The following is a 57671-nucleotide window of genomic DNA, read 5'->3' as shown; positions in this document are numbered from 1 at the left end:
TTAGAGTCACGACCTGACTTTGCTGAACCACCGGCAGAATCACCCTCAACGATGTATAATTCGCTAATTGAAGGATCTTTACTTGAACAGTCTGCAAGTTTTCCTGGTAAGCTTGAAATTTCTAATCCAGATTTACGACGTGTCACTTCACGTGCTTTCTTCGCTGCAAGACGTGCACGTGATGCCATAATTCCTTTTTCAACAATAATACGTGCTACTGGAGGATTCTCCATTAAAAATCGCTCAAAGTTTTCAGCGAATAAATTATCCGTTATTTGACGTACTTCGGTATTACCTAATTTCGTCTTTGTTTGTCCTTCAAACTGTGGATCGCCATGTTTGATAGAGACAACTGCTGTAATACCTTCACGTACATCTTCACCTGATAATTTCTCATCATTCTCTTTAATCAATTTATTCTTTGTCCCGTAGCTATTAATTACACGAGTCAACGCACGTTTAAAACCATCTTCATGTGTTCCACCTTCGTAAGTATGAATATTGTTTGCATAACTTAAAAGGTTCGTTGAATAGCCATTATTGTATTGAATTGAAATTTCGACTTCAATATCATCACGTGTATCATGAATATAAATCGGTTCCGGGAATAATACTTCTTTAGATTTATTTAATAATTCAACGTAAGATTTAATACCACCTTCATAGTGATATTCATCTTCAATCACTTCTTCTTCACGTTCATCACGAACCGTAATCTTAATCCCTTTGTTTAAGAACGCTAATTCACGAATACGTTTTTGAAGAATCTCATATTCATACACTGTCGTTTCAGTAAAGATTTCAGGGTCTGCTTTAAAACGGATAACTGTCCCTGTCTTATCTGTCTCGCCTACGACTTTTAAATCAAAAGCTGGCGTTCCTTTATGATATGCCTGATGATGAATTTGTCCTTCTTTATGCACGTATACTTCAAGTGTCGAACTCAGTGCATTAACAACTGAAGACCCAACACCGTGTAAGCCACCAGAAACTTTATATCCACCACCGCCGAATTTACCACCGGCATGAAGCACTGTTAAGATAACTTCGACAGCTGGACGCCCCATCTTCTTATGCATTTCAACCGGAATACCACGTCCATTATCCGTCACACGAATCCAGTCATCTTTCTCAATTACCACTTCTATTTCATCAGCATAACCTGCTAAAGCTTCGTCGATACTATTGTCGACAATTTCCCATACTAAATGGTGTAAACCACGTGATGCAGTTGAACCGATATACATCCCTGGTCTTTTACGTACCGCTTCTAATCCTTCTAATACTTGTATCTGGTCAGCACCATATTGGTCTAAATTTTGTTCCAAGATTGTCACCTAGCCTTTAGTTAGTCGAAATATGTCCATCAGAGACATTAAATAATTTCGCTCTGTTAATTGTTTCATGTTCAATACCATCTACTGATGTTGTCGTTACAAATGTTTGAACTTTATGTTGAATTGTTGTTAGCAAATGTGTTTGTCTATGATCATCTAATTCCGAAAGAACATCATCCAGCAATAGAATTGGATATTCACCGACTTCTAAATAAATCAGCTCTATTTCTGCCAGCTTAACAGACAGTGCGGTCGTGCGTTGTTGTCCTTGAGAACCATAAGTCTGCACATCAATATCATTAATAGTAAATGTAATATCATCTCGATGCGGGCCATGAAGACTTTGCGCACGCTCAATTTCACGTTTACTTTCTTTATTTAGCAATGCCACACATGCAGCGATCATTGCATCCGTATGCTCGATATATTCAAGATTTGATAAATAATGTAGTTTTAAATTTTCTTTTTGTTTCGTAATACCTTGATGAATGGGTAAAGCGAGTTCTTCAAGCTTTTCGATAAACGATTTACGACGTTGTGTCAGCTTTACAGCGTATTCTGCAAATTGTTCATTCAATACTTCAAGCATTGTTGTATCCGTATTACCTGTAAGCTTAAGCTGTTTCAGATGATGATTCTTTTGTTTGAGGATTCTCTGGAAGTTAGATAAATCATTAAGATAAACAGCTGATATTTGTCCAATTTCCATATCAATAAAACGTCTTCTTATTTGTGGGCTTCCTTTGACTAAATTTAAATCTTCTGGCGCAAATAATACGACGTTCATATGTCCTATGTATTCCGTTAATCGCTTTTGTTCTAAATGATTTACTTTTGCTTTTTTACCTTTGGATGAAATCGTGAGTGATAATGGCATTGAACCATGACGATAAGCTAGCTCACCTTCAATATGACTGTATTGCTCACCCCAGGTAATTAATTCTTTGTCATTTGAAGTTCTATGACTTTTTGCCATAGCGAGGCAATAAATCGCTTCAAGTAAGTTTGTCTTACCTTGCGCGTTAATGCCTATTAATATATTCACTTCGTCATTGAAAGCTAAGGTTGCTTGCTCATAATTCCTATAATGCGATAAGGATAGTGACTTTAATTTCATTACTGCTCCGTGTAAGTAATCTTGTACGTTTCGCCTTCAACTTCTAATACATCATTCTGATGCAGCTTCTTACCACGTCTATTTTCTTCTTCGCCATTAAGTACTACTGGATAATCCTGAAGATACCATTTCGCTTGGCCCCCAGTTGAAATAATACCTTCCGCTTTAAGAAATTGACCTAACGTAATCTCACTATTTAATTTCACTACATTTACCATTCACGGTTCACTCCTATTCCATGTCAGTCATTATATAATTATACCTTTAATCTTTAAAAAATGCATGTTTTTTCACATAAAATAAAACGTTGAATGCTTATCACTCAACGTTTTATTTTATCATTATGTTTATTTTATTTAGTGGATGATTGAACATCATTTGATTTTTTAACAAGCAACATCATAATCGTTATTAATAAAAATGCCGTGCCTGCTAAAAAGGGAATCGTAATAAAGCCGAAATAATTAACATATTGTGTCGTACATGGTACACCGCCGACACAAGGTTTAATCGGAGCGAAACCAGGTACTTTCTGTTCAAGATAATGTGTTACAGAAATACAAAATCCTATAATCGAAAAAGTCATGATTAAATATTTAAAATGATATGCATTAATAAATGCTGCAAATCCAGCGATTAATACTAATGGATACATCAAAATACGTTGATACCAACATTTTTCACATGGGACAAAATGCATTATTTCTGAATAATATAAACTACCTAACATTGCAACTAAAGCAATTACCCAGGAAATATAAAAGTATTTCGTATTTCTCATTATTTCAACGCCTTATCAATCGCTTCTGTAACTTTGTTCATATCCATTGGATCCTCTAACGCTTTACCATCAACGATAATTGTTGGAGTCGAAACGATGTTATGTTTTTGATATAAATCAACGTCTTGTTGAACTGCTGCTTTTTCACTTGTACTTTCAATTGCTTTAACGATTTTATCAACATTTTTTACTTCTGCTGCCTGCAATGCTTTTTTTACGACAGACATCGTTAACCATTTTTCATCTGTACTATGGTTAGCAGGTTGTAATTTAAATAAAGCTGTATGGAAGTCCCAATATTTATCAGGTTCCTGCTTTAATACTGTTTCACCAGCAAGCCCGCCTAAGATTGATTCATCGCCATGGAATGGTGTGTGAATAAAGTATAATTTCACTTTTCCTGTATCAATATATTTCTTTTTCAATTCTGGCTTCATTTCACTTTCAAAATATTTACATGCTGGACATTTAAAATCACCAAATTCAACAATGGTTACTTTTGCATCTTTATCCCCTAACATCGGTTGTCCTTTAACGTCCACTTTATCCGTGTCAACCGGACTATTCCCTTTATTACTGTTTGCAGAATTATTTATAGAAGTTGTATTTACTTTACTTGTATCTGCTTTATCCTTTTGTTTCATGATAACCATCGCCGCTAAAGCACCTACTACTAGCAATGTAAGTACCATTGTAAAGATTAATGAACTTTTGTTTTTCATAAGAAATACTCCTCTTATTTAGTGTGTCTACACACATTATTTAATATAAAAATAAAATACATAGTATAAATTTTATATTAATTAAATTAACAATGCCACACATAAATAATTAATCTTTTGTGAACTTATTTTGTTTGTAATGCACGTTTAAAATTCTTAATTAAACTCTTATCATTACTAAATACGCTGCCTTTATAAATTTTCGCTGCAATATAGAATAAAGCAATAATCGTTACGAAACATAGTACTATGCCAATAATAATCTGGAAATCGCTCGTCTTTTGAGAAATCGTTCTAAGCAACATTACTTGTGGTGTGAAGAATGGAATAAAGCTCGTTATTTTCACAAGCAGCGTGTCCGGCTTAGTCAAACTAAACATCGCAATATAAAATGCTGCCATATTTAAAAATGTTACTGGCATAATCGCTTGTCCAATATCTTCAATACGATTCGTAAGCGATCCAACAATCGCGCTTAAACTAATATAAAGTAATAGTCCAAGTATTAGAAAAATCAAGGCATAGATTAATACGCGCGCATTTTCCTGCGTAAACTCGAAGCCAAAATTTTTAATCGTTTTGTTTAAGTTAAATACTTTCATACACGTTAAAATAGTAATGCCATATATTAAAAGTTGTGTTAACGCTACGGCGATTACACCAATAATTTTCGCCATTAAATGTGTAATCGGTGAAATACTTGTCACAATCATTTCGATGACACGAGAAGATTTTTCCTGTGCAATTTCAGTTGCAATTTGACTGCCATAATTAATCGTGATAAAGAAAATTAAAAAGATGCCTAAATAAACTAATGCTGTATTAACGGCTTTACTTTCAACTGAAACTTTATCATTGGCATTTGCAGGTTGTATAACTTCGTTCTCTACTTTTGCCTGAGATAATACTTTAGCAAGTTTATCGGGAGCTAAATCAAGCGATTTTGCAATGTTATTACTTTGAAATGCTGTTAATGTTGATTGAATTTGCGTCATGTCATTCGAATCAATATTATCCAGCGTATACACTTTACTTTCAATCATTTTTTCTTTATTTTCTTTAATGTCAATTAACACTTTATACTTTTCGTTTTTAATACCTTCTTTACCTTCTTCAAGCGCAACGATTTGCAATTTCTTTTTCTTATTGAGCTTTTGATATTCATCTTTAAAAATCGTTGCTAATTGTTTGTTGCTTGATGAAATAACGGTAATATCATCTTCACTTTTATCGAAGAAATCATAAATCTTATCTGCATTACTTAATCCAATAATAATCAACATGACAATAATTGTTGAAATGATAAATGATTTGCTTGAGACTTTTTTCCAGTATGTAAGCCAAAAAGTTGGAATAAATTTATTCATGTTTGCCACCTACTTTTTCAATGAATATTTCATTAAGCGACGGTTCATTTACCTGGAATCTTGAAACGTAACCAAATTGTTTCACCGCTTCAAAAACTGTCGGTGCAATATCACCATTTGCTATTTGTAGTCGAACGTCATTTTTATTTTGTTTAAATTGTGTAACACCGGGAATATTGGCAAGCGTACTGAAGTCATGTTGTCCTTCAATTATGATTTCTTTCTTACCAAAATCACGTTTAACTTGTTTAATTTCACCTGAAACGACAGTCTTTCCTTTATTTAAAATGCATACGTGATCACACATTTCTTCTACGTGCTCCATACGATGTGAGCTAAATACAATCGTAGCGCCCTTTTCATTGATTTCTTTTACTGCTGATTTAAGTAGCTCTACATTGACAGGGTCTAATCCACTAAACGGTTCATCGAGAATTAATAACGATGGATTATGTATAATAGCACCAATTAATTGAATTTTTTGCTGGTTACCTTTTGATAAATCTTCAATTTTTTTGTTTTTATTTTCTGGCACTTCAAATCGATGTAACCAGAAATCTAATGCTTTATCGATATCTTTCTTTTTCATCCCTTTTAATTGTGCTAAATATTGAATTTGCTCACTGACTTTAAGCTTTGGATTTAAACCACGTTCTTCCGGTAAGTACCCAATGGAATCCGTCACTGAATAGTCAATTGGCTTGCCATTATATGAAATCTTACCACTCGACTTAGACAACAAACCTAGAATCATTCTAAACGTTGTCGTCTTACCTGCACCATTTCCACCTAAAAAACCAAGCATTTCTCCTGCTGGCACAGCAATATTGACGTTATCTACAGCAGTAAAGTCATTAAATTGTTTGCTGACATTCTCTAATACAAGCATGCAGTTCCCTCCATCGATCATTCGTTTATGTAATTGTCATAATCCACTTTGAATTGTAATATATTTCAATTATTTTGACAACTATATTAGTCAAAAAGTGAATTTTATTCATTAAAAAAGCTTAAACCAAAATTTGGCTTAAGCTTCAATATAGTTTAGTACGTTCTAATCGGTAAGATAAGTTGTACTAAGTTTTCGTCTTCTTCAGGTTTTAAAATGAATGGGCGCATCGTTCCAAAGAATTCTACTTGCACATCGTCATTATCAATTGCACGTAACGCATCCATCATATATTTTGAGTTGAAAGAGATTTTGATTCCTTCTCCTTCAAATTTGTTTGTTTTAACGTCTTCTTTTACAGTACCGATTTCAGGTGATGTAGAAGATAATTCAACTGCGTTCTCTGCAGCGGATAATTTAATAACGTTATTTCCGCCCTCACGTGCTAGTAGAGACGCACGATCGATTGCATGGAAGAAATCCCCGTTATTGATTGAAAGTGCCGTCTCGTAGCTCTCAGGGAATAATCTAGAGGTGTCTGGATAATTACCTTCTAACAAACGAGAAATAAAGTTAATATTACCTACTTTGAATAACACTTGGTTTGAAGCAAAGAAAATATCAATCGTTTCTTCAGTATCATCAATGATTTTATTTAATTCACTTAATGCTTTACCTGGAATAATAACATTGATTGATTCAATATTCGTATTCTCAAGGGGTAACTTTCTTAAAGCTAATCGATGAGAATCTGTTGCAGTACAGTTTAACACACCATCAGTTATCATCCAGTTAACACCTGTTAACACTGGTCGTGTTTCTGACGTGGACACTGCAAAGTTTGTTTGTTTAATAACATTTTTTAATACTTTAATTGGTAATGTAATAGCTTCTTGTTCACTAACTTGAGGTAACAATGGATATTGGTCTGAATCAATACCTGAAACATTAAACTCAGACTGTCCTGATGTTATTTTAGCCTGGAAATGATCATTAGTTTCAATTGTTACTGTTTCAGCAGGTAATTTTTTAATAATATCAACAAAGAAACGTCCTGGTAAGACAATTGATCCTTTTTGATCAACAGATAAAATTTCATTGTCACCGAATTCAGTAGGAATTGTAATTTCAATTGATACTTCAGAATCAGATCCTGTTAATACTAATTTATTATCAAATGCATCTAATTTAATCCCTGTTAATACTGGTAAAGTTGTTCTTGGAGAAATTGCTTTTAACGTATCATTTAATTGAGTGATAAAGTAATCTCTTTGAATCGTAAATTTCATATTTGAATAAGCTCCTTAAAATGATATTTATTTATATTTTATCTCTTTTAAAACCGTAATAATAGTAATAGGGGCTGTGAATAGGTGGATAAGTCTTGTAATCGTTACTGAGAGAAGATATCCACATGTGAATAACCTGTTTACATATACAGAAAAGTTATTCACATTTTCCCCGTTATCCCCTGATATCTTTTTCTATATTTTTAATATCACTTTTCAAACTATTATCTTCTTCTAACTGCATTCTAATTTTTTCGTGTGCGTGAATAACAGTTGAATGATCACGGCCACCAAATTCTTCACCAATTTTCGGAAGAGAGAAGTCTGTTAATTCTCTTGCTAAGTACATTGCGACTTGTCTTGGGAATGCAATTGATTTTGTTCGTTTTTTAGCGCTGAAATCTTCAAGTCGAATATTATAATAAGCACCAACTGCATTTTGTATATCCTGGATCGTAACTTTCTTAGGTTTACTTGATGCAATAATGTCTTTTAAAGCTTCAGCAACAAGATCTGAATTGAGTTCACGATTTACCAGCTTAGAATAAGCAACAACTTTCGTCAAAGCACCTTCTAATTCACGAATATTAGACTGAATTTGCGTTGCGATATAAAGCATCGCTTCGTTAGGGATTTCAATATTTTCTTCTTCAGATTTCTTACGTAATATTGCGATACGTGTTTCAAGATCAGGAGGTGTAACGTCTGTCGTTAATCCCCATTCGAAACGTGAACGTAAACGCTCTTCTAATGTTGGAATTTCTTTTGGTGCGCGGTCACTGGAAATAACGATTTGTTTATGATTTTGGTGAAGTTCATTAAAGGTATGGAAGAACTCTTCTTGTGTCGATTCTTTACCCGCTAAAAATTGAATATCATCAATTAATAAAACGTCAACGTTACGATATTTAGAGCGAAACTCCTCAGTCTTATTATCTTTAATAGAATTAATAAATTCGTTCGTGAATTTTTCACTTGATGTATACACAACTTTAGCATTTTCTTTGTGTTCCATTACGTAATGGCCAATGGCATGCATTAAATGTGTCTTTCCTAACCCTACACCACCGTATATAAATAGAGGGTTGTATGCTTTTGCGGGTGCTTCTGCTACTGCGAGACTTGCAGCATGACTGAAACGATTGCCGCTGCCAATTACAAATGTATCAAATGTATTATCAGTATTTAGCTGGCTTGGCATAACTTCCTGAACTGTTGATTTATCAGGCTTTTCAGATTGATAATGTACTTCTGAATCTTCAAATTCATCAGAAATAACTTTAATATCTAAATGTTCTCCGATTGTTTCTTCGATAACTTCCTGAATTAAATTTAAATAATTCTTTTTTAACCATTCAGCATTGAAATCAGTTGGTGCCATAATCGTAATTTGACTGTTATCTAATGATTTAATTTTTGTGTCACTAAACCATGTATCATAACTGGCATTTGTGAGCTTTGTTTGTAATTTCGCTAATACTTTGTCCCAAATCGTATCGATTCCACTCATAATGTTCCTCTTTCTTATAAAAAAATTTCAAAGTTATGCACAAATAAAAAACTGTGAATAAACATAAACACAGCACTTAATAAATTTATCCACAAGCTATTCACAATTTGTGGATAAAGAATAATCACTTTTGGTTATCCACAAGAAATATATCAAAATCTTATCAGAAAAATATTATAATATCAAGAATTAAAGAGACTTATCCACAAAGTTAACGTTATGCATAAAGCTAAAAAAACAATATGTGAATATGTTATTTTAGCTGTGAATAACTTTTGAGAACTAAAAAAACGAAAACAACTATCCACAACTTCTTGTGAATAAATGTGGATAAGTGGATATCTTTTCACAATCTTCTTTATAAGAAACAGGTTGATTTTAGCCGTCTCATTTGATATACTTCAATAGTTACTGTAAATCACTAGACGAAATTCGATAGATGAAATATTAATTAATGGAGGTGTTTTAAGTGGTAAAACGTACTTATCAACCAAATAAACGTAAACATAGTAAAGTTCATGGATTCCGTGCACGTATGAGCACAAAAAACGGCCGTAACGTATTAGCGCGTCGTCGTCGTAAAGGCAGAAAAGTATTATCAGCATAAGATCACTGAACATCAGTGGTCTTTTTTATTTTGTTTAAAACAGGCAGTTATTCTAGTATAATGGATGAAAAAGTAATCATTTAGTGATAAGAAGTTGGTGTATCGTGGAAAAAGCGTATCGAATCAAGAAGAATGAAGATTTTCAAAAAGTATATAAACAAGGTAAATCGGTAGCGAATAAACAATTTATCGTCTATAGATTGAGCAATCCTGAAAATGAACACTTTAGATTAGGGATTTCCGTTTCCAAAAAGATTGGTAATGCCGTTACACGTAACCGTATTAAACGTGCAATAAGAGAAAGCTTTACGCGCCACAAAGCAGATATCATTAAAGACGATTTCATCATTATTGCCAGAAACCCTTCAAAAGATATGACAGTTGATGAGATTCATAAGAGTCTGGAGCATGTCATGAAGATTGCGAAAGGTTTTAATAAAAGAATCAGTTAATCTTAAATGGAGGTATGCCTGTGTTAGAGAAAAATTATATTGCATCAACAGTAGAAGCAGCAATTCAACAAGGTTTAGCCGAATTAAATCTTGAAGAAAAACAAGTGAAAATTGAAGTCATTAATCCAGGTAAGAAGGGCTTTTTTGGTATCGGTAAATCGGATGCAGAAGTAAAGCTTATCATTATTGATCCGACGTTGAAAAAGTTATCTTCAATTGAAGCAATAAAAAATAGAACTCATTCAAAGGATGAAGTAATTGATACACCAATTGCTGAAATGGCAGTGGATGATACATTTACTACAAAGTCTGTACATAAGTCAACGAATGATTCATCTGATGCAAATAATGAACAGATAACGAAACAGCAGTCTAAAGAGAATGCATTGCATCAAACTGAGCAATATATCATCAATATTATTCAAGCGATGGGCTTAAATATACAGGCAACAAGTACTGTAAAAAATAGCGGTGAAGTTGTAATTAATTTATCATCCAGCGATGCTGCACGTATTATCGGTAAACGCGGCCAAGTATTAAACAGTTTGCAGTTGCTTGCACAAAACTATTACAACCATATTGAAAAAGGATATATGACGGTAACATTAGATATCGAAAACTACCGTGAAAAACGTAAAGAGACATTACAAAACTTAGCGTTAAATATGTCTAAAAAAGCGATTGCAACGAGAAAACCAGTAAAATTTGAACCGATGCCTAATTACGAACGTAAAATTATGCATCAAATTTTGACGAATATCGAAAATATTGAAACGTATTCAGAGGGTCGCGAGCCACATCGATATTTAGTAATAAAGGCAAGATAATCAAATGACTAAAGCTAACTCTAAAAACATTATGTTTTTAGAGTTAATCTGTTTATTTAAAGCAAAAGTGTTTTCATTTTTATTATTTCGCACTACAATCTACAAATGGACATTAAAAGGGAGGATCAATGAATGGAATTCGATACTATTTCAAGTATTTCAACTCCAATGGGAGAAGGCGCGATTGCAATCGTTAGGCTTTCAGGTAATGATGCAGTTAGTATTGCCGATAAGATTTATAAAGGGAAGCATAAATTAGTGAATGTTGATTCTCATACCATTAACTACGGCCATATCATTGATCCGGAAACAAATGATGTTGTTGAAGAAGTAATGGTTGCTGTAATGCGTGCACCGAGAACGTATACACGCGAAGATATTGTAGAAATAAACTGTCATGGTGGTATTATGACGGTCAACCGAGTATTAGAACTTACATTATCAAACGGCGCAAAATTAGCTGAACCAGGAGAGTTTACGAAACGCGCCTTTTTAAATGGTCGTATCGATTTGTCACAAGCTGAAGCAACAATGGATTTCATTCGTTCTAAGACTGATCGTGCGAGTAAAGTAGCAATGCAACAAATAGAAGGACGTTTAAGTACGTTAATCAAAGGATTACGTCAATCCATTTTAGAAATATTAGCGCAAGTTGAAGTCAATATTGACTATCCGGAATATGATGATGTGGAAGAGGCAACGAATCAGTTCTTACTCACTGAGGCGGAGAAGATTAAGACGAGCATCGAAGGATTACTTCAAACAGGAACACAAGGTAAAATTTTGCGTGAAGGATTATCAACAGTAATCGTAGGTAAACCAAACGTAGGTAAGTCATCGATGTTAAATAATTTAATTCAAGATAATAAAGCAATTGTTACTGAAATTGCAGGGACGACACGTGATGTTTTAGAAGAGTATGTCAATGTACGCGGTGTGCCGTTACGTTTAGTAGATACGGCTGGTATTCGTGAAACAGAAGATATTGTTGAAAAGATTGGTGTTGAACGTAGTCGTGAAGCGTTGAGTAAAGCAGACTTAATTCTTTACGTATTAAATTATAACGAAGCGTTAACGGAAAGTGATTATCAACTTGCTGAAGTGATTAAAGGTGAAGATGTAATTGTTATTATTAACAAGACAGATTTAGCACAACAATTAGATATTGAAGCGGTAAAACAAATGGTTGGAGTAAATACCCCAATTGTAATGACTTCAATGGTTGATCAAAGTGGAATCGAACAGCTAGAAGAAAAGATTCGTGATCTCTTCTTTGATGGCACTGTATCGAATCAAGATATGACATACGTATCCAATGCACGACATATTAGTTTATTGAAAGATGCTAAACAATCAATTAGTGACGCTATAGCTGCAGCAGAAAGCGGTGTGCCAATCGATATGATACAAATTGATTTAATAAAAACTTGGGAATTACTTGGTGAAGTTATAGGTGAATCTGTAGCAGACGGCTTAATTGATCAGTTATTTAGCCAGTTTTGTCTAGGAAAATAAGGAGGAAACATTTTGGAACAAAGATATGATGTTATTGTTGTCGGTGCAGGTCATGCAGGTGTTGAAGCAGGTCTTGCTTCAGCTAGAAAAGGCGCAAAGACGTTAATGCTGACAATCAATTTAGATTCAGTTGCATTTATGCCATGTAACCCATCAGTTGGTGGACCTGCGAAAGGAATCGTTGTACGTGAAATTGATGCTTTAGGTGGCCAAATGGCGAAGACGATAGATAAAACGCATATTCAAATGCGTATGTTAAATACGGGTAAAGGTCCTGCAGTACGTGCATTACGTGCTCAAGCAGATAAAGTTCTTTACCAGCAGGAAATGAAAGATGTTATTGAGAATACAGATAACTTAGATATCATGCAAGGTATGGTGGAACGTTTAATCATTGAAGAGGGTAAAGTCAAAGGTGTCGAAACAATTATCGGTACGACGTATTATGCAGATGCCGTTGTCCTAACTACAGGTACATTCTTACGTGGCGAAATTATTCTTGGCAATATTAAATATTCTTCAGGTCCTAATCATCAAATGCCATCAATTACATTAGCAGATCACTTGCGTGAACTTGGATTTGATATTGTCCGTTTTAAAACGGGCACACCACCTCGTGTGAATGGTAATACAATTGATTATTCAAAAACTGAAATTCAACCTGGTGATGAAGTGCCACGTGCATTCAGTTATGAGACGACAGAATTTATATTAGATCAATTACCATGCTGGTTAACGTATACGAATGCAACGACACATAAAGTAATTGATGATAACCTGCATTTATCAGCGATGTATTCAGGTATGATTAAAGGGACAGGTCCACGTTATTGCCCATCGATTGAAGATAAATTCGTACGTTTCAATGATAAACCGCGTCATCAAATCTTTTTAGAGCCAGAAGGACGTAATACGAAAGAAGTATATGTACAAGGTTTATCTACAAGTTTACCAGAACATGTGCAGCTTCAAATGTTACAATCAATTCCTGGTCTTGAAAAAGCGGATATGATGCGTGCAGGATATGCGATTGAGTACGATGCAATCGTACCGACACAATTATGGCCAACACTCGAAACGAAGAAAATCGATGGTTTATTTACCGCGGGACAAATTAATGGAACAAGTGGATACGAAGAAGCGGCGGGACAAGGTTTAATGGCAGGTATAAATGCTGCTGCGAAAGTGTTAAATCATGAGCCGTTAATATTAGGGCGTCATGAAGCATACATCGGTGTGTTAATCGATGACTTAGTAACGAAAGGTACAAATGAACCATACCGTTTATTAACAAGTCGTGCCGAACATCGTTTATTATTACGTCATGATAACGCAGACTTACGTTTAACAGAAATCGGTAAAGAAATCGGATTGATTGATGATGCCCGTTATGCTAAATTTATTGCAAAGAAAGAAGCTATTTCCGAGGAAATAAACCGATTAACTAATATTCGAATTAAGCCGAATGAGCAAACGCAGGCAATGATTGCATCACGTGGAGGTACCGCATTAAAAGATGGTATTTTAGCAATTGACTTATTACGTCGTCCTGAAATGGATTATCATTCTGTTGCATCACTTATAGATAGCGAAATCACTGTGGACGAGGCGGTAGCTGAACAAGTCGAAATTCAAACGAAATACGAAGGCTACATTCAAAAGTCATTACAACAAGTTGAAAAAGTAAAACGTATGGAAAATAAAAAAATTCCAGAAAATATAGATTATGATGATATTCACTCATTAGCTACTGAAGCGCGTCAAAAATTAAAAGAAGTGAAACCATTGAGTATTGCGCAAGCCTCAAGAATTTCGGGTGTTAATCCAGCTGATATTTCAATCTTGTTAGTCTATATTGAGCAAGGAAAAATTAAAAGGGTGAACTAGATGAACGATATGCAATTTGTACAAAAACTAGAAGAAAAAGGCTTCACAGTCACTGAACAACAACGAAAACAATTTGCAATTTACTATGAAACTTTAGTAGAGTGGAATAAGCTAATGAATTTAACAGCAGTAACTGATAAAGAAGACGTTTATTTAAAACACTTTTTTGATTCAATTACACCAAGTTTTTATTTTGATTTTACCAAAGTAAAATCGATATGTGATGTTGGTGCAGGCGCTGGATTCCCAAGTATTCCATTAAAAATAATGTTTCCACATTTAGAAGTTACAATTGTAGATTCATTAAATAAACGAATTAACTTCTTAAATCACTTGAGTGCAGAACTTGATTTGACAAATGTACGGTTTATTCATGATCGAGCTGAAACATTTGGTAAGGGAGAATATCGTGAATCATTTGATGTGGTCACTGCGCGTGCGGTTGCCCGTTTATCAGTTTTAAGTGAGCTATGTTTACCACTTGTAAAAAAAGGTGGACATTTCATTGCCTTAAAAGGTGCCCAAGGTGAAATTGAGGTAGAAGAAGGTTTATTTGCGATTTCGATATTAGGTGGAGAAGTGATTGAGAATCATCCATTAACGTTACCGGAAGAAGATAGCATGCGTTATATATTAGATATCGAAAAGAAACGACAAACACCTAAAAAATATCCACGTAAACCGGGAACACCGAATAAAGAACCTTTATTAAAATAGAGGTTCAAATAGTATTTTGATGTGAAAGTGAGTCGATTGTTATGAAGAAACCTTTTTCTAAATTATTCGGATTGAAAGATAAAGAAGAAGATGTAGAATTACAGCGTCAAAACGGAAATGTGATTACAATACCAGTGGAACGTATTGTACCGAACAGATACCAACCAAGACAAATCTTTGATGAAGAAAAAATCAAAGAATTGGCAGAGTCAATTCGATCATATGGATTATTACAACCCATTGTCGTACGCGGTATCGAGGAAGGTATGTACGAAATTATTGCCGGGGAAAGAAGATTCCGCGCACTTAAATTTAACGGTACTGCAGAAACAGAAGTTATTGTGAAGCAAATGAATGATAAAGAGACAGCGGCCATTGCGCTCATTGAAAATATTCAACGTGAGAACTTGTCGGCTGTTGAAGAAGCTGAAGCTTACAAAAAGTTATTGGATTTAGACGGAATTACACAGCAAGATTTGGCGACGAGCTTAGGAAAAAGTCAGTCGTTTATTGCGAACAAACTTAGATTATTACGCTTATCTCAGCCAGTATTAGATGCACTAAGCAAACAACAAATTACTGAGCGACATGCACGTGCAATGCTCTCACTTGATGAAGCTGGACAAAAAGAAATGCTTAATATCATTAAAACGCAACAACTTAATGTTAAACAAACGGAAGAACGTGTGAAACGTATGTTGGGTGGAGAAGATGTTAAGCCAAAACGTATTGGATTTACACGTGATATTAAACTTGCATTCAATACAATTGGACAAAGTTTAAAAGCAGTTGAAAAAAGCGGTGTGAAAGTTAAACGTAAAGATACAGAATATGAAAATTTCTATGAAATCTCAATAAAAGTATTTAAAAAATAATTTTAATAATTAAAGTGGATGACTACAATCGTCCGCTTTTTTTCTGTCTGTGGATTGTCTGTGCAGAATACACGTAAAATTGTTATAATCGATACTATATGAAAAACATGACTAGGAGAGAATATAGATGACAAAAATATTGGCCGTCGCAAACCAAAAAGGTGGCGTAGGTAAGACAACAACATCAGTGAATTTAAGTGCGGCATTAGCAGAACTAGGAAAAAAAGTACTATTAGTGGATACTGATCCGCAAGGGAATGCTACAAGTGGTGTTGGTGTAGATAAGAACAATGTTGAAAATTCAGTGTATGACATGCTTGTTGAGGATGTAAATATCAACAAATGCGTGTTAGAAACTGCCGTTGAAAATTTATATATTATTCCTGCAAATATCGCTTTAGCAGGGGCTGAAATTGAGTTGGTTTCAGCAATGAGTAGAGAAGTGCGCCTAAAATATGCATTTAAAGAATTAGAGATTGATTTTGATTATATTATTATTGACTGCCCACCTTCATTAGGATTATTAACGATTAACTCGTTTACTGCTGCAAATGGCATTGTGATTCCAGTACAATGTGAGTATTATGCATTAGAAGGTTTAAGTCAGTTATTGAATACGATTCGTTTAGTGCAGCGTCACTTAAATCAATCACTTGAAATTGAAGGTGTGTTATTAACGATGTTAGATGCACGTACAAACCTTGGAAATGATGTGATTGCGGAAGTAAAAGAGCATTTCGGTGAAAAAGTGTATGAAACAATCATCCCTCGTAACGTGCGTTTATCTGAAGCGCCATCTCATGGACAACCTATCAATATTTACGATGCACGTTCAACAGGTGCGAAGACGTATAAGAGTTTAGCTGAGGAGGTTGTGAAACATGGCTAGAGGTTTAGGTAAAGGACTAGGAAGAGGTTTGGATGCATTATTTCAAGAGAATGGACAAGATGAGTTAGTAGAAGATATTAACCTTTCAGAATTACGTCCAAATCCATATCAACCGCGACATGAATTCGAAGAGAGTGCACTTAAAGAGCTGAGTGATTCTATAAAAATTCACGGTGTATTACAACCCATCATCGTGCGTAAATCAATAAAAGGCTATGATATTGTCGTAGGTGAACGACGCTATAGAGCAAGTAAATTAGCGGGGAAAGTAAAAATTCCTGCAATTGTGAAGCAACTTACCGATACACAAATGATGGAACTCGCGGTAATCGAGAACTTACAGCGTGAAGATTTAAATCCTCTGGAAGAAGCAAAGAGTTATCAATTCTTAATGGATAAATTAAAATTAACACAAGCTGAAACAGCCGATCGATTAGGTAAATCAAGACCATATATTGCAAATATGTTGCGTTTAATGAATTTACCACAGGCTGTTAAAGACTTAATCGACCAAAAGAAAATTACTGGTGGACACGGCCGTACGTTACTTGGATTAAAATCTGAAGCAGATATGATTAAAGTAGCTCATAAAGTCATTGCTGAATCGATGAGTGTGCGAGCATTAGAACAATATATCAAGACATACAATCAACCGGAAGAAAAGCAGAAGCAGGAAAAGAAAAAACCTGCGTTTCTTGTGAAACATGAAGAAAAATTAAAACGTCAGCTTGGAACGAAAGTAGAGATATCAAAATCTCGTAAAAAAGGGAAAATCGCGATTGAATTTACTTCGGAAGAGGAATTTAATCGTTTGATCGCATTATTAGAAAGTGCACAGTAGGTGAAGTTTCTTGAATGATATTATTAAAGAATTTAAACGTACATTTTTAGATACTGACATGTGGATGAATATTGCGACAAATATTGCGACAAATATTCTTTGGTCTATCATTCTCATAGTAATCGCAATGATTATTGTTAGAATCGTACATAAATTTATTGAGCAGTTTTTTAGAGTCCGAAGAAAAACAAGTTTATCGCAGTCAACGAAACGAGATACAACACTAATTAAATTACTGCAAAACATTGCGTCCTATGTGATTTGGTTTATTGTGATTACGACGATATTGAGTAACTTTGGTGTGAAGGTTGAAAGTATTATTGCCGGTGCCGGAATTGCCGGTGTTGCAATTGGTTTTGGGGCGCAAACACTTGTTAAGGATGTTATAACTGGATTTTTTATTATTTTTGAGAATCAGTTTGATGTTGGAGATTATGTTAGAATAAATACAACGGGAACAACAGTTGCTGAAGGAACCGTTCAATCGATTGGTTTACGTTCCACACGAATTAAATCTTTCACAGGAGAGCTGACAATTCTGCCGAATGGCACGATGAATGAAATTGTGAATTTCTCAGTCAATAATTCGATAGCGATATTTGATATTTCAGTTTCCAGTGAAGAGAACATTTCACGCGTTGAATCTGTATTACAGCCGTATTTATTAACATTACCCGAGAAATATGCTGAATTAGTAAAGGCACCAGAAATGTTAGGTGTTGAAATGGTAAGTGCAGGTGAAACAAAGATTAGAATATCAGCTGAAACACTGCCAAATAATCACGTGAAAGTATCAAGAATATTGCGTGGAGATATAAAGGAATTTTTGGATCAGAACGGTATTCATGTCCCAATGCCAAGAGTTGTTATGTATAATCAACCGAATAAGGGGGAGCATAATGCAAAATGAATATGATTTAAATTCAATCGTTGAAATGAAGAAGCCCCATGCATGTGGAGAAAAGCGATTCAAAGTCATTCGATTAGGTGCTGATATTCGTATAAAGTGTGAAGGTTGTGGACGTAGCATAATGCTACCACGCCAGGAATTTAACAAAAAAATTAAAAAGATAACGGCGCATGCCGAATAAGGAGAAATGAATATGGCTTTAACAGCAGGAATTGTAGGGTTACCAAACGTAGGGAAATCAACTTTATTTAATGCGATTACGAAAGCGGGCGCGCTTGCAGCGAACTATCCTTTCGCAACAATCGATCCAAACGTCGGCATTGTAGAAGTACCGGACGTTCGTTTAGATAAATTAACTGAACTTGTTACACCAAAGAAAACAGTACCGACAGCGTTTGAATTTACGGATATCGCAGGTATCGTTAAAGGTGCATCTAAAGGTGAAGGTTTAGGTAACAAGTTCTTATCTCACATCCGTGACGTTGATGCGATCTGTCAAGTTGTGCGTGCGTTTGAAGATGAGAATATTACGCACGTTTCAGGTAAAGTAAACCCAGTTGATGATATAGAAGTCATCAACATGGAATTAATCTTAGCAGACCTAGAGTCAGTTGAGAAGCGCTATGCACGTGTTCAAAAAATGGCGAAACAAAAAGATAAAGATGCGATGGCTGAAGAAGCAATCTTAGCGATTGTAAAAGAAGCTTTAGAAAATGAACGTCCGGCAAGAAGTATTGAATTCACTCCGGAACAAGAGAAGTTAGTAAAAGGAATGCATTTATTAACAGCAAAGCCGATGTTATACGTAGCCAACGTATCTGAAGATGATTTAGTTGCTGGAGAGGAAAACGAACACGTGAAAGCAATTAAAGCATATGCGGATAACGAAGGTTCTCAAGTGATTATCATTAGTGCGCGTATTGAAGAAGAGCTTGCATCTCTTGATGAAGAAGATAAAAAAGAATATTTAGCGGATTTAGGTATTGAAGAATCTGGGTTAGATAAGTTAATTAAAGCATCATATCATTTATTAGGTCTTGCAACATACTTTACTGCAGGTGTTCAGGAAGTGCGTGCGTGGACATTTAAACGCGGTATGACAGCTCCACAATGCGCGGGTATTATTCATACTGATTTTGAGCGTGGTTTTATCCGCGCTGAAACAGTAAGCTATGATGATTTAATTGAACATAATGGCATGAGTGCTGCGAAAGAAGCGGGACGTGTTCGATTAGAAGGTAAAGATTATATTATGCAGGACGGCGATGTCGTGCACTTTAGATTTAACGTATAATACGCCTTGAGGAGGATATGATGCAACCATTAAAGCGAATCATTTATTGTATCAAAGTGATTATTAAATCTGATGACAAAGTGAATCCAATGTACCATGTAACATATCATTACTTAGTTCAAGCAGTTTCAATATCTGAGCCTATAAAGCTGGATGATTCAATTTATAATAAAGTATCATTTCCTAAGACGGCGATTCGCTATTTAGATATCGTTGAAATTGACGAAATCGCGCCAGAAGATACGGACTATGCTGATTATTTGAGTTTATTTCAAAGTGGAGATATTCAAGTGTTTTACTCCAAAGATATCGTCACATATCAATTAAATGAGGTGCATCATTAATTATTAAAACAAATGATTGATGAAAAAAGTAAACTATGCTATAATTCTCTATTGTGAGTAATGAAAATTATTCCTTGCTTTATTTCATAATAAAGCCGCATAGACCATAAGGAGGTGTAAAAGATGAGAAAATACGAAATTATGTATGTCGTACGTCCGAATATCGAGGAAGATGCTAAGAAAGCTTTAATCGAGCGTTTCGAAGAGATTCTTACTTCTAACGGAGCGGAAATCATCGAATCAAAAGATTGGGGTAAACGTCGTTTAGCTTACGAAATCAACGATTTTAAAGAAGGTTTCTACCAAATCGTTAAAGTTAACTCTACAGACGTTGCAACAAACGAATTCGATCGTTTAGCTAAAATCAACGATGACATTATCCGTCATATCGTGATTCGCGAAGAAGAAAAATAAACCTAATATGTGGGGGCGATTTATTTGCTTAACCGAGTTGTATTAGTAGGTCGTTTAACTAAAGATCCAGAATACAGAGTCACACCATCAGGCGTGTCAGTAGCTACATTTACATTAGCAGTTAATCGCACATTCACAAATGCGCAAGGTGAAAGACAAGCTGATTTTATCAACTGTGTCGTTTTCCGTAAGCAAGCTGAGAATGTGAATAACTTCTTAAGCAAAGGTAGTTTAGCTGGGGTAGATGGCAGATTGCAATCACGTAGTTATGATAATCAGGAAGGCCGTAGAGTATATGTAACGGAAGTCATTTGTGATTCAGTGCAGTTCTTAGAACCGAAGAATGCAAATCAAGGCCGTTCAAATAATGATCCAAGTCAAGACTATTCAAGTTATGATCAAGGTAATTATGGACAACAAGCTCAAGGTCAGAATTATCAACCGAGCAATAACAATCAACAACAAACGAATACATCAGCACCTTCAACAAATCCATTTGCAAATGCAACTGGACCAATTGATATTAGTGATGATGATTTACCGTTCTAATAAAGAAATTTTGAAGTAAGGGAGGCAACAATCATGGCAGGTGGACCAAGAAGAGGCGGTCGTCGTCGTAAAAAGGTTTGTTATTTCACAGCAAACGGTATTACACAAATCGACTATAAAGAAGTAGAAATGCTTAAAAAATTCATTTCTGAGCGCGGAAAAATTTTACCACGTCGTGTAACAGGTACTTCAGCTAAATACCAACGTATGTTAACTGTAGCGATCAAACGTGCACGTCATATGGCATTATTACCATACGTAAAAGACGAGCAATAAGATATATAATGAGCCATAATCCAGGACGGATTATGGCTCATTTTTTTGTATTGATTTTAATTATACTTAAAAAAGTTAAGTGAGATTGAAATTAATAAAAAATTAATAAACATTAACAAAAGTTAAACAATAATTAAGTGTTAATTTACAATTTAAGTGTTGAAATTACTATAGAATGTAAATATAATAAAATTTGTAATTGTTAATATTTTTTATAATTACAAAATGTAAAGAGGGAGGATGACCGACATGAACAATTGGCTAAATACAAATTATTCATTTGAATTGAATCCATTTAACCGATTGATTTTGTACAAAATCTATCAAATCTTAGAGAAGATTGATCCAGTGAATGCTGAAATGCATCGATTACATCAGAAGATCGTTAGAGATGGTCTAGATAGTCAAAATCATATTCTATTAGAGGAATTAACCTCAGAATTTGATAAGATTCCTTCACATGTAAGCGAATTTGTTGAATCAGTAATTCGGATGTATGCGCATATGACAAAGTCATATAAGAAGCTCTCTAGAGATGAAATTAAAGTGTTAAAGGAGCATCCATTTTATTCATTTTTAGGTTTTAATTTAAATAAAGAAACGGATTATGAATTTTATGCACTTTTTTATTTGAATGAAATGCGCCATTATGAAGGTCAAATTGATTTGAAGTTGTTTAGAAGTTTAACAACGAAGCCGTTAGGATTAAAAGCTTATCAACGTATGTTAGACGTTTATGAACAATATAAAGTCGATTCTTATTTGTCATTTGAAGTACTTTGTAAAATATTAAATTAGCGATACATATAATATAATAGGCAGGGCTAAAAAGAACCTCAACTCAAATCAATAACGATTGATAGTTGGGGTTCTTAGTTTGATAAGGAGGCAATCCATTCAAAACAGCTTTTCCTTTTACATCTCACTGATCAGTGCTTCAATAATCTCTGGTTTGATTTGATTACACTGTATATATTTAACGCGATATATATGTTCAATTGCTGCTTTAGCAGTGGGATGATGAGATGTTTTTAAATATAAATTCATTGGTACTGCAGCGTCATTATGCAATCCAGGTTGATGATAATTCAAATTCGTTTTTACGAAATCAAATTTTTTATAGAATTTATCAAGTGGACTTTTTCCAGCATCATTTTTCTCGCACTCTAACATAATATGCTCTAATGTCGTTCCGTTGTTTTCGCAATGTTTTACCATCACTTCTTCGGCTTCAGCCATCAGTTTACGTGCCACTTGCTTACCACGTACTTCAGGATTAACAACAAGGTAAACGATATATCCGATACGGTAAGTGATTTCCAGATGGAAGGCAATAAATCCATAAAGCGTGTCATCTTCGTATGCTGCGATGAAGTGATAACGTTCTTCATCTTGTCTTTTAATATTAAAGGATTGTTCGAACACTTCTACGGGTTCACGAATTTCATAATCGAATTCTGATTGATATAAATCCATACACTTATGAAAATAATGGTCTGCTTCTGTGAGATGTAAAAATTTCATATGAGGACTCCATTTACATTATTTGATAATGTTATTGTATCACTACAACCCATATAAAAAAAGAAAAGCCCAATGGACTTTTCTTTATCATCACTAATTGATTAACGACGGTCAGTTAAATCGTTATCTAAACCATCACGACGGTGTGCATTTGTATCGTCGATTTCAACTTCTTCACGGCGTACTTCTTCTGAAACATGCTCAGTGTCAGTTACGCGATTTTTCTTAATTAATAACTCTTCAGCTACTACGTTTTCTTTTTCGATAGATACGCGTTCTTCTGTTAATGGTACACGAATCGTTTCTTCATCTAAATCGTTATCGAAATGACCATCGGCTACAGTTTCATTAACTTTACGACGTTCAATTGTCACTTCATCATGTGATACAGGTACATCAAATTCTTGACGCTCAGATACTACATTTTTATCGATTGTCACTTCACCAGATTGAACTACATCTTTGTTTACACGTAAACGTTCTTCATGTAATTTAATTTTTTCGTCATCTGAAATATCGTTACGCTCTCTTAAATCATTATCTAATAAGTTTAAACGCTCTTCTCTGCTTAAGTTGTTATATTCTTCATTACTATAGTTTTTCATATCTACTACTTCCTCTCCATTATTTAAATTATTTGTACGGTGTGTTGCTGCATAATCTGCATCTGTTTCATTTGCTGGGACACCAGTTGTATGTCCAGCTACTACATTACCTGTACGATATTCATTATCATGATGATTACCGTCATGATGTGCATCGTTATCTACATAAAGTAAGATTTGACCACTGTTAACTGCGTTATCGTACTCGACGCGTTCTGATTCAGATAAATTTAATTTATCGAATACTCTGTGTTGTGGATCTTCTCCAGTAAAGAATGCTGCCACTTTATCACCGAATGATCCTTCAGCATCTTTATACTGTACATCCGTGTAATCTAATGCTGAGCCTTCTAGTTTGTTTTTTGAAATGACATGTAAGTCATGCTCTGCAATACCTTGTGATTTAAGTTGGTCGATTCTACGTAATAAACTTTCTTCATTTAAAAATGTTTCTAAGTTTCTCATCTTCATCGTACCTCCAAGTTGTTTGTTTTGTACGTTTCTTGATGACTGTTGTTTTGTTGTTATGCTAAATAGATACCCGTGAGAATAAAGTGTAAACACAAAACATCAAAATAAAAATTCTGACTAGTAAAAATTCTGAATACATTTATATAGTAGAAAAGCATGATTTTTCGATGAAAAATTTTTAAAATTATTATTGTGTTTATTAAAAATTACGGGAATTGAGGTTATTTTTCTCGTATAAAAGACAAACAATTTAGAAAAATTAGTCATTTTAAGTTGTATGTATTTTCAATAAAATTGTATTGCTAATTCTCAATAACTTTGATATTATCTAAAAATATTATTAATAAGGACAACTCATATAAATTAAAGGATATGGCTTTAGCGTTTCTACCACATTACCGTAAATGATGTGACTATGAGTATTAAATTTGGCTATAACGATAGTCTTATTTTTTGCTCATCTTTTTTAGATGAGCTTTTTTCGTATATTTTTCGTATATTTTAACGTTTTTCTTGAGTTTATTTATTAATGAATTAATGAATAAACAAAATGAGAAAAATATGAAATAATAGATAGTAATAAATGATAATGGAGGAATTATAATGACGTGGGAAAACAAGTTTCAAAAAGAAGGCTTAACTTTTGATGATGTGCTATTAATACCAGCGGAATCAAGTGTATTACCAAATGAAGTTGATTTGAGTGTCGAATTATCAGAAAAGCTTAAATTGAATATTCCGATTCTATCAGCGGGTATGGATACCGTTACTGAGTCTAAGATGGCGATTGCTATGGCACGACAAGGTGGTTTAGGTGTTATTCATAAAAATATGAGTATTGAACAACAAGCCGATGAAGTTCAAAAAGTTAAACGTTCTGAAAATGGTGTCATTACGAATCCATTCTTCTTAACGCCTGAAGAACAAGTATTTGCAGCAGAACATTTAATGGGTAAATATCGTATTTCTGGTGTACCTATTGTTAATAATCCAGACGAAAAGAAATTAGTAGGAATTATTACGAACCGCGATCTTCGTTTTATTGAAGATTTCTCAATTAAGATCTCTGATGTAATGACAAGTAAAGATTTAGTTACAGCACCAGTAGGTACTACATTAGAACAAGCAGAAAAGATTTTACAGCAATATAAAATTGAAAAGTTACCGATTGTTGATGATGCAGGTATTTTAAAAGGATTAATCACAATTAAAGATATTGAGAAAGTGATTGAATTCCCGAATGCAGCTAAAGATGAACATGGTCGTTTATTAGTTGCAGCAGCAGTAGGTATCGCAAAAGATACTTTAGTCCGTGCAAAACAACTTGTTGAAGCAGGAACAGATGCATTAGTAATTGATACAGCGCATGGTCATTCTAAAGGTGTATTAGATATGGTAAAAGCATTAAAAGAAAATTTCCCAGAAGTCACTTTAATTGCTGGTAACGTAGCAACTGCGAGTGGTACGAAAGCCTTAATTGAAGCAGGTGCTGATGTCGTGAAAGTAGGTATTGGTCCAGGTTCTATCTGTACAACACGTGTAGTAGCAGGTGTAGGTGTGCCTCAAATTACTGCGATTTATGATGCAGCAACAGAAGCGAAGAAACATGGTAAAGCAATTATTGCTGATGGTGGTATTAAATTCTCTGGTGATATTATTAAAGCTTTAGCAGCTGGTGGACATGCAGTTATGTTAGGTTCATTACTTGCGGGTACAACAGAATCTCCAGGAGAAACTGAAATCTTCCAAGGTAGACAATATAAAGTTTACCGTGGTATGGGATCGCTTGGTGCAATGGAACAAGGTTCGAAAGATCGTTATTTCCAGGATGATAAAGATTCTAAAAAGTTTGTTCCAGAAGGTATTGAAGGACGTATCGCATTTAAAGGTGCATTACAAGATACAGTTTATCAACTCCTTGGTGGCGTAAGAAGCGGTATGGGTTATACAGGATCTAAAGATTTAGCAACTTTACGTGAAGAAGCACAATTTATTAGAATGACAGGTGCTGGATTAGTAGAAAGTCACCCACATGACGTACAAATTACGAAAGAATCACCGAACTATTCACTATAATCAATCATACTAAAGGAGAACTTCACTTATGGAAATGGCATTAGAACAAGAGTTAATTCTTGTATTGGACTTTGGTAGTCAATATAACCAGTTAATTACACGTCGTATTCGTGAAATGGGCGTGTATTCAGAATTACATGATCATGAGATTTCAATCGAAGAGATTAAGAAGATGAATCCAAAAGGTATTATTTTATCTGGAGGACCAAATTCAGTTTACGAAGAAGGTTCATTTACAGTAAATCCTGAAATCTTTAACTTAGGTGTACCGGTACTTGGAATCTGCTATGGTATGCAGTTAATGACGAAATTACTAGGTGGAACAGTTGAACGTGCAAATGAACGTGAATACGGGAAAGCAGTGATTAATGCACAAACGCATTCATTATTCACGAAATTACCTGAAGAACAAACGGTGTGGATGAGTCATAGCGATAAAGTAATTACAATTCCTGAAGGATTTGAAGTGATTGCGCATTCTCCAAGCTGTCAATACGCAGCAATTGAAAATAAAGAAAGACAATTATTTGGTGTTCAATTCCATCCGGAAGTACGTCACTCTGAGTATGGAAATGATTTATTACGTAATTTTATTCGAGAAATTTGTAAGTGTACAGGCGAATGGACGATGGAAAATTTCATTGAAATCGAAATCGAAAAGATTCGTGAACAAGTAGGTGACAAGAAAGTATTATGTGCGATGAGTGGTGGAGTAGATTCATCAGTTGTTGCAGTACTTCTTCATAAAGCGATTGGTGATCAGTTGACATGTATCTTCGTTGATCATGGTTTATTACGTAAAGGTGAAGGCGACATGGTAATGAAGCAGTTCGGTGAAGGATTTAACATGAATATTATTCGTGTTGATGCGAAAGAACGTTTCATGAGTAAGTTAGCAGGTGTATCTGATCCGGAACAAAAACGTAAAATTATTGGTAATGAATTTGTATATGTGTTTGATGATGAAGCATCTAAATTAGAAGGTGTGGACTTCTTAGCACAAGGTACGTTGTATACTGATATTATTGAATCAGGTACGAAGACAGCACAAACAATTAAATCACATCACAATGTTGGTGGATTACCAGAAGACATGCAGTTTGAGTTAATTGAACCAATTAATACATTATTCAAAGATGAAGTCCGTGCGTTAGGTGTAGAATTAGGTATTCCTGAGCATTTAGTATGGCGTCAACCATTCCCAGGTCCAGGACTTGGAATTCGTGTGTTAGGTGAGATTACAGAAGAGAAGTTAGAGATTGTGCGTGAATCAGATGCGATCTTACGTGAAGTGATTGCAGAAGCGGGATTAGAACGCGATATCTGGCAATACTTCACTGTATTACCTGACATTCGTTCAGTCGGTGTTATGGGAGATTACAGAACATATGACTATACAATCGGTGTGCGTGCAGTAACGAGTATCGATGGTATGACAAGCGACTTCGCAAGAATTGACTGGGAAGTATTACAGAAAGTATCAAGTAGAATCGTCAACGAAGTACAACACGTTAACCGCGTAGTGTATGACATTACATCTAAGCCACCAAGCACGATAGAGTGGGAATAGAAGTATAAAAACAAGAAACCCTTTAACCGCAATGGTTAGAGGGTTATTTTTATGTTTATTAGATTAAAAAATGGGCAGAAAATGGGCGGAGTGTGAGACTAATGATTCTGATTTTTGAGAATGTGATGCCTTTTCATATAAAGAATATCTAAAGTATTGTGAAATTCTTTCTTCTTTGCTACAAAAAACATATCGCTTTCATTTATATCCTTTTCTAAATAAGAATTTAAATCTTGAAACAATTGATATAATTTACTAAGTTGAGTTATGGTATTAGTAATTTCTTTTTGAAATTCAGGAGATAATAAATAGAAGTCAGTCGTGAGTCTGAAGTTTTTTAGTTCATCGATATTATCTTTAAAATCTTTTAAAAGAGATTCTTGTACATATTCATATTCTATTTCTCTAAAAGTAGGATTTAGATTTAAATTAAACTTTTCTTCATTTATTGGAAATCCAAAATCGAATGGTCTAATTTTGTTAATAGAAGACATAGATTCAGAGAACAAATCTTCAGTTAAAAATTTAGCTCTCTTTAAAGCTATTTTATTTTGTTCATCAATAATCATCTGAGAAGCTTTTAACGTATACTCACCTGACAATTTAGCTCCTAAATATGCCCCTAAGAAAGTTGTGAAAAGACCTATAAAGGCTATCATCAAGGAATAAGCTTCTAAGCTTTTTGCATCAACTATAATATTCATTGCACTTCCAAAGGAAAAAATTAAAATAATAGATATACAAATAGAAAAAATTATCATCAAATAAAAATAAAATTTATCTCTCAAAATTCTCTCACCGCTTCTAATTTACTCATCATGTCTTTATCCATCTGTTCAGTAACATGACTGTATATTTGTAAAGTTGTTTTATGATCTGTATGTCCTACACGTTCCATAATGGCTTTAAGTGACACACCTAACTGACTTAGTAATGATATATGGCTATGTCTTAGTGTATGAGTTGTAACATGCTTTGTAATGATTGGTTTACCGTCTTTATCCTTTATGCCCTCAACGGCTAGTTTTATATTGCGATTTACTGATGATAGAGCCATAGGGTTACCATAATGATTTGTAAATATAAACCCTCTATCGTTGTAATTGCTATCCCACTGCTTAGCCTTCTTATTCTCTAACATAGCTTTACGCAATATATCCATACTTCTTGTAGTGAGTGATATTGTTCTATATGACGCTTCCGTTTTAGTCGTATCTTTCACACCATAACCGCTTCCATCTGCTTCATCTATCCAGTGTATTGTTCCATCTATTTCTAAAGTAGCTTTATCAAAATCTATATTGTCCGGTTGAATGGCTAAACATTCACTGTATATTTGTAATGTTGTTTTATGATCAGTGTGGCCAACACGTTCCATAATCGCTTTAAGAGACACACCTAATTGTCTAAGTAGTGATATGTGGCTATGTCTTAGCGTGTGTGTAGTTACGTGCTTTGTAATGATTTGTTTACCATCTTTATCTTTAATCAAGCTTACAGCCATCCTATATAATTTAAGAAATGAGTCTCTTATCACTTTAGATGACAAACCGTTAAATTCTTTTTTCTTAGCTGTAATGTAATCTTCCGTGTCATTAATGTTGTTACCAATGGTTTATTTCAGCATCATTTTGTTGACTAAACTTACCAAAACCAGGTTCCAGATACTTTACAACTACGTACTGCATCATTAACACACTCATTCGATTGTTCAGCTTGTCTTTTTCTTCTAAAGGCTACCTCTCTAGCAACTTCTCCTACTTTTCCTTCACAATATTCTTCTAATAAAGAGCGTACATTCATAAATTCGCTAATACATTCTTCTATTCTGCCTTCTATACCTTTAATGCTTTGAACTTCAACATCAACATGATGCGACATTTCCTGTTCCATTTCTTTCTTTAGATTCATGAGTAATAGTATTTCATTGTCTCGTCTTTCTTGTTCTTCTAAATAATCTGAAACTGATTCTGATATACTCATTCAAATTACCCCTCAAATATTTTATATAATTCCCCTAATTCTTTATCTCTAGACTCCATTTTATAGTCTGCATACATGAGTTGCTGTGCGAATACAGTAGTTTCTTTTTTTAATCTATGCAACTCGTTTAGCGCATTATCAAAGTATTCATCGTTATAAAATTTGTATTTACCTGATACTGATATTTCTTGCATATGATCTGAAATTTCTATCGATTTAATGTATTTATAGTTGCCTGAATCAATTTTATCCATATATTTTTGTTCAATACGTCTCGCAAGTTTTTCAGTTTCATCCTTATAGTCTTCTAATTTATTGATTGCTTCGTCAACGAATTCAACTGCATTGGTTAACTTATCCGCGATTTTTTGCATTTCATACATGTCCATTTTGATATGAACGCTATCACCATTAAATGAAAATTCCTGAATGAAATGTCCAGTAATAGGATTTATTTTACTTAAAAAACTATCACTTTTGATATCTTTAGCATAAATTTGTGTGCCTATACGTTCGGCAAACAAATTAGAATTACCTATCAAATCCGTACGGTGTATATAATTATAAAACTTGCCATCATATTTTTCAGAACGATAATTTTCTTTTATATCAGTTGGAAGTAAGTCAAATGTATTCGGAGCTGAAAACACACGTGCATGATCAAAGTTATACATTACAGCATTTAACAATGCCAATCCACCACCAAGACTATGTCCGGCACCATATACATGCTTTGGCTTCTGTTTTTCAATCAATGCACCAGTGAAAATGTAGGATTCTTTACTTTGAGAAATCGGGTTTGTTAGTATACCTGATGGGACATATGCATCGCTACCAATGATAGTGTGATTTAAATTGCCATAGTCTGCAAGCTCTTCTTTTGTTGGTTTATTTCGTAAGCCGCCGCCTATTTTGGCAAATGCAATTTGTGCATCTTCCGTTAAATCGGCACCATAATCAGCTTTCGGATCTGTTCCGGCATACACAATATATAATTCATCAGTATTGACTTTACCATCAGGTCCTAATGGAGTTAGTCCTGCCATTTTTAATCCATTGAATTTATTTTGGCGGAAGGCAATAATATTAAAAGTCATTTCATAATCTTCTGAATATGCAACAGTCAGAGTTTTTTGGTCACTCATAATTGTATAAGCTTCTTTTGCTAATTTACGATATGTAGTATCCTTATTATATAGCTTATTCATAAATCACCTCGAATAGGAGTTAAGATTATGTCCAAAAAGCAAATTTTTAGCGTTATTTTCATTATATGCTTAATTATAGGAGGTGTCTATTTCAGAATGAATCATGACGTACATAAGAAGGAGAAGGAAATTTATTATAATGAACAAAAAAAGCGTATTACACTTTATCTAAAATATAATACAAAAGAACCTAATTCTATTAAGTCTGTTGAATTTACTAAAGTAGATGTAGGTCCAATGGGTGATGTGGTTTTTGATGGCTATATTAATAGCAATAAAGTTCATAATTTTGTTGCTTTTGCATCGCCCGAAGACAAGTTTCAATTTATAGGGGACATGACGAGAAGTCCCGAAGTAGAAAGATTACTAAAACCTGCTCACAATAGGAAATCCCCAAAAGAAATTAAAAAAGAATTAGAAAATTAATATCCAAACCTTTGACCAAAGCCAAACTACGTAAAATTGAGTTTGGTTTTTTTGATATATTACCATATAGTAGTTTTTTTAATCACACGATTTCAAGTTTTCTCGCTCACATTACTAGTCTTATTTGTTATATAATGGTCTCAAAACTAGCATATTCAATTAGGAGTAGTTACAATGACCAAAAAGAGAATTTTAGCTTTGATAATTGTCATTTTAAGCGCTTTTATTATTGTTGGTGGTGTCTATTTCAAAATAAAACATGATGAACGAGAAAAAGACAAAGAAGTTTATATTAAAGGACAAAAAGAACGGATTACACTTTATCTTAAGCATAATACAAAAGAACCTAATACAATTAAGACTGTAGAGTTTACAAAAGTTGAGATGGGGCCTATGGGTGATTATGTATTTGATGGATATATAAATGGTAACAAAGAAGATGAGTTTGTCGCATATTTAAGGATTTTTCGTTTTTATAATCTTTTAATCGATAAGATTCTTCAGTAATTTTAAATACTTTAGAATCTGGATTATTTATGGATTCCTATACACCAAGGAATTGGATTGTATCCTTAGATATTATTCAAGCTTTTATAACCTCAATCAAGTAATGTAATACCCACCCTTTAAATCGATTCCTATCTATTCAAAAAGTAATATATAATTATAGCAATAATAAAGCCCCAAACTAGAAAACCAACTATTTTTTCACGCTTATTTGTCTTACTAATTGTTATCGTTTTTTTCATTTCATTACCTCCATAAATAAATCTACCCTACATAACTCTAAACATTATAACTAAAAGGGTCTTATTATTTTTAGTATATAATATATACGATAAATGTAAAAGTAACATTGATAATAAACTGTGTAATGTTTTAACACCCTCTAAATCAGGTATAGAATTAATATAACCCGTTTCAAACAGCCACAGCGTAAATACTAATGAGGAGTGATTGAAATGAATGGTATTTTTAAAGTGATTGGTGCTTCAGCAATTGCATATGGTACTGTATTATGCGCAGAAGCGATTAGTGAGATTGCAACTGATATTATTGAAGAATAATAAAACTGAATATAAAGTTTAACGATGAGCCGATGTGCTCATCTTTTTTTATAAATTTTTTTCTTTTGAAATCCCTGATATTATTAGCTTTTATTAAACGAAAAGACTAATTAATCAAAAAATTCTGATTTAACTGTTGACTTTTGTTTTTAAAGATAGTAATCTCTTAAATAACAAATTACACAATGAAATATTACAAATTCACAGTAATAAGGAAAGTAAATCATACCCTGCATTCACAGAGAGTTTCCGTTTGCTGAAAGGAAATAATGAAAGCATGATTGAAAATGGCCTTTGAGTGGTGATGCCGATATTTAGGCGTCAACGGGTTCGCCCGTTATAGCGATACAGTATTAAAGTTTATTTAACTGCGTACTGGAAGAGGTCGCTATAGTGATATAGCGACGAATAAAGGTGGTATCACGGAAGAAGCTTTCGTCCTTTAAATCTGATTATTCAGGTTTACAGGACGAAAGCTTTTTTATTTTTTAATTTAAGGGAGGTTACTACATGAAAAGTACACAGCTTGCTCAAATTTCAACATCTCATGATTATACGGGAGCTACTAGTAATCCAATTTACTTAGCCACAGCATTTCAACACGAAGCGGTAGGTCATTCTACTGGATTTGATTACGCCAGAACTAAGAACCCAACGCGATCGCATTTTGAAGATGCATTTGCTCGTCTTGAAGGAGGTATCGCATCATTTGCGACTTCAAGTGGTATGGCGAGTATTCAGCTGATTCTTAATTTATTTAAACCACACGATGAAATACTCGTATCGTTTGATTTATATGGTGGATCGTATCGTTTATTTGATTTCTATGAACAGCAATATCAACTTAAATTTACTTACATTGACTTTAATGATCTCGAACGGGTTCGCGCATCAATTAATGAGCATACACGTGCGCTTTTCATAGAACCTATCTCTAATCCACAAATGCAGAGTGTAGCGCTTGAACCGATATATGAAATTGCACAAGAATTTAGATTACTTACGATTATCGATAATACTTTTTTAACTCCGTATTTATCAACACCACTTGAAGACGGTGCAGATATTGTACTTCACTCCGCAACGAAATATATATCGGGACATAACGATGTACTGGCAGGTGTAGTAACAGTAAAAGACGAAACGCTCGCAGTGCAGCTCGGTCAATTTCACAACATGATTGGGGCTACACTTTCCCCGTTTGATAGTTATTTGTTAGTAAGAGGACTAAAGACACTGCATCTCAGAATGGATCGGTCAATTGATAATGCTAAGCGGTTATCCCAAGTGCTGAATGAGAATGAGGCGATAGATGATGTGTTGTATGCAGGTACAACTGGAATGTTAAGTGTAAGGCTTAATAAAGCTTATAATACACGGGAATTTCTAAAGCATTTAGAAGTTTGTATATTCGCTGAGAGTCTTGGTGGAACCGAAACATTTATTACATTCCCATATACACAGACGCATATCGATATGCCGGATGAAGAGAAAGAGAAGCGAGGTATCAATGAGCAGCTTATCCGCATTTCAGTCGGTATTGAAGACTTTGAAGATATAAATGCAGATATACTACAAGCACTTACGAAATCTAAAGCAGTAGAGGTGATTGTATGACGAACAAAGTAACGCAATTATTAAAGCATCATCAATTAGAAGGCTACGCATCAAGCAATATTCCACTTTATTATGCTTCTACATATAAACAAGAACAATTAGGTGGCGAAACAACATTTGATTATGCGAGAAGCGGTAATCCAAATAGAAAATATCTTGAAGAGCAGTTAGCTGATTTAGAGGGCGGACAATATGGATTTGCTTTTAGTTCAGGTATTGCAGCAGTAACGGCAGTGTTTCTAACATTGAAAGCTGGAGACCATGTTATTATGCCTGACGATGTTTATGGTGGCACCTTCAGATTAACAGAACAAATACTTTCAAAGTTTGGCCTGACATTTACAGTTGTTGATCAATCTGATTTAGCACAAATTAAACAAGCGCTCCAGGCGAATACGCGACTTATCTATGTAGAAACACCATCAAACCCATTGTTTAAAGTAGCAGATATTCAAGCGATTTGTAACATTGCGAAGCAACATCGATGTTTGATTGCAGTCGATAATACCTTTATGACGCCACTTGGACAATCACCATTAGAGCATGGAGCAGATTTCGTAATTCATTCTGCAACAAAATTTTTAAGTGGGCATAGTGATGTCATTGCTGGTGCTGTAATTACGAATGATGCACATTGTGCAGATCAATTGTATTTAATACAAAACGGGACAGGCTCAGGATTAGGTGTTTACGATGCATGGACGCTAACGAATCATTTAAAGACATTACCAGTAAGATTTCAACAAAGTGTTGAGTATGCCGAAGCGATTTATCAATTTCTATCCACTCACCCTGCTGTACAAGAAGTCTATTACCCAGGGAATAATCCAGTTCACGTGAAACAAGCGACGTGCGGTGGTGCAGTTATTGGATTCAGAATAAGAGATGAAACGAAAGCACAACAATTTGTTGACCATTTAAAATTACCGTTAGTATCAGTAAGTTTAGGTGGTGTAGAAACAATTTTATCGCATCCAGCAACGATGAGCCACGCAGCAGTACCTGAATTTGTGAGAAGAAAACGCGGTATTACCGATGGATTATTTAGATTATCAGTTGGTCTTGAGCATCCAGAAGACCTTATCAATGATTTAGATTTTGCATTAAGGAGGGGTGTATATGACGATACTCAAGGCGATGAACGAACGTATATTAGTGGCTGATGGTGCGATGGGAACAATCCTTTATTCAGAAGGTTTGAACACATGTCCGGAACATTACAATTTGACGCATCCTGAAAAAATTGCTCAAATACATCACTCCTATATCCAGGCAGGTGCGGATCTTATTCAGACGAATACGTATGGCGCAAATTTTGAGAAATTAAAATTATATGGATTAGAGCATCGTGTGAAAGATATTCATAAATCCGCAGTACATATTGCAAAGTCAGTTGCGACGCCGGACACATTTATTGCCGGAACGATAGGTGGGTTTAGGAGTACGCGCAAAGAGTCATTCTCGCTTGAAACGATTGCTTATCACACAGAACTTCAAATCGAAACGCTGGCCAGTTCGGGTGTAGATGCATTACTATTCGAAACATATTATGACCTAGAAGAACTATTGCACGTCATTAAAATAGGGAAAACGTATCAACTCCCAATCATTGCGCAGTTAACGGCCAGTACGACAAAGTATTTGAAAGACGGACAAGCAATTCCGGAAGCCATTCAACAACTCATAGATATAGGAGCTGATGTCGTCGGTTTGAATTGTCACCATGGTCCGCACCATATGATCCAGACATTTAAACATTTGGATATACCAAAGCATGCATATTTAAGTTGTTACCCTAATGCGAGTTTATTGGATATTGAAGATGAAGTGATTAAGTATAGTGACAATGCTGTATATTTCAGTAATGCTGCACAATCGTTAGTAGCTGAAGGCGTGAGATTAATTGGAGGATGTTGTGGTACGACGCCTGAACATATTAAGAAGATTAGTGAAGCAGTATCGCATTTAGCACCTGTGACCAATAAAGATGTTATCCCTATTGAACGCCATCATAACTTTAGACCTGGAGAGCGTAAGAAGCATATCGGGGATCTTGTTAAAGAGCGTCCAACTGTAGTCGTTGAACTGGATACACCGAAACACCTTGATACGACTGCTTTCTTTAAAGGGGTTAAGGCGCTTGAAGAAGCAGGTGTAGATGCTGTTACTTTAGCTGATAATTCACTCGCAAATGTCAGAATATCGAATATTGCAGCCGCGAGTATTATAAAGCAACGATATAATATCCGCCCTTTAGTACACGTAACTTGCCGGGACCATAATTTAATAGGACTTCAGTCACATTTACTCGGGCTATCATTACTCGGTATCGACGATATTTTGGCAGTAACCGGTGACCCGTCCAAGATAGGAGATTTCCCGGGAGCAACAAGTGTGTTTGATGTGAATTCCTGCGGCTTATCCGAGATTATTCAGCAATTTAATCAAGGTATAAATGCTGACGGTGCGACGTTGAAACGGAAGACATCATTCTCTGTAGCTGGTGCCTTTAATCCACATACAAAGCATTTACAACGCGCAGTTGAACGTCTCACTAAGAAAATAGAAGCAGGTATGTCGTATTTTATTACACAACCTGTGTTTGATCGCACGCAAATAAAAGAAATATATGAAGCAACGAAGCATTTAGATGTTCCGATTATTATCGGTGTTATGCCGATTACAAGTTATAATAACGCACTATTTCTGCACAATGAAGTACCTGGTATAAAGATACCAGAATATATACTCAAACAGTTTGAAGCGGTTCAAGAAGATAGAGCACAGACAAAAGCGGTATCTATAAAAATATCAAAACAATTGATTGATGAAGTATACAGCTATTTCAATGGATTGTATCTTGTGACACCATTTATGAAATATGAAATGACAGAAGAACTAGCAAAATACGCAAAAGAAATTACAAATAACCAATATACTGAGGAGGTCATCTAATGACAATTAAAACAGCAAATTTAGGATTCCCGAGATTAGGAAAAGACAGAGTATGGAAGAAGACGATTGAGCAATATTGGAGTAATGAAATTGATAATCATACGCTTAACACACAATTAAATGTAATTCATAAAGATAATTTACAAGTACAGGCAAGCTATGATTTAGATTCAGTACCCGTTGGAGACTTCTCGCTGTATGATCATATATTAGATACGGCATTATTATTTAATATTATTCCTGAACGATTTAGTGGAAGACCAATTGACGATGATCTCCTATTTGATATAGCACGAGGCAATAAAGAGAACGTAGCGAGTGCACTTCTAAAATGGTTTAATACAAACTATCATTATATTGTACCGGAATGGGATACGGCAACACCGCAATTAAATGCAGATCAATTGCTTCAAAAAGTGAAGTTAGCAAAGTCGTTAAACATACAATCCCATGCAGTCGTTGTCGGCCCCGTAACGTTTGTAGCACTATCAAAAGGTGGTTCGCAGTCGGAAGAAGAGAAGGTACAATCATTGTTACCATTGTATACGGAACTATTTAATGTTCTTAATGAACAGGGCGTAACTTACATTCAGGTTGATGAACCGATTCTTGCGACAGATAAAGCAGAAGCATATTATGATATTACAAAAACAGCTTATACACACTTCAATACGCATGTACCAGAAGCGAAGCTAGTTATTCAGACTTATTTTGAACGTGTGAATTTATCATTTGTGAGAGACTTGCCAGTATTCGGATTAGGATTGGATTTCGTACATGATCACGGATTTAATCTTAAGCAAATCGAAGAAGAACAATGGCCGTCAGATAAAGTATTATATGCAGGTATTATCGATGGTAGAAATGTGTGGTCAGCAGATATTGAATCACGAAAGAACTTAGTTGAAAAACTTCAGAACTACGTTAAAGATATCGTGTTACAACCTTCTGCATCGCTATTACACGTGCCGTTCTCACTTGAGCAGGAAACGATTGATGAGACGATTAGGGAAGGGTTGAGCTTCGCGACTGAGAAATTAAATGAACTCAACGCTTTGAAGAAGCTATTCAATGATAACGATGATACGTTATATAATGCGTTAAAAGAAAAGTACAACCGTTTCTCTAATCAACCGTTTAAACAAAAAACATTTGATTTTGACAGTGTGCCAACGCAAAGAAATACACCTTTTGCTGAGCGTAAATTGAAGCAACAAAATAGATTACATCTTCCGGAACTTCCAACAACAACAATCGGTTCGTTCCCTCAAACGAAAGAAGTGAGGAAGAACAGAGCAGATTATCGAAAAGGACGTAAAGATAGGGCAGCGTATGAAGCATTTATAGAAGCGGAAATTAAGCGCTGGATTGAAATTCAGGAACGTATTGGGTTAGACGTATTTGTACACGGTGAATTTGAGCGTAATGATATGGTAGAGTTCTTCGGTGAACAACTTGAAGGATTCTTAGTAACACAGTATGGATGGGTACAGTCATACGGATCACGTGCGGTAAAACCTCCGATTATTTACGGAGATGTATATTGGACAAAGCCACTGACAGTAAAAGAAACAGTATATGCACAAAGCTTAACTGACAAACCGGTTAAAGGCATGTTAACAGGCCCGGTTACGATATTAAACTGGTCATTTGAACGCGTTGATATTCCAAAAACTGAAGTTCAGAATCAAATTGCACTGGCTATTAGAGCAGAGGTTGAAGCACTTGAAACTGCCGGAATAAAGATTATTCAAGTGGATGAACCGGCACTAAGAGAAGGATTACCGTTACATCAGTCATATCATGAACAGTATTTAAAAGATGCCGTTCATTCGTTTAAACTTGCAACATCATCAGTCAAAGATGAAACACAAATTCATACACATATGTGTTATTCTCAATTCGGAAAGATTATCCATGCCATTAAAGCGCTTGATGCAGATGTCATTTCAATTGAAACATCCCGAAGTCATGGTGACTTGATTAAAGACTTTGAATCGATTACGTATGATTTAGGTATTGGACTTGGTGTATATGATATTCATAGCCCGCGTATCCCGACAGAAGAAGAAATCACTACGGCGATTAATAGAGCGCTTAATGAAATTGACCGTTCATTATTCTGGGTAAATCCAGACTGTGGTTTAAAAACGCGTAAGGAAGAAGAAGTAGTTGCCGCCCTTACGACGTTAGTATCGGCCGTACAAAAACTGAGAGATGTGAAAGAAATAGCGGTATAATGACAAAAATGAAATACAATTATAAGGGGTAAGATGAACCATCTTGCCCTTTTATTTCGTAAAAATATATAAAGTTTTGTAAATTGATTGAAATAAAATTAAGTTGTGTAACTTTGTAATATTTAGGGTATATATCAGAGTATATAAATAGATGAATGGAGCGATTTCGATGCAAACTCCTGAGCAATTAGTGTACGACGTATACGTAAAATTATACAAAGCAATGATAGATGAAGATGTTGAAATAATCGATGAATTAATGATGGATGGTAGTGTATTAGTGCATATGACAGGTGTGAAACAGCCTAAAAGAGAATGGTTGAAGGCGATAGAAGATCAATCGATGAAGTATTATTCTACGAAAGAAGAAAATGTCGAAATACGCGTTAAAGATAAGAAGGCAACGTTAATTGCGCAAAATAAAGTGGATGCAAGAATTTATGGTTCACGTAATACGTGGCCTTTAGAACTTACGATGACGATGGTGAAATTTGAAAAGGATTGGAAAATATCTCACGTAGAAGCATCGACGTATTAAATTTTTATAATTTTTTTAGTAAATATTGTTGACAGTATCAATTGTTTATTATAAGATTGATATTGTCTTATTTGGAGGAATACCCAAGTCCGGCTGAAGGGATCGGTCTTGAAAACCGACAGGGGCTTAACGGCTCGCGGGGGTTCGAATCCCTCTTCCTCCGCCATTATTTTGACTATTAATTGAATGTTATATATAGAAGAGAGCTAACAATTTGTTAGCTCTCTTTTCTTTTATAATGCTGTAAGTATTGTAGTAGTAATAATACAGTTGTTGTAATGCCTACTGATATGATAGCCATTGCCATTCCTTCTGAGGAAGAGCCTTGCTCAAACTGGCGATAGATAAATGTTGCGGATGTATCCGTATTTGGTGGTCTAAGCATTAATGAACCTACAAGTTCACGCATTGAGATACAGAATATTAATATCCATCCTGAAACGATTCCTGGCCATAATAAAGGGAATGTAATTGTTCTAAATAAGTAATAACCTTTAGCTCCAGAAATCATTGCTGCATCAATAAGGCTTTGACTGACATTGGAATACACATTTTTAATATTTTGTACTGCATAAGGAATGTATAGGATGATATATGTCAGTACTAGAATAAAGATAGTATTGTACAGCTTTAACGGTTGGTTCGGATGATTCCAGAATAATATAATACCTACGACTACGATAATCCCTGGTACAGTATTCGGTAGTAAACTAGCGAAATCTATAAATTTACCTAGTTTGTCGCCTTTAATACTGAACAACACAAACCATAAACCGATAATACTAGCAATCGTGGCAGCTAGTGATGCTATCCAGAAACTATTAAATAATGCTATCGCACCATCACCGGAAAGTACATTGACGAAGTGTTCCAGTGTAAAGTTTGCAGGTGTTAATCCTTTTGAGAGTTGCTTGATAAAAGCATTAATAACAACACTCGTAAACGGCATAATTATACTAATGAAAAGGATAAAGCCAACAATTAATCCATATAAGATATCTTTTTTACTTCTTGATGCAACCTTGATGTTATTACCTTTTCCTTTACTTTGAATGACACGCGTTTGAGATTCAAACCATTGCTGAATTGCCCAGACAGTCATACTTGTAGTAAGAAGCATTAAAGCTAAAGTACTTGCTCTATTAAAGTCAATCGGCCAAATACTAACTGAACGATGTATCTCGCTTGTGAGTACGAAGAAACCGATACGATTTCCCATTGTTACTGGGGTCCCAAATTCTCCGATCGTCTTTACAAAGACAAGTAATGCCCCGAGACTATAACCCGTTTGGAAAAGCGGAAGTATAATCTTTCTGAATCGATATAACCATGAGCCGCCATAGATGAGTGCAGCATCTTCTTGACTCCCTTGAATATTGAGGAGTGCATTTTTAATAATGGTATATAGAAATGGTGCTAAGTGACAACTCATGATAAGAACCATTCCAAAGAAACTAAAGAAATAGGGTGTTAAGTGTTTCGCTTGAGGTATAATTTGCTCTACTAAACCGTTGCGTTGCATCGTTAACATCCATCCCATAGCCCCGATATACGGTGGTGTCATAAACGGAATCATGATGACTAAATCAAGCCATCTGAAACGATTTAAAGCTGTTTTTGTCATAATAAATGCTAACGGTAAAGCAAGAATTGTTGCTCCAATTACGACTGAAATACCCAATATAATAGAATTGAAAAGTATTTTTAAATTACCACTTTGAAATAACTGTCCAATATTTTCAGAAAGTGAATATATTTCATTCGGCATCACACCTTTAATAAGAATCATCGAAAGTGGCCAAATAATAAGCAGAATCAGTGCGAGAATCGCACTGATTTGATTAATCTTATAAATCGACTTTTTTTGCATTATCTCATCATATCCATATATTTTTTAAGAACTGTTTCAGATTCTTTAGATAAGTTTTTCCAGTCGTATTTTAATTCTTTAATATCTTCACGTTTAACGCCTTCTTTATTCTTCGCAAATGATCTATCAGCTGGCATTAAGAAGAATGAATCGACTTGTTTTTGTCCGTCGGCACCTGTTACATATTCCATGTAAGCTTTTGCATTTTCTACGTTTTTAGCTGACTTTAAGATGAATGCTGGACGAGGAGAAATCGCTGTACCTGATTCAGGGAATGCGATATCAACAGGTTCGCCTTTTTTCTTCGCAGCGTATACCATATAGTCTACTCCACCAAATACAGCCGCATTTTGGCCTTTAATTACTGTTTCTAAAGCAGGTTTGTTAGCCCCTGCCATTTTAATACCATTGTCTTTTAATTGTTTGTATAAATCCCAAGCTTTATCCTCATTGTTTTTCACGTTGATAGATAATAAATCGATAGCAGTTCCTGATTGTGATGGGTCTGGAATCGCAATTTTATCTTTAAATTCAGGTTTTGTTAAGTCTGACCAATCTTTTGGTGCATTTTTTACTTGTTCAGTATTGTATGAAATTCCTAGAGCCGAACCACTAAACCCATAGTAATAACCTTCAGCGTCTACCCAGTCTTTGTATAATTTATCGTGATTTTTCACTTTGTAAGGCATAATTAACCCTTTTTCTTTATAATCCATTGCTGCAGGAAGTGATGCAACTTGTACGATATCAGCTTTTGGATTGTTTTTCTCAGCTTCTAAACGACCTAATATTTCACCAGTTGTACCTGAGAAGACTTCTACTTTAACGCCTTGTTTCTTTTCGAAATCTTTCACCATTGCTTCTACCATGTTATCTGGACCGGCAGCATAAAGCACTAATTTATCTGTTTTGTTAGATTTAGTATCTCCATTACTTTGAGAATTTGAATCTTTTGTACTTTCAGTTGAAGAATCTTTTGATGTTTCCTTTGTGCTTGATGAGTTTTGACACCCTGTTAATACTAAAATAAATACAAATACTGAAATAAATAATAAACTTAACTTTTTCATGTTCATTACTGTTCCTCCTGTTTGAATAAGAAATGATTTAAGATTTGTATATTTAAATTTACTGTAGAGCCGATACTTAATTTGTTCGAATCATAAAGCATAATAGGTGTTTCATCCAGTAAAGCAACGTATTCGTAGCGTTCGCCAGTGTAACTTACAGATTGAATTTGTGCTGGATATCCACTGTTATCAATCTTTACCGATTCAGGACGTATGATGTACGTGTATGGTCCGGGTGTAGTATTAAAGTGAATCGGGAACTTTAACCCCGTCACTGTAGTAAAGAATTTATCAACTACAGTTCCTTGTATGTCAGAGCCCTTGCCGATAAATTTAGCAATATACGGTGTCGCGGGTTTTGTGTAAAGATCTTCCGGTGTACCTTGTTGTAGAATCTTACCTTTATCTAACACGATAATTTGATCACTCATCGTCATTGCTTCGTATTGGTCATGTGTTACGAAGATAGCTGTCATTTCGTACTTCTTAGTGATGGATTGAATTAAGTGGCGCATATCTTCACGTAACGTTGCATCAAGTGCCGATAATGGCTCGTCCATTAATATCACTTTATTATTTGAAATGATTGCGCGCGCTAAAGAGACACGCTGTTGTTGTCCACCTGATAGTTCATGGATTTTTCGATCTTTCAAATGTTCGAGTTGTACGGCAGACAAAGCCTCGATTACTCTTTCGTTTAACTGATCCGTATCTTTTTTCGCACGTAGAGGATAGGCAACATTGTCATAAACATTCATATGTGGCCATAAAGCGAAGTCCTGAAAGACCATACCTAAGTTTCTCTTGTCAGGAGAAATGTTAACTTTTTGTTCTGATGAATAAAAAATTGTATCATTATGTCTTATTTCGCCTTTATCAGGTGTAATAAGACCTGCTATAAGTCTTAATAACGTTGTTTTTCCACAACCAGACGGTCCTAATAAAGAGATGAAGCTAGATGATTCTAAGTCTAGTGAAATATCATCGATGACCGAGTTGTTATTAAATGCTTTTGATAAATGATTAATTACTAAAGTCACATACCTATCTCCTTTCCAAATACAACTATAGCTATAAATTGTTAATATAATGTAAATTAGTATTGAATAATAAATCAACATTTTTTATGTATAATAGATGTGTACATAGATTTTATCTATATAAAGGAGAATAGAATTGAATATTAAGCAGCTGAAGTTATTTAAGTTGTTCGTGGAAACAAAAAATGTGAATACTGTGGCTGAAATGATGCAAATTTCGCAGCCAACAGTTTCATTTCACCTTAAAAATTTACAAGACTCATATGACACAGAGCTATTTAGAAAAAAAGGAAACAACTTCACGTTAACCTCAAGTGGAGAAATGTTATATTTAAATGCAACACAAATTATTTCTCTTATGGACGAAACAGAAAGATTACTTGAGGAGTTTGGAGAATCTGCTAGAGGAAGTTTAACTATTGGTGCTAGTAATACGCCGTTAAATCATTTCTTACCCAACATATTTAAAGCATATATGAAAGCATATCCAAAAATTAAGTTGTCAGTTGTAGTTGATACAGCACCTAAAATCGTTGAAAAGATTAAAGAAAGGGAAATAGACTTAGCGATTATCTCTGAAGTTGGAATATTGAATTCAGATTTTGTTGTGAAGCGATTATTTGAAAATCCGTTAGTATATGTGATGGATAAACATCATCCTCTAGCCCAGCTTGATAAAATTACACATAAAAGTATTCAACAATATGACTTTATCATTCATAAAAGTGGATCGACGAGACAAAGTATTGATCGATGGCAAGCAAAACATTTGTTAGATATTAAAGTAGCGATGGAGATAAATTCGATTTCAAGTATACTGCAAATGGTTGAAGGATCAGAATTTGTAGGTATCATTAGTAAAGCAGCAATCGCACATAATCATGATATTGTGTATCGTGTATTAGAAGATGAACAAGAAGAGCGATATATTTCGTTAATATATAAGAAAGATAGGTTAGTTACGAAGATAATGCAGGATTTTATTTCGATATTATATAAGCATAAAGAATACTAGAACGAGACAATCTCGATCTAGTATTTTAATAATTACCAAAAATTATTTTTGTTTGTAGCTATTCATAAGTCATTAAAATATAACTAGAATTGTTATTTAAAAAAAACAATTTTTTAAATATCTGTGCATGCAAATCCTTTTGATACTTGTATATAGATATCGTACAACACCTTTCCTTTGTTGGGTGTAAAAAAACAATATTTAAATAAAAAAAATAATGTGTGAAACCCTTTTCAGAAAACCTTTACATACTTGTATAGACAGTGTACAATAAAGGCATATTATAGAGAAGGAGTTGACCAGCATGGCAGTCAACAGACAAGAAGTTAAAAGTATTATCGATGCAATTGGCGGTAAAGAAAACGTATCAGCAGCAACACACTGTGTTACCCGTTTACGTTTAGCTTTAAAAGATGATTCAAAAGTAGATAAAGCAGCTTTAGATAAAATTAATTTAGTAAAAGGATCATTCGCAGCGAACAACCAGTTCCAAATCGTTATTGGACCAGGTACTGTTGACGAAGCTTACAAAGTATTCGTTGATGAAACTGGTATTGGTGAGGCTTCAAAAGACGATGTGAAAGCAGCGGCAGCAGAGAAAATGAGTCCATTACAACGTGCGATTAAGACGTTAGGTGATGTATTTATTCCGTTATTACCTGCAATCGTAACAGCCGGTTTATTATTAGGTCTTTCTAACTTATTACTTGATCCAGGCGTATTTTATGAAAAGAAGTCTGTTGTAGACATGTTTCCTCAATTTAAAGGGATTGCAGAGATTATTAAATTAATTGCTGTAACGCCATTCCACTTTTTACCGGCGCTAATCGGTTGGAGTGCGATGCGTGTATTTGGCGGTAGTCCGATTTTAGGTTTGGTCTTAGGTTTAGTACTTGTTAACCCGGCACTTGCGTCACAATATGGTTTGGCGGATAGAGCTACAGGTAAACTAGTTGAAATTCCGACTTGGGATATCTTTGGATTAAAAGTGCAACAATTAAACTATGCTGCACAAGTATTACCAATCTTAATCGCGACTTGGTGTTTAGCACAAGTTGAACGTTTCTTAAATAAACGTGTACATGATTCAATCAAGATGTTGGTTGTAGGTCCTATTGCATTATTATTAGTAGGTTTCTTATCATTCATCATCATTGGTCCAGTGGCATTCTGGTTAGGTAACCAAATTACTGGATTTGTTCAAATGATATTTGAACATGCTGGCTGGTTAGGTGGGCTAATTTATGGATTAGTTTATGCTCCACTTGTTATTACAGGTCTTCACCATATGTTCTTAGCAGTTGACTTCCAATTAATGAGTTCAAAATTAAATGGTACATACTTATGGCCTATCTTAGCAATTTCAAATATTTCACAAGGTTCAGCAGCATTTGCAGCTTGGTTCTTATATAAACGCAAAAAAATGGTTAAAGAAGAAGGATTAGCATTAACTTCTGGTATTTCTGGTTGGTTAGGGGTTACTGAACCAGCAATGTTCGGGGTAAATATTCCGCTTAAATATCCATTTATCGCTGCAGTAATTACAACTGGAATTGTTGGTGCAATCTTCGGTTCTCAACAATTATTAGGTAAAGTTGGTGTTGGAGGCGTTCCAGGTATTATGAGTATTAATTCTGGATTTAAGATTACGTTTGCCATCGGTATGATCATCGCTATCATTCTACCAATCGTGTTAACATTAATCTTCTCTAACTTTGCTAAGAAGAAAATGGGTGAAGATGTGGTAGAACCAATCGTTTCAGATAAAAACTTATAAAATTTCATAGTTAATTAATTCATCAACGAACAACTTGTAAGTACAAGTTGTTCGTTGTAAAATTATATTAAACTAAAAATAGTTAGGAGTTTTAAAAAATGGCAGTCACTGATTGGAGAAAGTCAGTTGTTTATCAAATTTATCCAAAGTCGTTCAATGACACAACAGGCAATGGTCAAGGGGATATTAACGGTATTATTGAAAAGTTAGATTACTTAAAAACACTCGGTGTAGATTATTTATGGTTAACACCCGTTTATCGTTCTCCAATGAATGATAATGGTTATGACATTAGTGACTATTATGAAATTAATCCGGACTTTGGTACAAAAGAAGACTTCAAGCGCTTATTAGATGAAGCGCATGCACGTGGTATTAAGATTATGTCTGATATTGTTATTAATCACACGAGTACTGAGCATAACTGGTTTGTAGAATCTCGTAAATCAATGGACAATGAATACCGCGATTATTACATCTGGAAAGATGGCAAAGATGGACAACCTCCAACGAACTGGGAATCAAAGTTTGGTGGTAACGCGTGGCAGCTAGATCCCGCTACGAATCAATATTACTTACGCTTATTTGATGTCACACAAGCAGATTTAAACTGGGAAAATGAAAAGTTACGTCAAGAGATTTACGATATGATTAACTATTGGATTGATTTCGGTATGGATGGTTTCCGATTTGATGTCATTAACTTAATTTCTAAAGCAGAATATAAAGATTCAGATAAGATCGGTAAAGAGTTTTATACAGACGGTCCACGTGTTCATGAATTTTTAAATGAAATGAACCGCAATACTTTTGGGAAAAAAGATGGTTTCATGACAGTTGGAGAAATGAGTTCTACAACACTTGAACATTGTATTAACTATACGCGAGAAGATCGTCATGAATTAAGTAGTGTGTTCAACTTTCACCATTTAAAAGTAGATTATAAAGATGGTGAAAAATGGACAAAGATGCCTTATGATTTCATTGAATTAAAGCGTATATTATTTGAATGGCAGGTGGGTATTTCGAAAGGTGGCGGCTGGAACGCAATCTTCTGGTGTAACCATGATCAGCCACGTGTTGTTAGCCGATTCGGTGATGATTCAACTGAAGAAAATCGCGTAAAGAGTGCAAAGATGTTAGCAATAACATTACACTGTTTGCAAGGTACACCGTACATTTATCAAGGTGAAGAAATAGGTATGACAAACCTGTATTTAGATGATATTAGTCAATATCGTGATGTAGAATCAATTAACGCGTACAATATAATGGTGGACAATGGATTTACAAATGAACAAATATTAGATATATTACAAGATAAATCAAGAGATAATTCGAGAAGTCCTGTGCAATGGGATGATAGCACAAATGCTGGATTTACAACAGGTACACCTTGGATAGATGTTGCAAAGAATTACAAACAGATTAATGTACAACAAGCACTAGCAGATAAAAGCTCTGTATTTTACACATATCAAAAGTTAATAGAAATGAGACATAACTTAGATATTATTACTTACGGAGAGGTGAAACCTTTATTAGAAGATCATCCGCATATTTTTGCGTATGTAAGACTGCTTGAGGATGAGACGTTACTCGTCTTAGCGAACTTTACAAATGATGTTGTTGAAATACCGTCTTCAATCAATATTGAAGGCCGTGTATTAATCAACAATGGTGAAAGCCATTCAAATGTATTAGAACCATATCAAGCAATCGCTATTCTTCGATAAACTTTTCTGGTTTTTGATGCTAATGACTCATAGAATATAGAGGTGGCGTTATGAACAGTAATAAGTATCGAAAGATTTATCAGGAGTTAAGTGGTAAGATTATCAATGATGAGTATAAAAATGGTGAGCAGTTACCTTCAGAGAACTTACTCGTAAAAAAATATGGTGTATCACGTGAAACAGTGCGTAAAGCGCTAAGTTTACTACAGACAAATGGTTTTATTCAGAAATTAAAAGGAAAAGGCTCAATTGTTATTTACAATCAATCGATGAATTTTCCTGTTTCACAACTGATTAGCTTTGAAGAAATTAAACAGTCATTAAACATGGATTATCATACTGTTGTTGAGGCATTTGAAACTGTCTTAGCGAAAGATCATCCGAAAGTAAAAGTTGCTTTAAACTTAACGGATGATACGAAATTATTTAGAGTAGTCCGTTCAAGAAGAAAGAATGATTTAGTGAATATTGTAGATATTGATTATTTCATACAAGACATGATGCCAGCATTGTCTAAAGAAATTGCGGAGCATTCTATTTATGAATACATTGAAAATCGCTTAGGACTTAAAATTGCATATTCAAATAAAGCAATTACATTTGAGCCGATGACAGAATATGAAATTGACTTATTTGTAGAAGCAACCCCTCCTTATGCGGCAGTGGTGAGATCGGTTGTTTATTTAGCAAATGCGACACCGTTCCAATATAATGTCTCTAAACATAGAGCAAGTGAATTTAAGTTTGTTGATTTCTCAAGAAGAATGATAGATAAAGAGAAGTAAAGTTTATTGTTGCATTATATTGATAGTTTTAGTATTATAAATATTACCGTGCTAAGTGGGGAGTTAGCGGTTCCCTGTACTTGCAATCCGCTTAGGCAAGACCTAATTCCTTTGCCTCGGGTAACAAGTTGTGAGGTCTGACCCAGATACGTAGTGTTGAGAGATCGGTCCTAGCCAATATAAACCCATGAATCATGTCAGGTCCGGAAGGAAGCAGCATTAAGTGGTCATTTGTATGTGACTGGGGTAGCCGGTTTTGAGCTGTCGACTTGGGTAACGCTTGTGTTTGTTATTCAAAGCAAAGGTGCACGGCTTTAATTTTAAGTATATGATTGATTATATAAATGACACATCCTACATTTTGTGAGGGTGTGTTTTTTTTATCTTATTAATATGATGACATCCGGTTCAATGTTATAATGAAAGTACTAATTTGTTGGAGGGGACTCACTTGAGTTATCAAGCTTTATATCGTGTGTTTCGTTCACAATCTTTTGAGGAAGTTGTGGGGCAGAAGCATGTAACGACAACTTTAAAGAACGCAATTCAGAAAAATAAAATATCACATGCTTATTTGTTTAATGGTCCACGCGGTACAGGAAAAACAAGTATCGCCAAAATATTTGCTAAAGCAATTAACTGTACGGATAGTCATAATGGAGAGCCATGTAATCAGTGTCCGACGTGTATATCGATTACTAATGGGACAAACTCTGATGTTATAGAAATTGACGCTGCGAGTAACAATGGTGTTGATGAAATACGCAATATTCGTGATAAAGTGAAATATGCACCGGGTGAATCGACATATAAAGTATACATTATCGATGAGGTACATATGTTAACGACGGGCGCATTCAACGCGCTGCTTAAAACGTTAGAAGAACCACCAGCACATGCTATTTTCATTCTGGCGACAACAGAACCTCACAAAATTCCTGCTACGATTATTTCCCGTTGTCAGCGTTTTGACTTTAAAGCCATTGCTTTACCTGATATAAAGGATCACTTAGCATTTGTATGTAATAAAGAAGGTGTTTCATATGAAGATGCTGCATTAGAATTTATTGCGACAAGTGCAGAAGGTGGTATGCGTGATGCGTTAAGTATACTGGATCAGGCGATTGCATTTGGTGAAGAGAAATTAACTTTAAATCATGTGTTAAATGTGACGGGTAGTGTAGGTCGTGATGATTTAATGGCATTGATGGATAAAGTGATTGTGCATGACGTCAAAGGTGCATTTGAGCATTATCATCAATTATTAGCAGATGGCAAGGAAGTTACGCGTTTAGTGAACGACTTAATCTATTTCTTGCGAGACGTAATTGTTGAGTTTGCTACGAATCAAAAGGGTGAATCGGCAATTTATTCTTTAGCATTGCCAACCATTTATGAAATGATCGATAAGATTAATGATACGTTAGTTTCAATGCGCTTCTCTGTGAATTCAAATGTTCATTTTGAAGTGTTAATCGTTAAACTTTCTGAATTGGTGAAGCAAAGCGAATGTGGGACATTACCAGTCCCACATGCTGTAAGTCAGCCAACTGTAGATACAAGCCGAATTGAAGCAAGAATTAATGCATTAGAATCACGTATGAATCAAGGTATTCCACAATCACCAGCCCCATCACAAAAACCGAAAAGAGAAGCGAAAAAGAACAAAAATGCTTTCTCAATGAGGCAAATTGAGACGGTACTTGATAATGCGAATCGCGAAGATTTAAACTTCCTGAAACAGAACTGGCAAGAATTACTGGCACATGTTGAGTCTTTAGGTCAACGCTCTTTAGTGAGTCTGTTACATCATTCTGAACCTGTAGCAGCGAGTAATACACATGTCCTGATTAAGTTTGCTGAAGAAATTCATTGTGACATGGTGAATAACAATGATGAAAAAAGAGAACAGATTGAGTCGATAGTATACACAATTATAAAAAAACAAGTTAAAATGGTAGGAGTACCTGATTCTCAATGGTTGCAAGTCAGACATGCTTATATTGAGAATAGAAAGCAACCGAAACAGGAAGAAAAGCCTGTGGAAGTTGATATTGTATCAGAAGCGGCAAATTTATTTGGCGAAGATGCAATTAACATAATAGATTAAATTAATTAGGAGGAAACGAATATGCGCGGTGGCGGAAATATGCAACAAATGATGAAACAAATGCAAAAGATGCAAAAGAAAATGGCAGAAGAGCAAGAGAAGTTAAAAGAAGAAAGAATTGAAGGAACAGCAGGTGGCGGTATGGTTACTGTTGTTGTTTCAGGACATAAAGAAGTGTTAGACGTTATTATTAAAGAAGAAGTTGTAGATCCGGAAGATATCGAAATGTTACAAGACTTAGTATTAGCTGCAACAAACGATGCATTAACAAAAGCTGACGAAGTTACTGCCCAACGTTTAGGACAACATACTAAAGGATTAAACATCCCAGGAATGATGTAATATGCATTATCCTGCACCAATATCGAAACTTATTGATAGCTTTATGAAGCTGCCTGGCATCGGTCCTAAAACAGCAAGTCGTCTTGCATTTCATGTATTAGATATGAAAGAAGACGATGTAATGAATTTCGCGAAAGCGTTAGTCGATGTGAAACGTGAATTAACTTATTGTTCAGTGTGTGGTCATATTACGGATACTGATCCATGTTATGTTTGTAGTGATACGACGCGTGATCGCTCAATGATTTGTGTAGTGGAAGAGACGAAAGATGTTATTGCGATGGAGAAGATGCGTGAATATAAAGGAATGTATCATGTGTTACACGGTGCCATCTCGCCAATGGAAGGTGTTGGGCCGGAAGATATTAATATTCCTTCGTTACTGACGCGTTTGAAAGATGAAGAGGTAACAGAATTGATATTAGCCACGAATCCGAACATCGAAGGTGAATCGACAGCGATGTATATTTCAAGACTCGTGAAACCGATTGGGATAAAGACGACGCGTTTAGCGCATGGCTTGCCTGTTGGTGGAGATTTAGAATATGCTGACGAAGTTACACTTTCAAAAGCGATTTCAGGTAGGACTGAGATATAAAAAATAAGCATCCTCATTTTTGAGGGTGCTTATTTTTATAACAATATACTTACTATACTAATCGTTTACGAATCGCACTAGATAATGTATCAACAATAATTACCATAATGACAATACCAATTAATATCATACCAACACGATCCCATGTACGTCCTTGAAGTGCAAAGATAAGTGGTGTTCCTATACCACCAGCGCCGATTAATCCTAGTATTGAGGCGCTCCTTAAGTTAATTTCGAATCGGTATAACACAAAGGAAATAAATGCTGGTAATATTTGTGGGACGACAGCAAACATTAAAGTCTTTGTTTTATTAGCACCAGTAGCGATTAACGCTTCAGAAGGTCCCATATCTAAATTCTCCATATCTTCAGCAAATAACTTTCCTAGCATCCCAATAGAGTGGATACCTACAGCAAGTACTCCTGCAAATGCACCAGGTCCAACTGCTTTAATGAAAAGGAGGGCCATAATAATTTCAGGAAAGACGCGAATTAAACTTAAGAGAAATTTACTGATTTCAGATAAATATCGATTTGAAATATTTCTTGCAGATAGAAATGCAAAGGGAATACATAGCACTGCAGAAATAATAGTACCTAAAAACGCGATAGCAAATGTTTCAAGTAATCCACGTAATAAATCTTCTCCTTCAGGCATATAAATGTAGCCAGTATCAGGATGAATGATACCTTTCCAGATATTTGATATGATTTCATATGACTTCTCTTTAATTTCTATTTTAGGCATACCACTAAATGCCCAAATATATACGGCAATGAGTAAACATATAATGATTGTTGTACGTATAATAGTAGGAACAGATGATTTAGGTTTTAAATAGTCATAATTCTTGCTCATAATAATCGTTCCCTCACTTTCGTACTTACATAGTCAATTATCATAACGATGAATAATGTGAATATAATAATAGTTGTTACTTTTGGGTATTCGAAATAACCGAGCGTCTTGTCATAAAATAGTCCAATCCCACCAGCACCAACTAGACCGAGTACTGCAGCAGCACGGATATTAATTTCGAAAGTAAATAATACAAAAGATAAATATGGTGCAATAGCTTGAGGTAGAACGCCGAACGTAATCCATTTAGATTTATTTGCGCCGACTGCGGTCATTGCTTCTAGAGGTCCGTTATCAATGTTCTCTAATGACTCATAGAATAACTTTGCTACGATACCGAAAGATAAGACTGATAAGGCAAATATACCAGGTAACGCACCAATCCCAAATACTGCAACAAAGATAGAGGCCAGCAATAAATCTGGTATTGTTCGAATTACATTTAACACTAATCGAACGGGTACATTGATCCATTTTGATTTAAAGACGTTACTTGCAGATAATAATGCAACAGGAATCGCTAGTAGAGAACCAAATGTTGTTCCAAGTACGGCCATTCGAATTGTATCAAGCATCGGATCAATAATTTCTTTAAAATAGCTCCAGTCCGGTGGCAACATTTCTTTCACTAAATTCATCATTTCAGGAGCACCCACTGCTAAACCGGATAAACTGAACTTGGTTTTCCATGCACTCCAAATAATTAGAGCAACAATAAGTAAGAGTGTGAATGTTGCTTTAATGCGACCTGTCGATTTAATTTCGGGATTTTTCATTATTTAACCCCCAGCATCTCATCATCTTTAATTTCACGACCATATATTTCTGAGAATGCATTATCTGTTGCTTGTTCAACAGGACCATCAAATACAACTTTTCCAGCACGTAAACCTATTATTCTCGTTGCGTATTCTCGTGCTAAGTCTACGAAATGTAAGTTGACGATAACTGTAATACCTAATTCCTGGTTGATGCGCTTTAAGTCATCCATCACTTGTTTCGTTGTAAGTGGATCTAGTGATGCAACAGGTTCATCTGCTAATATAATTTTTGGTTCTTGCGCAAGTGCACGTGCTATAGAAACACGTTGTTGTTGCCCGCCGGATAATTCATCTGCTCTGCTATAAGCTTTTTCGACAATATTTACACGGTCTAAAGCTTCTAGAGCAATCTGTTTATCCTTTTTAGGAAATAGACCTAACACCATCTTCCATGTCGGGTGATACCCTACACGTCCACTTAGTACATTACGTATAACAGAAGAGCGTTTCACTAAGTTGAAGCTTTGAAAGATCATACCGATATTACGGCGCATCATTAACAGTTTGTTCCCTTTAGCTTGCGTAATAGATTCGCCATCAATTGAAATATCTCCTGAAGAAATTTCGTGTAATCTGTTGATTGAACGTAATAAGGTTGATTTACCTGCACCAGATAAACCGACGATGACGATAAACTCTCCTTTATTGATTTCTAAATTGACGTTATCCAAACCGACATGGCCATTTGGATAGACTTTATTAACATCTTTAAATATGATTTGTGCCATTTTAATGCTCCTTTATAGAAAAAGCTAAACTCAAAAATGAGTTTAGCTTAATTTAATTATTTTGATGGGAAAAGTTTTATTCTTTAACTTTTTTGTCGTAGTCACGGATGATATCAAACTTAGAATCGTCAGACTTAACATATCCTTCGTGTGAGTAAACTTCACGGATAATCTTTTGTCCTTCTTTATCTTTTCCGATTTTGATAAATGCATCTGTTAATTTCTTTTTCCATTCGTCAGACATATCAGAGCGCACTGAAATAGTGTCATTTGGGATTTTTTCTGTATATTTTACAATACGTGTGTCTTTAAATACGTTGGGTTGATCTTTTTTAACAATGTTACGTGCATCCTGGAATGTTACCGCTACATCAACGTCACCATTTAATAAAGAAATTACAGCTTGGTCATGACCTTTAACTGTTGTAACTTCCATGTCTTTTAATGGGTCGATTTTTTCATTTTTTAAATCTACTGCTGGGAAGACATATCCTGCAGTTGAAGTAACATCTTGCATCGCAATCTTTTTGCCCTTCATATCTTTTAAGCTCTTAATGTCAGAATCTTTTTTGACGATAAATTGAGATTTATAGAAATCTACTAATTCTTTAGTAGGGGTACCGTCGTCGTTTACACCGTAACGTTGTGCTTGTAATATTACATCAGCAGCTTTTTGATCATGTGCTAATACATAAGCAGTTGGAGGTAAGAAACCAACGTCAACTTTTTTAGATTTCATTGCTTCTACAATTGTGTTGTAGTTTGTAGATACAGAAACTTCTACTGGAATACCGATTTCTTTTTTAAGTAACTGTTCTAAAGGTTTTGCTTTTGCTTCTAAAGTTTCAGCGTTTTGAGATGGTACGAATTGTACAGTTAATTTTTCTGGTGTATAACTTTTGCTTGCTTCTTTAGAACCATCTTTTGCTTTTTCTCCACCACATGCACCTAATACAGTCGCAGCTAAGATTACAGGGACAGCAGTTTTCATTGTTTTCTTGAACATTTTATTAAACTCCTTTGAAAGTATGTTTTGTTTACATCAACAATAACTATATTATCAAAAAAATGGAGTATAAAAAGTAAAGTTTTTGTAAATAATGTAAAGAGTAAAATGAACAAAAATTCAATTAAAAGCGATGTTGGTTATCATTCTTTTACTATAGCTGCTTGAGTATGGACATATTTTCTGATTATATCGTACTCAGAATCTTTTGTTTCGGCATAACCATCGTGAGAGTATATTTCTTTTATGATTTTTTTAGATGAATCATCTTTAGATAAAGTGATGAAAGCTTTCTTTACTTTTTCTTTTAATTGACGATCCAATTGTGACTGTACAGAAATCGTATCATTGGGAATTTTCTCAGTTGTTGCGATAATACGAGTCTCCGATTTAATTCGAGGATAATCCTTTTCTAAATAATCACGAGCATCTTGGAATGTTGCTGCAACATCAACTTCTTTGTTAATCAATGCAGTAATTGCTTTATCATGTCCTTTAACCATAACGGACTTTACATCTTTATTAACATCGATGTTGTGATCTTTTAATAATCCGACTGGATATAAATAACCCGATGTTGAAGTTGATTCTTGTAAAGCAATACGTTTCCCGTTTATATCATCAATTGAATCTATACTGCTATTTTTATTTACTACGAATTGCCCGCGGTAATAATCTGTAACTTTTTTAGTGCCATTAATATCAGTTTCGTGTAGAGCTTTTAATACAACATCAGCTGCTTTCTTATCGTGAGCAAGTACGTATGCAGTAGGTGGTAAGAAGGCAACGTCAGCTTGTTTTGAACGCAACGCCTCAACGATAGTGTTATAGCTTGTTGCAATTGAAACTTCTACAGGCATGTCTAGTTCTTTAGATAGTAGTTTCCCTAAAGGTTTTGCTTTTGCTTCTAACGTCTCAGCATTTTGAGAAGGAACAAACTGAACTTTTAATGTTTTGGGCTTATAAGTGTCAGTTTTTACATTGTTGTTACAACCTCCTATAACTAATAATAGTAATGATGCAGTCAAAAGTTTTTTCAATAGTATTCTCCTTAAGATAAAAAGTATTTTTTTGTTTCAATTTAAATGTAATTGATAATAATAGACTCTACAACAAGAATTTTTCAAAATAGCCTGTTATAATAACTAATTATAATGAGGTGATAAAAATGACGACAGGTTTAGTTTTAGAAGGCGGCGGTATGCGTGGTATATATACGGCAGGCGTATTAGATTGTTTTTTGGATAATGACATTTTGTTTAACTATGTTATCGGCGTTTCGGCTGGGGGTAACATGGCGGCTTCTTACTTATCAAAACAAAAAGGACGAAATAAGAAAGTATCACTAGATTTCTTAGATGACAAACGCTATTTATCCCTATCAAACTACATAAAGAACAAAGAAATGTTCGGCATGGATTTCATATTTGATGAGATACCAAAAGTGCATGTTCCATTTAATATGGAAGACTTTCTTCTATATAAAGGTGAATATGTCATCGCATGCACAAACTGCGAAACTGGTGAAACGGAATATTTTAATAAAGCTTATTTAAGAAAAGACTTAATGACGATTCTTAGAGCATCGAGTTCTCTTCCATTAATGGCACCAATCGTTGAATATGATGGGAAGAAGCTATTAGATGGAGGAATAACAGATCCAATTCCATTAAGAAAAGCGCAACGTGATGGGATGATTAACAATGTTGTTGTGCTTACAAGACCTAAAGGTTATGTTAAACGCTCAAGTCGTCTCTCTAAATATTTTAAAGTAAAAGGTTATAAAAAAGTGGAAGAAGCAATGAAGAAGCGTCCGGGTGTATATAATGAAACACTTCATTATATAGATAATCAAGAGAAGAATGGACATGCCATTGTAATTCGCCCATCGAAGGATTTAAAAGTTGATCGTATGGAAAAGGATCGTCATAAGCTTTCTGCAATGTATGATTTAGGTTATCAGGATGCATTAGAGAAGCTTCCTCAAATAAAAGAATGGTTAAAAACACAAAAAAACTAAAAAAAAATTAAAAAAAGTGCTGAAAGTGTAATTTTTATGCTTGTTGAAGAGGCTAAAACCCTGTATAGTTATATCTTGTCCGGTAGAGATAACTCATACAGGGCAAGCACTTCGAAAGACAACAAAAAACTTTTTGAAAAAGTTGTTGACTTTCAAAATGCAAGAGAGTATAATTAAATCTTGTGAGACAGAAAGAACAAACACG

54 protein-coding genes, 1 tRNA gene, 1 other RNA gene, 4 pseudogenes, 1 riboswitch and 1 other annotated feature (1 of these 62 running past the window's edge) are annotated in these 57671 nt (G+C 34.8%); of the genes and pseudogenes, 36 read left to right on the top strand and 24 right to left on the bottom strand.

Annotated features, from left to right (window positions below; translation table 11 throughout):
• The 9 genes from gyrB to dnaA form a co-directional block, all read right to left on the bottom strand.
• Positions 1 to 1337: the 5' portion of a DNA topoisomerase (ATP-hydrolyzing) subunit B gene (gene gyrB, locus OCL94_RS09300; protein WP_317618554.1), read on the bottom strand. 586 nt of this gene lie to the left of the window's left edge; 1337 of the gene's 1923 nt are visible here — the first part of the coding sequence; the start codon lies at positions 1335 to 1337; its stop codon lies beyond the left edge, outside the window.
• 7 nt (positions 1338 to 1344) lie between these two features.
• Positions 1345 to 2454 (bottom strand): DNA replication/repair protein RecF, encoded by a 1110-nt coding sequence (gene recF, locus OCL94_RS09295; RefSeq protein WP_262996646.1) that lies wholly within the window; start codon positions 2452 to 2454, stop codon positions 1345 to 1347.
• Positions 2454 to 2672: a S4 domain-containing protein YaaA gene (gene yaaA / locus OCL94_RS09290; protein ID WP_262996645.1), complete on the bottom strand. Its 219-nt coding sequence runs from the start codon at positions 2670 to 2672 to the stop codon at positions 2454 to 2456. The genes recF and yaaA overlap by 1 nt, the downstream gene beginning before the upstream one ends.
• A 134-nt stretch (positions 2673 to 2806) precedes the next feature.
• Positions 2807 to 3235, bottom strand: a complete 429-nt coding sequence (locus tag OCL94_RS09285; RefSeq protein ID WP_262996644.1) for a disulfide oxidoreductase — start codon at positions 3233 to 3235, stop codon at positions 2807 to 2809.
• Positions 3235 to 3957, bottom strand: coding sequence for a DsbA family protein (locus tag OCL94_RS09280; protein ID WP_262996643.1), 723 nt, complete (start codon positions 3955 to 3957; stop codon positions 3235 to 3237). The genes OCL94_RS09285 and OCL94_RS09280 overlap by 1 nt, the downstream gene beginning before the upstream one ends.
• Before the next feature lie 125 nt (positions 3958 to 4082).
• Positions 4083 to 5324, bottom strand: coding sequence for an ABC transporter permease (locus tag OCL94_RS09275; protein WP_262996642.1), 1242 nt, complete (start codon positions 5322 to 5324; stop codon positions 4083 to 4085).
• Complete coding sequence (locus OCL94_RS09270; RefSeq protein WP_262996641.1) at positions 5317 to 6213, bottom strand: ABC transporter ATP-binding protein; 897 nt, start codon at positions 6211 to 6213, stop codon at positions 5317 to 5319. The genes OCL94_RS09275 and OCL94_RS09270 overlap by 8 nt, the downstream gene beginning before the upstream one ends.
• A gap of 155 nt (positions 6214 to 6368) precedes the next feature.
• Entirely contained in the window at positions 6369 to 7502 is a 1134-nt protein-coding gene (dnaN, locus tag OCL94_RS09265; RefSeq protein ID WP_262996640.1) for a DNA polymerase III subunit beta, read from the bottom strand.
• 175 nt (positions 7503 to 7677) lie between these two features.
• Positions 7678 to 9012 carry a chromosomal replication initiator protein DnaA gene (dnaA, locus tag OCL94_RS09260; RefSeq protein ID WP_262996639.1) on the bottom strand — a complete coding sequence of 445 codons (1335 nt, stop codon included), beginning with the start codon at positions 9010 to 9012 and terminating at the stop codon, positions 7678 to 7680.
• 469 nt (positions 9013 to 9481) lie between these two features.
• On the opposite strand from dnaA, the gene rpmH reads away from it, so the two are divergent.
• The 17 genes from rpmH to OCL94_RS09175 all read left to right on the top strand — a co-directional run bounded on the left by rpmH (position 9482) and on the right by OCL94_RS09175 (position 22207).
• A complete protein-coding gene (gene rpmH, locus OCL94_RS09255; protein WP_041636245.1) occupies positions 9482 to 9619 on the top strand; it encodes a 50S ribosomal protein L34 in 138 nt (45 codons plus the stop codon).
• A 104-nt stretch (positions 9620 to 9723) separates the two neighbouring features.
• Positions 9724 to 10071 carry a ribonuclease P protein component gene (rnpA, locus tag OCL94_RS09250; RefSeq protein ID WP_262996638.1) on the top strand — a complete coding sequence of 116 codons (348 nt, stop codon included), beginning with the start codon at positions 9724 to 9726 and terminating at the stop codon, positions 10069 to 10071.
• A gap of 20 nt (positions 10072 to 10091) precedes the next feature.
• Positions 10092 to 10898: an RNA-binding cell elongation regulator Jag/EloR gene (jag, locus tag OCL94_RS09245; protein WP_262996637.1), complete on the top strand. Its 807-nt coding sequence runs from the start codon at positions 10092 to 10094 to the stop codon at positions 10896 to 10898.
• 132 nt (positions 10899 to 11030) lie between these two features.
• Positions 11031 to 12413, top strand: a complete 1383-nt coding sequence (mnmE, locus tag OCL94_RS09240) for a tRNA uridine-5-carboxymethylaminomethyl(34) synthesis GTPase MnmE (RefSeq protein ID WP_262996636.1) — start codon at positions 11031 to 11033, stop codon at positions 12411 to 12413.
• A gap of 12 nt (positions 12414 to 12425) precedes the next feature.
• Positions 12426 to 14300: a tRNA uridine-5-carboxymethylaminomethyl(34) synthesis enzyme MnmG gene (gene mnmG / locus OCL94_RS09235; RefSeq protein ID WP_262996635.1), complete on the top strand. Its 1875-nt coding sequence runs from the start codon at positions 12426 to 12428 to the stop codon at positions 14298 to 14300.
• On the top strand, positions 14301 to 15017 hold the full coding sequence (rsmG, locus tag OCL94_RS09230; protein WP_262996634.1) for a 16S rRNA (guanine(527)-N(7))-methyltransferase RsmG: 717 nt from the start codon (positions 14301 to 14303) through the stop codon (positions 15015 to 15017).
• A 41-nt stretch (positions 15018 to 15058) separates the two neighbouring features.
• Positions 15059 to 15892, top strand: coding sequence for a nucleoid occlusion protein (gene noc, locus OCL94_RS09225; RefSeq protein ID WP_262996633.1), 834 nt, complete (start codon positions 15059 to 15061; stop codon positions 15890 to 15892).
• A 127-nt stretch (positions 15893 to 16019) separates the two neighbouring features.
• Complete coding sequence (locus OCL94_RS09220) at positions 16020 to 16781, top strand: ParA family protein (RefSeq protein WP_262996632.1); 762 nt, start codon at positions 16020 to 16022, stop codon at positions 16779 to 16781.
• Positions 16774 to 17622, top strand: a complete 849-nt coding sequence (locus OCL94_RS09215; RefSeq protein WP_262996631.1) for a ParB/RepB/Spo0J family partition protein — start codon at positions 16774 to 16776, stop codon at positions 17620 to 17622. The genes OCL94_RS09220 and OCL94_RS09215 overlap by 8 nt, the downstream gene beginning before the upstream one ends.
• Positions 17623 to 17632: 10 nt before the next feature.
• Positions 17633 to 18532 (top strand): mechanosensitive ion channel family protein, encoded by a 900-nt coding sequence (locus OCL94_RS09210; RefSeq protein ID WP_262996630.1) that lies wholly within the window; start codon positions 17633 to 17635, stop codon positions 18530 to 18532.
• Positions 18522 to 18713 (top strand): DUF951 domain-containing protein, encoded by a 192-nt coding sequence (locus OCL94_RS09205; protein ID WP_262996629.1) that lies wholly within the window; start codon positions 18522 to 18524, stop codon positions 18711 to 18713. Before OCL94_RS09210 ends, OCL94_RS09205 begins: the two co-directional genes overlap by 11 nt.
• 12 nt (positions 18714 to 18725) lie before the next feature.
• Complete coding sequence (ychF, locus tag OCL94_RS09200) at positions 18726 to 19826, top strand: redox-regulated ATPase YchF (protein WP_262996628.1); 1101 nt, start codon at positions 18726 to 18728, stop codon at positions 19824 to 19826.
• 17 nt (positions 19827 to 19843) lie between these two features.
• Complete coding sequence (locus OCL94_RS09195; protein ID WP_262996627.1) at positions 19844 to 20170, top strand: hypothetical protein; 327 nt, start codon at positions 19844 to 19846, stop codon at positions 20168 to 20170.
• A gap of 123 nt (positions 20171 to 20293) precedes the next feature.
• Positions 20294 to 20584 carry a 30S ribosomal protein S6 gene (gene rpsF, locus OCL94_RS09190; protein ID WP_262996626.1) on the top strand — a complete coding sequence of 97 codons (291 nt, stop codon included), beginning with the start codon at positions 20294 to 20296 and terminating at the stop codon, positions 20582 to 20584.
• A gap of 24 nt (positions 20585 to 20608) precedes the next feature.
• Positions 20609 to 21133 carry a single-stranded DNA-binding protein gene (gene ssb / locus OCL94_RS09185; protein WP_262996625.1) on the top strand — a complete coding sequence of 175 codons (525 nt, stop codon included), beginning with the start codon at positions 20609 to 20611 and terminating at the stop codon, positions 21131 to 21133.
• Between the two features lie 33 nt (positions 21134 to 21166).
• The gene (rpsR, locus tag OCL94_RS09180) at positions 21167 to 21409 is read left to right on the top strand and encodes a 30S ribosomal protein S18 (RefSeq protein ID WP_262996624.1); all 243 of its coding nucleotides are present in this window, start codon (positions 21167 to 21169) and stop codon (positions 21407 to 21409) included.
• Between the two features lie 249 nt (positions 21410 to 21658).
• A complete protein-coding gene (locus tag OCL94_RS09175; RefSeq protein ID WP_262996623.1) occupies positions 21659 to 22207 on the top strand; it encodes a YfbU family protein in 549 nt (182 codons plus the stop codon).
• Positions 22208 to 22324: 117 nt separating this feature from the next.
• Here OCL94_RS09175 and OCL94_RS09170 read toward each other — a convergent pair whose 3' ends face one another.
• A complete protein-coding gene (locus tag OCL94_RS09170) occupies positions 22325 to 22933 on the bottom strand; it encodes a GNAT family N-acetyltransferase (RefSeq protein ID WP_262996622.1) in 609 nt (202 codons plus the stop codon).
• Between the two features lie 101 nt (positions 22934 to 23034).
• The gene (locus tag OCL94_RS09165) at positions 23035 to 24009 is read right to left on the bottom strand and encodes a DUF2382 domain-containing protein (protein WP_262996621.1); all 975 of its coding nucleotides are present in this window, start codon (positions 24007 to 24009) and stop codon (positions 23035 to 23037) included.
• A gap of 334 nt (positions 24010 to 24343) precedes the next feature.
• Positions 24344 to 24445, top strand: a riboswitch (purine riboswitch).
• A gap of 167 nt (positions 24446 to 24612) precedes the next feature.
• Here OCL94_RS09165 and guaB point away from each other — a divergent pair.
• Entirely contained in the window at positions 24613 to 26085 is a 1473-nt protein-coding gene (guaB, locus tag OCL94_RS09160; protein ID WP_262996620.1) for an IMP dehydrogenase, read from the top strand.
• Between the two features lie 28 nt (positions 26086 to 26113).
• Positions 26114 to 27655 carry a glutamine-hydrolyzing GMP synthase gene (guaA, locus tag OCL94_RS09155; RefSeq protein ID WP_262996619.1) on the top strand — a complete coding sequence of 514 codons (1542 nt, stop codon included), beginning with the start codon at positions 26114 to 26116 and terminating at the stop codon, positions 27653 to 27655.
• Between the two features lie 98 nt (positions 27656 to 27753).
• Here the strand turns inward: guaA and OCL94_RS09150 are convergent, their stop codons facing one another.
• The 5 genes and pseudogenes from OCL94_RS09150 to OCL94_RS09130 all read right to left on the bottom strand — a co-directional run bounded on the left by OCL94_RS09150 (position 27754) and on the right by OCL94_RS09130 (position 30846).
• Positions 27754 to 28443 (bottom strand): hypothetical protein, encoded by a 690-nt coding sequence (locus OCL94_RS09150; RefSeq protein ID WP_262996618.1) that lies wholly within the window; start codon positions 28441 to 28443, stop codon positions 27754 to 27756.
• Positions 28440 to 28982, bottom strand: a pseudogene (locus tag OCL94_RS09145) (site-specific integrase); the annotation flags it as partial. The pseudogene OCL94_RS09145 and the gene OCL94_RS09150, both read right to left, overlap by 4 nt.
• Positions 28983 to 29192 (bottom strand): annotated as a pseudogene (locus tag OCL94_RS09140) (tyrosine-type recombinase/integrase); the annotation flags it as partial.
• Positions 29193 to 29299: 107 nt separating this feature from the next.
• Positions 29300 to 29638 carry a hypothetical protein gene (locus OCL94_RS09135; RefSeq protein ID WP_262996617.1) on the bottom strand — a complete coding sequence of 113 codons (339 nt, stop codon included), beginning with the start codon at positions 29636 to 29638 and terminating at the stop codon, positions 29300 to 29302.
• 5 nt (positions 29639 to 29643) lie between these two features.
• Positions 29644 to 30846 (bottom strand): alpha/beta hydrolase family protein, encoded by a 1203-nt coding sequence (locus OCL94_RS09130; RefSeq protein WP_262996616.1) that lies wholly within the window; start codon positions 30844 to 30846, stop codon positions 29644 to 29646.
• Between the two features lie 27 nt (positions 30847 to 30873).
• Between OCL94_RS09130 and OCL94_RS09125 the strand changes: the two genes are divergently transcribed.
• From OCL94_RS09125 to OCL94_RS09090, 8 genes and pseudogenes are all read left to right on the top strand, one after another.
• Positions 30874 to 31272 carry a DUF1433 domain-containing protein gene (locus tag OCL94_RS09125; RefSeq protein WP_262996615.1) on the top strand — a complete coding sequence of 133 codons (399 nt, stop codon included), beginning with the start codon at positions 30874 to 30876 and terminating at the stop codon, positions 31270 to 31272.
• A gap of 174 nt (positions 31273 to 31446) precedes the next feature.
• Positions 31447 to 31728: pseudogene (locus OCL94_RS09120) on the top strand (DUF1433 domain-containing protein); the annotation flags it as partial.
• Between the two features lie 808 nt (positions 31729 to 32536).
• Positions 32537 to 32785, top strand: a binding site (T-box leader).
• Between the two features lie 64 nt (positions 32786 to 32849).
• Complete coding sequence (locus OCL94_RS09115) at positions 32850 to 33956, top strand: PLP-dependent transferase (RefSeq protein ID WP_262996614.1); 1107 nt, start codon at positions 32850 to 32852, stop codon at positions 33954 to 33956.
• Entirely contained in the window at positions 33953 to 35119 is a 1167-nt protein-coding gene (locus OCL94_RS09110; RefSeq protein WP_262996613.1) for a trans-sulfuration enzyme family protein, read from the top strand. Before OCL94_RS09115 ends, OCL94_RS09110 begins: the two co-directional genes overlap by 4 nt.
• A complete protein-coding gene (locus OCL94_RS09105) occupies positions 35076 to 36911 on the top strand; it encodes a bifunctional homocysteine S-methyltransferase/methylenetetrahydrofolate reductase (protein ID WP_262996612.1) in 1836 nt (611 codons plus the stop codon). Before OCL94_RS09110 ends, OCL94_RS09105 begins: the two co-directional genes overlap by 44 nt.
• Positions 36911 to 39151 carry a 5-methyltetrahydropteroyltriglutamate--homocysteine S-methyltransferase gene (gene metE, locus OCL94_RS09100; RefSeq protein ID WP_262996611.1) on the top strand — a complete coding sequence of 747 codons (2241 nt, stop codon included), beginning with the start codon at positions 36911 to 36913 and terminating at the stop codon, positions 39149 to 39151. The genes OCL94_RS09105 and metE overlap by 1 nt, the downstream gene beginning before the upstream one ends.
• Positions 39152 to 39320: 169 nt before the next feature.
• Positions 39321 to 39689, top strand: coding sequence for a nuclear transport factor 2 family protein (locus OCL94_RS09095; RefSeq protein ID WP_262996610.1), 369 nt, complete (start codon positions 39321 to 39323; stop codon positions 39687 to 39689).
• 73 nt (positions 39690 to 39762) lie between these two features.
• Positions 39763 to 39855, top strand: a tRNA-Ser gene (locus tag OCL94_RS09090).
• 51 nt (positions 39856 to 39906) lie between these two features.
• Here OCL94_RS09090 and OCL94_RS09085 read toward each other — a convergent pair.
• Genes OCL94_RS09085 through OCL94_RS09075 form a run of 3 tightly spaced genes read right to left on the bottom strand, consistent with a single transcriptional unit; the run spans position 39907 to position 43669 of the window.
• Complete coding sequence (locus OCL94_RS09085; RefSeq protein ID WP_262996609.1) at positions 39907 to 41559, bottom strand: ABC transporter permease; 1653 nt, start codon at positions 41557 to 41559, stop codon at positions 39907 to 39909.
• On the bottom strand, positions 41559 to 42629 hold the full coding sequence (locus tag OCL94_RS09080) for an ABC transporter substrate-binding protein (protein WP_411268497.1): 1071 nt from the start codon (positions 42627 to 42629) through the stop codon (positions 41559 to 41561). Before OCL94_RS09080 ends, OCL94_RS09085 begins: the two co-directional genes overlap by 1 nt.
• A 5-nt stretch (positions 42630 to 42634) precedes the next feature.
• Positions 42635 to 43669: an ABC transporter ATP-binding protein gene (locus OCL94_RS09075; protein ID WP_262996607.1), complete on the bottom strand. Its 1035-nt coding sequence runs from the start codon at positions 43667 to 43669 to the stop codon at positions 42635 to 42637.
• A 136-nt stretch (positions 43670 to 43805) separates the two neighbouring features.
• Here OCL94_RS09075 and OCL94_RS09070 point away from each other — a divergent pair, with 136 nt between their 5' ends.
• The 8 genes from OCL94_RS09070 (at position 43806) to recR (ending at position 52032) form a co-directional block, all read left to right on the top strand.
• The gene (locus tag OCL94_RS09070) at positions 43806 to 44684 is read left to right on the top strand and encodes a LysR family transcriptional regulator (RefSeq protein WP_262996606.1); all 879 of its coding nucleotides are present in this window, start codon (positions 43806 to 43808) and stop codon (positions 44682 to 44684) included.
• Positions 44685 to 44988: 304 nt separating this feature from the next.
• The gene (gene treP / locus OCL94_RS09065) at positions 44989 to 46461 is read left to right on the top strand and encodes a PTS system trehalose-specific EIIBC component (protein WP_262996605.1); all 1473 of its coding nucleotides are present in this window, start codon (positions 44989 to 44991) and stop codon (positions 46459 to 46461) included.
• A gap of 98 nt (positions 46462 to 46559) precedes the next feature.
• Complete coding sequence (treC, locus tag OCL94_RS09060; RefSeq protein ID WP_262996604.1) at positions 46560 to 48197, top strand: alpha,alpha-phosphotrehalase; 1638 nt, start codon at positions 46560 to 46562, stop codon at positions 48195 to 48197.
• Between the two features lie 50 nt (positions 48198 to 48247).
• Positions 48248 to 48982: a trehalose operon repressor gene (treR, locus tag OCL94_RS09055; protein ID WP_262996603.1), complete on the top strand. Its 735-nt coding sequence runs from the start codon at positions 48248 to 48250 to the stop codon at positions 48980 to 48982.
• Between the two features lie 46 nt (positions 48983 to 49028).
• An RNA gene (gene ffs, locus OCL94_RS09050) (signal recognition particle sRNA large type) lies at positions 49029 to 49294 on the top strand.
• A 139-nt stretch (positions 49295 to 49433) separates the two neighbouring features.
• A complete protein-coding gene (dnaX, locus tag OCL94_RS09045; RefSeq protein WP_262996602.1) occupies positions 49434 to 51092 on the top strand; it encodes a DNA polymerase III subunit gamma/tau in 1659 nt (552 codons plus the stop codon).
• 21 nt (positions 51093 to 51113) lie between these two features.
• Entirely contained in the window at positions 51114 to 51434 is a 321-nt protein-coding gene (locus OCL94_RS09040) for a YbaB/EbfC family nucleoid-associated protein (protein WP_262996601.1), read from the top strand.
• A gap of 1 nt (position 51435) precedes the next feature.
• Complete coding sequence (recR, locus tag OCL94_RS09035; protein ID WP_096077803.1) at positions 51436 to 52032, top strand: recombination mediator RecR; 597 nt, start codon at positions 51436 to 51438, stop codon at positions 52030 to 52032.
• A gap of 52 nt (positions 52033 to 52084) precedes the next feature.
• Here recR and phnE (OCL94_RS09030) read toward each other — a convergent pair.
• From phnE (OCL94_RS09030) to OCL94_RS09010, 5 genes and pseudogenes are all read right to left on the bottom strand, one after another.
• Positions 52085 to 52834: pseudogene (gene phnE, locus OCL94_RS09030) on the bottom strand (phosphonate ABC transporter, permease protein PhnE); the annotation flags it as partial.
• Positions 52835 to 52887: 53 nt separating this feature from the next.
• Entirely contained in the window at positions 52888 to 53667 is a 780-nt protein-coding gene (gene phnE, locus OCL94_RS09025; RefSeq protein ID WP_262996599.1) for a phosphonate ABC transporter, permease protein PhnE, read from the bottom strand.
• Positions 53667 to 54440 carry a phosphonate ABC transporter ATP-binding protein gene (gene phnC / locus OCL94_RS09020; RefSeq protein WP_262996598.1) on the bottom strand — a complete coding sequence of 258 codons (774 nt, stop codon included), beginning with the start codon at positions 54438 to 54440 and terminating at the stop codon, positions 53667 to 53669. The genes phnE (OCL94_RS09025) and phnC overlap by 1 nt, the downstream gene beginning before the upstream one ends.
• A gap of 76 nt (positions 54441 to 54516) precedes the next feature.
• Entirely contained in the window at positions 54517 to 55446 is a 930-nt protein-coding gene (locus OCL94_RS09015; protein ID WP_262996597.1) for a phosphate/phosphite/phosphonate ABC transporter substrate-binding protein, read from the bottom strand.
• A 143-nt stretch (positions 55447 to 55589) separates the two neighbouring features.
• On the bottom strand, positions 55590 to 56492 hold the full coding sequence (locus OCL94_RS09010; protein ID WP_411268496.1) for a phosphate/phosphite/phosphonate ABC transporter substrate-binding protein: 903 nt from the start codon (positions 56490 to 56492) through the stop codon (positions 55590 to 55592).
• A gap of 122 nt (positions 56493 to 56614) precedes the next feature.
• On the opposite strand from OCL94_RS09010, the gene OCL94_RS09005 reads away from it, so the two are divergent.
• Positions 56615 to 57466, top strand: a complete 852-nt coding sequence (locus tag OCL94_RS09005) for a patatin-like phospholipase family protein (RefSeq protein WP_262996595.1) — start codon at positions 56615 to 56617, stop codon at positions 57464 to 57466.
• Positions 57467 to 57671: the final 205 nt, after the last annotated feature.

The sequence above is a fragment of the Macrococcus capreoli genome, assembly GCF_025628935.1.
GTDB classification, from domain to species: Bacteria; Bacillota; Bacilli; order Staphylococcales; family Staphylococcaceae; genus Macrococcoides; species Macrococcoides capreoli.
Note: the sequence above shows the minus strand (reverse complement) of the source record. Positions and strands in the feature narration are given on the sequence as shown.

Coding starts and splice junctions, on each gene's coding strand:
- recF (WP_262996646.1), bottom strand. CDS start 2,454: ATGAAATTAAAGTCACTATCCTTATCGCATTATAGGAATTATGAGCAA.
- yaaA (WP_262996645.1), bottom strand. CDS start 2,672: ATGGTAAATGTAGTGAAATTAAATAGTGAGATTACGTTAGGTCAATTT.
- OCL94_RS09285 (WP_262996644.1), bottom strand. CDS start 3,235: ATGAGAAATACGAAATACTTTTATATTTCCTGGGTAATTGCTTTAGTT.
- OCL94_RS09280 (WP_262996643.1), bottom strand. CDS start 3,957: ATGAAAAACAAAAGTTCATTAATCTTTACAATGGTACTTACATTGCTA.
- OCL94_RS09275 (WP_262996642.1), bottom strand. CDS start 5,324: ATGAATAAATTTATTCCAACTTTTTGGCTTACATACTGGAAAAAAGTC.
- OCL94_RS09270 (WP_262996641.1), bottom strand. CDS start 6,213: ATGCTTGTATTAGAGAATGTCAGCAAACAATTTAATGACTTTACTGCT.
- dnaN (WP_262996640.1), bottom strand. CDS start 7,502: ATGAAATTTACGATTCAAAGAGATTACTTTATCACTCAATTAAATGAT.
- dnaA (WP_262996639.1), bottom strand. CDS start 9,012: ATGAGTGGAATCGATACGATTTGGGACAAAGTATTAGCGAAATTACAA.
- mnmE (WP_262996636.1), top strand. CDS start 11,031: ATGGAATTCGATACTATTTCAAGTATTTCAACTCCAATGGGAGAAGGC.
- rsmG (WP_262996634.1), top strand. CDS start 14,301: ATGAACGATATGCAATTTGTACAAAAACTAGAAGAAAAAGGCTTCACA.
- noc (WP_262996633.1), top strand. CDS start 15,059: ATGAAGAAACCTTTTTCTAAATTATTCGGATTGAAAGATAAAGAAGAA.
- OCL94_RS09220 (WP_262996632.1), top strand. CDS start 16,020: ATGACAAAAATATTGGCCGTCGCAAACCAAAAAGGTGGCGTAGGTAAG.
- OCL94_RS09215 (WP_262996631.1), top strand. CDS start 16,774: ATGGCTAGAGGTTTAGGTAAAGGACTAGGAAGAGGTTTGGATGCATTA.
- OCL94_RS09205 (WP_262996629.1), top strand. CDS start 18,522: ATGCAAAATGAATATGATTTAAATTCAATCGTTGAAATGAAGAAGCCC.
- ychF (WP_262996628.1), top strand. CDS start 18,726: ATGGCTTTAACAGCAGGAATTGTAGGGTTACCAAACGTAGGGAAATCA.
- OCL94_RS09195 (WP_262996627.1), top strand. CDS start 19,844: ATGATGCAACCATTAAAGCGAATCATTTATTGTATCAAAGTGATTATT.
- rpsF (WP_262996626.1), top strand. CDS start 20,294: ATGAGAAAATACGAAATTATGTATGTCGTACGTCCGAATATCGAGGAA.
- rpsR (WP_262996624.1), top strand. CDS start 21,167: ATGGCAGGTGGACCAAGAAGAGGCGGTCGTCGTCGTAAAAAGGTTTGT.
- OCL94_RS09175 (WP_262996623.1), top strand. CDS start 21,659: ATGAACAATTGGCTAAATACAAATTATTCATTTGAATTGAATCCATTT.
- OCL94_RS09170 (WP_262996622.1), bottom strand. CDS start 22,933: ATGAAATTTTTACATCTCACAGAAGCAGACCATTATTTTCATAAGTGT.
- OCL94_RS09165 (WP_262996621.1), bottom strand. CDS start 24,009: ATGAAGATGAGAAACTTAGAAACATTTTTAAATGAAGAAAGTTTATTA.
- guaB (WP_262996620.1), top strand. CDS start 24,613: ATGACGTGGGAAAACAAGTTTCAAAAAGAAGGCTTAACTTTTGATGAT.
- guaA (WP_262996619.1), top strand. CDS start 26,114: ATGGAAATGGCATTAGAACAAGAGTTAATTCTTGTATTGGACTTTGGT.
- OCL94_RS09135 (WP_262996617.1), bottom strand. CDS start 29,638: ATGAGTATATCAGAATCAGTTTCAGATTATTTAGAAGAACAAGAAAGA.
- OCL94_RS09130 (WP_262996616.1), bottom strand. CDS start 30,846: ATGAATAAGCTATATAATAAGGATACTACATATCGTAAATTAGCAAAA.
- OCL94_RS09125 (WP_262996615.1), top strand. CDS start 30,874: ATGTCCAAAAAGCAAATTTTTAGCGTTATTTTCATTATATGCTTAATT.
- OCL94_RS09115 (WP_262996614.1), top strand. CDS start 32,850: ATGAAAAGTACACAGCTTGCTCAAATTTCAACATCTCATGATTATACG.
- OCL94_RS09110 (WP_262996613.1), top strand. CDS start 33,953: ATGACGAACAAAGTAACGCAATTATTAAAGCATCATCAATTAGAAGGC.
- OCL94_RS09105 (WP_262996612.1), top strand. CDS start 35,076: ATGACGATACTCAAGGCGATGAACGAACGTATATTAGTGGCTGATGGT.
- metE (WP_262996611.1), top strand. CDS start 36,911: ATGACAATTAAAACAGCAAATTTAGGATTCCCGAGATTAGGAAAAGAC.
- OCL94_RS09095 (WP_262996610.1), top strand. CDS start 39,321: ATGCAAACTCCTGAGCAATTAGTGTACGACGTATACGTAAAATTATAC.
- OCL94_RS09085 (WP_262996609.1), bottom strand. CDS start 41,559: ATGCAAAAAAAGTCGATTTATAAGATTAATCAAATCAGTGCGATTCTC.
- OCL94_RS09080 (WP_411268497.1), bottom strand. CDS start 42,629: ATGAAAAAGTTAAGTTTATTATTTATTTCAGTATTTGTATTTATTTTA.
- treP (WP_262996605.1), top strand. CDS start 44,989: ATGGCAGTCAACAGACAAGAAGTTAAAAGTATTATCGATGCAATTGGC.
- treC (WP_262996604.1), top strand. CDS start 46,560: ATGGCAGTCACTGATTGGAGAAAGTCAGTTGTTTATCAAATTTATCCA.
- treR (WP_262996603.1), top strand. CDS start 48,248: ATGAACAGTAATAAGTATCGAAAGATTTATCAGGAGTTAAGTGGTAAG.
- OCL94_RS09040 (WP_262996601.1), top strand. CDS start 51,114: ATGCGCGGTGGCGGAAATATGCAACAAATGATGAAACAAATGCAAAAG.
- recR (WP_096077803.1), top strand. CDS start 51,436: ATGCATTATCCTGCACCAATATCGAAACTTATTGATAGCTTTATGAAG.
- phnE (WP_262996599.1), bottom strand. CDS start 53,667: ATGAAAAATCCCGAAATTAAATCGACAGGTCGCATTAAAGCAACATTC.
- phnC (WP_262996598.1), bottom strand. CDS start 54,440: ATGGCACAAATCATATTTAAAGATGTTAATAAAGTCTATCCAAATGGC.
- OCL94_RS09015 (WP_262996597.1), bottom strand. CDS start 55,446: ATGTTCAAGAAAACAATGAAAACTGCTGTCCCTGTAATCTTAGCTGCG.
- OCL94_RS09005 (WP_262996595.1), top strand. CDS start 56,615: ATGACGACAGGTTTAGTTTTAGAAGGCGGCGGTATGCGTGGTATATAT.